The following is a 48,370-nucleotide window of genomic DNA, read 5'->3' on the forward strand; positions in this document are numbered from 1 at the left end:
TCTGGTCAGCAGTGGTGGCGGACGCACGGGTGAACCTCGTTGAGCAGTATTTAGTTCTTATTGCTTTCCTCACCAACCGGCGCCGTTGACCGGTATCTTCCGGAACGTGCAGCTCCCTTGGCGTGCGGCGGCGCGTGCGGCCTTCACCAGTCCCGTCACCATCATCGTGACGGCGACGACCGCACTGCTGGTCGCCTTCGTCGCCGTCGCGGCGGTGCTGCATTCGGCGGCGGCCGGCAGTGCGGCGGTCGACTACCAGACCGAGAACCTCTGCGCCCAGGCCGTGCCTACGGGTGTGGACGGCCAGGACTTCTCGATCCAGGACGCCAACACGGTGATCGCCGACGCGCGAGCGCAGGGCGCCAAGCACGGGTTCGACACCGCGATCGCGGCCAAGTACAGCTCCCCCGTCGTCGTCGACCACCAAGGCACGCCAGCAAAGATCAAATTCGCCTATCGGGACCGTGCTCAGGACAATCTGCGCGTCGTACGCGGCGGTGACCCGAACGGGATCTGGATCTCCGAAACCATGGCCGAGGACTTCGGAATGCGGCTCGGCGACCAACTCGGCGGAGCCCAACTTCCCCCGGTGACCGCGATATACGCCGACCTGAGCACGCCCACGTCGCAATGGTGGTGTAGCGAGTCCGCCTACGCCGTGCCGAACATGCTCGCCGGCGACGCCGAATACGCGCAGGTTGCCTGGCTACCGAGCTCGGACGACTACGACACCGCGATGAGCACCACGGACGACGCTGGGCTCACCACCCTCAGTGTCCGCTTCCCCAGTGATCAGATGCCACACACCACGGGCGAGGCACAAGCACAGAGCGAACGCAACGACGCGCTGATTACCACCCTGACGAACACCATTGATTCCCGCGACCTGGAGACCACGCCAAGCCTGGACAATGCTTTCGAGCGGCCCACCGAGGTGGCCTCCGATGCGCAGACGACGGTGTTCACCTCCATCCTCTCGCTCACCGTGATCAGCCTGCTTGTCGGGCTTGCCGGGGTCGCCACGGTCACTATCCAGTGGTGTCAACGCCGGCAGAGCGAACTGCGCCTGCTGTGGTCCAGAGGTGCCAGCCCTACCGCTCTTGGCTTGCGCGCGGTGCTGGAACTCGCGGCACCACTGGCAATCGGCACCGTCCTCGGTGCTGTCCTGGCGCGCGTGTTGCTGCCCTGGTACGCGCCCGCTCGTGCGGTGGACCTCTGGCCGCAGGTACTGGCCGGGCTTGCCGCGTTGGGCACGTTGCTGATCGCGATCGCCGTCGCGGGCACGACGACCCTGTTCTGGGTGCATCGCCGCTTCGCCCGCGTCCCCGCGAGACCGGGACGGCTACGCCGCGGATGGCGATACGTACCATGGGAACTGCTCAGCGGCGGCCTCGCGGTCGCGGCATGGGCGCGGCTATCCGCTGGCTACGCCGCGGCCAGCGATGGACCGGTGCCGACCGTGGATCCCGCCGCGCTCGCCTTTCCCCTACTCGTCCTGCTCACCGTGGTGCTGCTGGTCGCGCGGATCGCGCAGCTCCTGCTCGGCCGGTCCCATTACGCTTCCTGGTGGCGGGTCCCTGCCGCGCAACTCGCGATGCGCCGGCTCGCCGCGAGTCGCGGACCGGCGATCGGTGTGCTGCTGGTCGGTGCGCTGGCCGTCGGGGCACTCGCAACCGGCAGTGGTATCGCCAACGCGCAGTCGAACGCGATGCTCGAGAAGTCCAATATGTTCATTGGCGCGAACAGTTCGGTACAGGTCACCGCGGACACCGTGGTGGACGAAAACCCCATACCCAAGGAGGTTGCCGGCAGCAGCACGCTGGTCGGCGAGAAGGAAGACGGCGATGTGACCATCTTGGCCGTCGATCCGGAGGACTTTCCCAAGGGTGCCTGGCTCGAAGGTCGAACTCAGGAAGAGATGTCCGAAGTGCTCGCGCCGCTGCGCGCGCAGCGGCAATCGGCAAGCGACCCCATCCCCGCGATCAGGGTCGGCCAGGCACCCTCGGGGGCGATCGAGCTGCCGTCCCTACCCGGCGCGGAAACGGTAGCCGCCGTCGAATCGTTCACCAAGATCGGCACGAACCCCGGCTATGTCATCTCCTCGGACGTGTTGTCCCACCAGGAACGGTGGGACATGACCACCTGGTCGATCTGGTCGCAGGACAGCCTCGAACGGCTGTCCGGAGTGCTGAACGACGCTCAGGTCTACCACTTCGCCGTAAAGGACCGGGAAGCCGAGTTCAACGCGATGCCGTTCCTGGTGATCGAGTGGACGTTCGGCTTCGTCACCGCGCTCGGCCTGGTTCTCGCGGCGGTCGCGGCCGTGGCGCTACTGCTCGCGGTTGAAGTGCGCCGCCGGCAGAATGCGCTGTCCGGAACGTTCTTACTGCGCATGGGATTGCGCCAACGCGCGCTGTTCGGCAGTCATCTGCTCGAACTCGGTGCGCTCGCCACCGCGGCCGTGCTCACCGGCGTCGGAATCGGCGCGACCGGCGCGGTCCTTTCCGTCCCGCTGCTTGACCCCGCGCCATGGCTGAACCCGATACCCGATCTGCCAAACCTGACACCGCTCGTGCTAGCGAGCCTCGCGGGCGGTGGGCTCGTCGTACTACTCGCCGGGTGGGTCGCGGTGCGCGCGGTGCGTACCGCCAGCATCGGAGAGCTGATTCGTGGCTGAAACGGGGACGGTGATGGCGGCGAAGGAGGTACTCCGCGCGGACGCGGTGCACGTTGACTACCGCACTCCCGCGGGACCGGCAACAGCGGTCGCGGACGTGAGCTTCGGTGTCCCTGACTCGGGAGTCACCGTGCTCGCCGGGCGTTCCGGTTCAGGAAAATCAACGATGCTCCGTGTGCTCGGACTGCTGGAATGGCCGAGCACCGGAACCGTGTGGTACGGCGATACGGACACCGGCTCCTTACGGGAACCACAACGACGCGAGTTGCGTCGTGCCGACCTCGCCGTGGTTTTCCAGAACCCGTCGGACAACCTACTCGAGTACCTTTCCGTCGGCGACAATCTGCGTGCGGCCGCGCAATCGGCCGGGCGGGACTGCGCCAGCGTCGAGCTGCTCGAACAACTCGGACTACCGGGTAGCCAGGACTGGCGAGTAACCGCGCTCTCCGGTGGGCAGCAGCAGCGACTCGCCTTTGGTTGCGCGTTGGCCCGCGGTAGTTCGGTGATCCTGGCCGACGAGCCGACCTCGCAACTGGACAACGCCTCAGCAGATCTGGTGCTGGATACCCTTCGGCAACTCGCCGACGGGGCGATCCCGGTGCTGGTGGCCTCACACGACCCGCGGTTGATCGAACTCGGCGACCACCTTGCCCGCCTCGAGGACGGACGACTGGTCGATTTCACTTCGGCAGGTGCATCATGAACCAACCCCGCCCAGTAGCCACCGCTTCAGTGTCCATTATGGATGTCATCCGGACATATCAGCACCCGAGCGGACCCGTGGACGTGCTGCGCGGCGTCCGGCTGAACATCGACTCGGGAGAACTGGTAACGCTCAGCGGACGATCGGGGTCGGGCAAGAGCGCGCTGCTCGCAATGCTGAGTGGCTTCGACAGTCCGGACGCCGGCACGATCCATGTGGACGGGCAACCAATAGTCGAACCACCGCACTGGGCACGCTGCGCCGTGCTGCCACAGACCTTCGGCCTGGCGACTGAGCTGACGGTGGCGGAAAACGTTGCGCTGCCACTGCGGCTCGGGGATTCGGCGCCCTCCCCCGCGGCGCTGAGCGCTCGAGTCAACGAGCTACTCGCCGAGCTCGGGATCGACACCCTCACCTCGCGTTACCCGCCGGAAATCTCCTTCGGACAACAACAGCGAGTCGCACTCGCGCGTGCGGTGGCCGCACGACCTCGGGTGCTGCTCGCCGACGAGCCGACCGCACACCTGGACAACGCCAGCATGCCGCCCGTGTTGCGGATGCTGCGCCAGTGCGCCGACGAGGGCGCCGCGGTACTGGTAGCCACGCACGACCAGCACGTGCACGAGATCGCCGACAGGCAAGTCCAGCTTCGCGACGGCGTCATCGTCACGCCCACCGAGGATCCGTAGACTCGGCATCGTGCGGTCGAATTGGATACGCGGCGTGCTCGGTGCGGCAATCGTCGTGCTGCTCGTCGGCGTGGTGATCCTGGTGGTCGAGGTGTCCAGACAGGATGAGCCACAACCCGGTCCGCCAGAAAACGCCGAACGCGTCGTCGTCGCACTTGGCGACAGCACCATGTCCGGCGAAGGAGCGGGTGATTACACCAACCGCACCAACGGGAGGAACGGCAACTGGTGTCATCGATCGCCGAACGCATCGATCGAATCCGTAGACATCCCCGGTGTCGACCGTGCGATCAACCTGGCCTGTTCCGGCGCGCCGTCCGAACAGGTCGGTCTCGGCGAAACCAAGCAGTACACCGAAGAATCCCAAGCAGCACGGCTCGGCGAACTCGCGAAGAAGTACCGGGTAGTGGCTGTCGCCGTCGCGACCGGCGCTAATGACGAACCAAAGTTCTCCCACCTGGTGAACCAGTGCGTGCAGGCATGGGCGAACCAGCGCGGCGATGGCTGTAGCAAGCAGATCCGGCAGGACTGGCAAGGCCGGATCGACGCTATGCAACCGAAGGTCGTTAGCGCACTGCAAGATGTCCAGCAGGTCATGTCTGATGCGAACTACGACGAAGACGACTACGACCTGGTGCTGCAATCCTATGCGGCACCGTTGAGCCCGGATATCCCGAACAGCCTGCAAGGGCTCGTCGGTTGCCCGTTTCGCACTGAGGATCTGCGCTGGGTTCGCGACGAAGCGATGCCCGCGCTCACCGCAGCGCTGCGCGAGGCCGCGGAGGAAACCGATACCCGCTTCCTTGACCTGTCGCGGTCCGCGCGTGGAAACGAGGCCTGTTCCGGTGGAGCCGACGACAGCACCGAGTGGTTCACCCGGCTGACCGTGCAATGGGAGGACCTCAACGACGAGGAGCGCGTACAACACGTGCTGCAGGAGTCGTTCCACCCCAATGCGCGAGGCGCGGCACAGTTTGGTCGCTGCCTCAGCGATTTCTTGAACAACACCGATGATCAGGCAGCGTGCCTGAAAGACCAGAAAGGACAGCTACGCGCGGTCGCGACCATTGGCGCCGACTGAACGATACGTTCGACTCCCGGCGTCTTCGCGCGATCGTGGCGTGCGACGAACGAAATATGGCGATCGAGTTCCCACTCCTCAGCGAACGACTAGCGTTGCGACCATTCCGCGATGACGACGTCACCGCGATCCACCGGGTCTACGGTGACCCGGAAGTCATGCGCTATGTCGCCTACGGCAAGCCCACCTCGCCAGAAGAAACGGCGAGCATGGTGGCCGATTACATTCGCCACCAAGAAGAGTACGGCTACAGCACGTGGGTTGTTCTCGACCGCGCGACCGGCGCGGTGATCGGCGATGCCGGCCTGGTAGCGCAGGAAGTAGGCGCGGAGGTCGGCTACACCCTGGCAACCGCGTACTGGGGCAAAGGCCTCGCCACCGAAGCGACCAGACTGTGCGTCGAGCTCGCCTTCGGACAGCTCGCGCTGCCCCAGCTCATCGCCTGTGTGGACCCCCTGAACCCCAATTCGGCACGGGTACTGCGGAAGCTCGGGTTCGAGCACGCTGGTCAGCAGGAAGCTTACGGCCGGCCCCACGACGAGTACCGGCTCACCGCGCAAAGCTGGGCTGCCGCAACAGCCTAAGGCGCGAACACCCGTAGAACGGTTGAAAAGCTCGGCCCGCTAGCGAGTCCCGGACCGGCCACCGGTCCGGGACCGCACATACGATTCGATCCCCGTCAGTAAACAGTCCAGGCCGACCTGGAAAACACGCGGCAGATCCCCAGCCGCACCGTACATCTGGCCGACCGCCGAACCGACCCGCGAGGCCAGTGGGAATCGGCCAACCATGGCCACCTCGTCCAGCACCGGTGCATGCCCGCGCCACCATTGCTCATCGCTCATACCGGTACGTCGTTCCGCCTCGCCAGCGTCGACAACCCGACGGGCCGAGCCCTCCACATAGCCGATCACCGCGCTGAGCACGGTGTCCATCTCCACGTCCGTGAGGCCAATACCGTCCAGTACCCGCAGCTCGTTGTCGTACTTCGCCGTCGCGTTCGGACCGAGTGCCGGACGAGTCGAACTCACCTGCAGCATCCACGGATGCCGCAGCAACAACGTCCAGTTGCGCCGTGCCACTTCCGCCAGACCAGCCAACCAACCATCCGCCAACGCGACCGGGTCAGCCGATTCGCCATACGCGGTATCCACCATGACATCGACCAGTTCGGCCTTGCTCGGCACGTAGGTGTACAGCGACATCGTGCCCACGTCGAGGCGTTCGGCCACCTGGCGCATGGACAGCGCCCCGATCCCCGAGGCATCCGCGAGCTCGATACCCGCCGTGGCGATCTGCCGTAGCGTCAGCCGCGGCCGCGGTCCCCGCTTCGGCGGGTCGAACGTGCCCCACAGCAATTCGACGCTACGGCGCGGGTCGCCACTTCCGGTGTATTCCACAGCCACGCGCCTATTCTGACAGCAGAACACGTGCCGTGCCCGTTTGCGCGCGGCTAATCCTATGTGGACATCCAGTTCCGGGTATGCGCGAAACGTGCTGCTCAGCTGACCGGTGTGTGTTGCCGCACGGCACGGGGCAACAACACGTCGAGCACCCTGCCCGCCATAGCGCTTGGCGAGCCATCCACCGGCCGCAACACCACATCCGGCGCGGCGGGCGCCTCATAGCGGTCGTCGACTCCGGTGAAGTGCCGAAGGTCGCCGGCTCGCGCCTTCGCGTACATACCTTTGACATCGCGGGACTCACACACCGCGAGCGGCGTATCCACGAACACTTCGATAAACCGCAGCTCGTCCTGCTCGTGCATGTTGCGCACGGCATGTCGATCGGCCAGGTAGGGACTGATCAACGCGACGATCGAGACCAGGCCCGCGTCAGCGAACAACTTGGCCACCTCGCCAACGCGACGGATGTTCTCCGTCCGGTCCCGAGCGGTGAACCCCAGATCGGCGTTGAGTCCATGTCGTAAGTTATCGCCATCGAGCAGGTACGCGGGACGATGCACAGCCAGCAGCTGACGTTCGACCTCCGCGGCGACGCTGGACTTACCCGCCCCGGACAATCCGGTCAACCACACGGTGGCGCCCGCCGTCGGCCGATCGCTGCGACGTATGGCCGTGGTCTGCCAGACCACCTCAGGGTTGTGCTCCGCGCTCAACCTGACCTCCCGACTCGGTCCGGACGCGTCATCCGTCGATCCGGCCAGCTCGGAACTGGCCACCGATCGGCGCAGAATACCGTCTGGTCGCAACCAGTACGCTGCGGGGCCGGGCAGCCGCGGTCGGCAACTTTGGGCTTACCGCCAGCACGATGCCTCGGCACTGCGCCGAACTGGGTTTCCGGACGTTCGGGAATAGCCCGGCGTCACCCGTCGTTGAGGGTGTTCCGGATTCAATCGACGTGTATCCAACCCCAGCGAGGTGATGATCGTTCAGGACCGCACTGAACACCACAAAATGATCGGCTGGGAGAACTGCGCGGTGGTGTTCGAGCCTGCTGATCCACCACGTGCAGGAACCATGGCTTTCTGGTGCGACGCCCCAGACCAGCCCCACTCCGACCAGCACCACCCTGGCCAGCACCACCCTGGCCTGCCGCGCACCGAGAATGGCACGCCAGGCGAGCTTGCCATCGTGGTTGAACCGGGAGATCACATCGAACGTAAACCGGTCGTGCGGCTGCCTATCGTCGAGGTAGTACCGATTCTCGCCAAGGCGCGACGTGCGCCAACCAGCACCGCGTCCATCGCGTTCTGGGGCGCCGCGACGGTCCTGGCACTGCAACTGGTCGCGCGCGGAAAACTCCTCCCTGGGCTGTCCGCCAACGACGTCGACTCGTGGCACGCTGGCCCTTTCACCACCGACGACCTCACGCGAATCGAGCAGCTCGCCGCGGCGATGCCCGCCGAGGCACGAGCGATTCCCCTCTCGGAGACCGCGCCGTACGCGTTGCCGCACGCGGGCGAACTACTCCGCGCTTTTCTGGACGCCGTCGCCGACGGGTTACCTCGCGGTTCGGCCGCGACCGCAGCGGCAGGCACCTCGCTTTTCGCCGGAACCTCAGTGCGGCAAAGGCCGCAACTACGGAACTGGGCCCGCGAAACAGCGGCCGGCAGCGATGCCGGTATCCGGATCTCGCTGCGCATCGAACTGCCGCACGATCCAGCCAACGCGTCACTACGAGCCGTGGCCCAGGTGCACAGCCTGACCGAGCCGACAAGGATCGTCGACGCGGCACGGTTGTGGGGCGAACTCCCCGCCGGTTTCACCGAGCGATCCCGACTCGACACCACGGTCGCCATCCGCGCCGCCGCACGACGGTGGCCAGCACTGGGCCGATTGCTGGAACAAGCCGTGCCGACCGAGCTGATCATTGCCGACGACGAGATCACCGAGTTGCTCGCCGGCGCGGGCGCCCGCCTCGCTGAAGCCGGCATCGACGTGCACTGGCCGACCGAGTTGGCACGCGACCTTTCCGCGCGGGCCATGATCGAACAGGCCGAGCAGGCACCATCCGACCTGCCCGGGGTGTTCGGCGGCACCGAGCCGTTCGCGGTGAACTGGCAACTCGCCCTCGGGGAAAACCCGCTGACCACGGCCGAGCTGGACCAGCTTGCCGAAGCCCATCGGCCCGTGGTGTGGCTACGTGATCGATGGACGCTTGTCGCGCCGAACCTCGCGGACAAGGCACGGGAGCGCGAGCTCAAATCGCTCACCCCGATCGCGGCACTGAGCGCGGCGCTCAGCGGTACCACCGAGGTCGATGGTGAACGGGTTGCCGCCGTCAGCAGCGGTTGGCTCGAGGAGCTACGTGAACGCCTCCAGCGTGGCGAAGGTGACGCGTCCCGCATTGGCCAGCCACGTGAACTGGCCGCGACGCTGCGCGACTACCAACTGCGCGGCCTCCGCTGGCTGGCCATGCTGACCGAGTTGGGCCTCGGAGGCTGCCTCGCAGACGATATGGGGCTCGGCAAAACCGTCACCCTCATCGGACTGCATCTGCATCGCCGCGCCGAGGGTATCGCCCACGGGCCTACGCTCGTCGTATGCCCAGCCTCACTACTCGGTAACTGGGAACGCGAAATCGCCAGATTCGCACCCAGCACGCAGGTTCGACGATTCCACGGCACGGCGAGGCATCTGGCCGAGATCAACGACGGATTCGTACTCACCACCTACGCGACCATGCGGCTGGATGCCGCCGAACTGGGCGCGGTGCCATGGGATCTGTTGGTCGCGGACGAGGCGCAGCACGTGAAAAACCCCTACTCGGGGACGGCACGCGCACTGCGCACTATCCCCGCGACAGCGCGCATCGCGCTCACCGGCACGCCCGTGGAGAACAACCTGTCCGACCTGTGGGCGATTCTCGACTGGACAACACCCGGGCTGCTCGGCACGCTCGCGGCATTTCGAACCCGCTGGGCGCAACCCGTCGAAGCGGACAACGACCGCCAGACGGCGGAGCGACTCGCCAAGCTGACCCGGCCGTTCCTGCTTCGCCGCCGCAAGACAGATCCCGGAATCGCTCCCGAACTGCCCACGAAAACCGAAACGGACCAGCCGGTCACCCTGAGCACCGAACAGGCGGGCCTGTACGAAGCCGCGGTACGTGAAACCATGAGCCAGATCCGTGGCAGTGCTGGAATGGCGCGCCGTGGGCTGGTCGTGAAACTGCTGACCTCGCTCAAACAGATCTGCAACCATCCCGCGCAGTATCTCGCCGAGGAAAGCCCACGACTCAGCGGACGTTCCGGAAAACTGGATCTACTCGATGAGCTGGTGGAGGTCATCACCGCCGAGAACGGATCCATGTTGGTGTTCACCCAGTACGTGGCCATGGCGCGGCTCCTGGAACGACATCTCACCGATCGAGGTATACCCAGCCAGCTGTTGCACGGTGGCACACCAACCGCCCGCCGCCAGCAACTCGTCGACGACTTCCAGGCAGGACGGGTACCCGTTTTCCTGCTCTCCCTGAAAGCAGCAGGCGTCGGGCTGAACCTGACCCGCGCGGAACACGTCGTGCACTACGACCGATGGTGGAACCCCGCGGTAGAGGACCAAGCGACTGACCGGGCTTACCGCATCGGCCAGACCCGGCCGGTTCAGGTGCACCGGCTCATCGCTGAGGGCACGATCGAGGACCGCGTCGCGACGATGCTGGCCGCGAAACGCGACCTCGCGGATGCGGTGCTCACCTCCGGTGAAGCGGCGCTGACCGAACTGTCCGACAGCGACCTCGCCGAGCTCGTCGAACTGCGCAGGGGGCGATGACCATGGCAACCGATGACCGCGTACGGGGGTTTCCGGCATTCGGGCCAACCCCACGTCGCCGTGGTGCCAACGCCGGCTCCTGGTGGGGAACCGCCTGGTTGAAGGCGCTCGAGGACGGCTCACTTGATCACACCCAGCTCAAACGCGGCAGGCAGTACGCGTACGCCGGGCGGGTTGGCCCGATCACGGTGAGTCCCGGCCGGATCGCGGCCACGGTGCAGGATCACGACGAGCCGTTCCACAGCCAAGTACAGCTGGACCAGCTCACAGACCCGGCCTGGGACCGGTTTCTGGACCGCATCGCCGGAAAGGCCGGACACATCGCGGCGCTGCTCGACGGGGACATGCCCACTGAACTCGCTGCGTTTGCCGAGGACATCGACATTCCGCTGCTGCCCGCGATAGGCGAGCTCGAACCGGAGTGCACCTGCCCCGGTTGGGAACATCCCTGCCAGCACGCGGCGGCGTTGTGTTATCAGGTGTCCTGGCTGCTCGATGCTGACCCGTTCGTACTACTGCTGATCCGCGGTAGAGCTAGTGGCGAGGTTCTCGAACAGCTCCAACGCCGAGGAACCGAACCCGCGACAGCGGGCGCACCGCAGGAACCCATTCAGGCCGAAGGCATCCCCGCGACGATTGCCTTCGGGACACCGACCGCTGAGCTACCCGAGGACCCGCCACCCGTTACCGAGCCACCCAGCTGCTGGGAACTGCCAGCAGGACCAGAGATCGAACCGGCGGTTCTGCGGTTACTCGCCCATGACGCCGCTCTACGGGCACGCGAGCTACTCGCCGAACTGCCAGTGCCGAACGACGACTGGCAACAGGCCGTGCGATTCGCGGCACACCACAGCCACGACTGGGTACTCGACCGGCTCGCCAGCGCGCAAAACCGCGATACGCACGAACTTCGGCTGGCCGCCGCGGCATGGCAGCAAGGTGGCCCCGCCGGCCTTGCCGTCCAGGAGCGATCTTGGCAACCATCCGAAGTGGAACGAGCGCGCGCCGAACGATTGTGGTCAGCCGCCGAACTGCCCAAAGCGCTACGCCGAGCGAATACGTGGACCCTGGCCGAACTACGGGTCCAACTGCGCTACGGCACCGACGGTCACTGGTACCCGTACCGACAACACGCTGGTGACTGGTGGCCGGTAGGCAGACCGCGCCAAGACCCCGGCTCAGCGTTCACCGAGCTGTGAAGCCAGGCCATCACAGTTGCGGCGGCCGGCCCTCATAGGGCGTGGACAGCACCACCGTCGTCCGGGTGGACACTTTCGCGGCCTCCCGGATCCGCCGCAACAACTCCTCGAGATCACTGGGCGAGCCCACCCGAACCAGCAGGATGTAGGACTCATCGCCGGCCACCGAGTAGCAGGACTCGATCTCCGGAAGGTGCTTCAGGCGGTCCGGGTAGTCGTCCGGCGCGGCGGGGTCGGTGGGTGTCAGTGAGATAAATGCGGTCAGCGCCAATCCGAGCTGTTCGGTGTCCAGCCGCGCCGTATAGCCACTGATCGCGCCGCGCTGTTCCAGTCGCCGCACGCGTTGGTGCACCGCCGACACGCTCAAGCCAACCCGCTCCGCCAGCTCGGTGAAGCTGCACCGGCCATTAGCTGCCAGCTCCCGCAGGATCGCCCGATCCAGCTGCTCGAGATCAGATTCCGCCACTACAGCTCCACTAGCGAGTGCGGCTGGCGGTTCAGACTCTCCACCCCGTCGTCGGTGACCACCACGATGTCCTCGATCCGCGCACCCCACTGGCCAGGGAAATAGATCCCCGGTTCGACGCTGAACGCCATGCCCGGCTCGAGGTGCAGGTCGTTACCGCCCATGATGTACGGCTCCTCGTGCACGTCCAGGCCGATACCGTGTCCGGTGCGGTGAATGAAGCGCTCGGCGTGCCCGGCCGCGCTGATGATCGACCGCGCGGCGTCGTCGATGTCCTGCGCCCGTGCGCCCGGGCGCACCGCGTGCACGGCGGCGCGCTGCGCTTCCTCCAGGACCGCGTAGCAGTCGGCGATGTCCGTCGATGGAGCGCCGAGCGCGTAGGTACGGGTGCAGTCCGAGTTGTATCCACTCGGCAGCGGGCCACCGATGTCCACGACGACGACGTCGTTGTCCGCGATCACCCGGTCGGACACATCGTGGTGCGGGCTGGCCCCGTTCGGTCCGGCGCCCACGGTGACGAAGGCGACGTGGGTATGTCCCTCGGCAACGATCGCCTCGCATACATCGGCCGCTACCTCGGCCTCGGTGCGTCCGGGCCGCAGCCATTCGCCCATCCTGGCGTGCACCCGGTCGATCGCCGCGCCAGCTTCGCGTAGCGCCGCTACCTCCGCGTCGTCCTTACGCATCCGCAGCTCCCGCAGCACGGGACCGGCCAATGCCTGGCGGGCCTCCGGCAGCGCTGTGTGAAATCCGAATACGTGCACCGCTTGGGTGGTATCGCTGAGCGCCACCTGTCTGGGCTTGTCCGCCGCCTCGGCGACCAGCTGGTACGGATCGGTGCCATCGACCCAGGTGTGCAGCTGGACGCCAAGGTCATCAAGCGGCACGTCGGCATAGCCGGGAGCTTCCAGACGCGGGACGACAAGCACCGGATCCCGCCCATTCGCGGGCAGTACCAGGCAACTAAGTCGCTCGTGGGACTCGCCGCCGACACCGAGCAGGTACCGCATATCCGAGCCAGGGGCAATGAGCAGCGCGTCGGTGTCCGCGCTCGCCGCTTGCTTCGCGGCCTTGTCCAGTCTGGTGCGCAGCTGAGTGGCATCCGGTGCGGTGCTGATGGTGGTCGCCATGCCGTGCAGCCTAACGCCCAGCGTCGCACCATCGCGCCACAACGGCGCGTCGGGCACGTACCTCGCCAGCAAGTTCCCTGGCACGGCAATTTTCCAGGCGGTTTGGCCGGGTCGGCCCGCGTATGTCGTGGCTTGCTGGCAAGCTTTGCGATGTGACCCGACCGCTCGCGTTGCTGGACGCCGCCAGCCTCTACTTTCGAGCCTTCTATGCCCTGCCGGATTCGCTTACCGCGCCGGATGGCACTCCGGTCAACGCGGTACGCGGCTTCACGGACACGGTCGCTCGCATCATCAACGATCGTGGACCGCACCGGCTGGTCGCCTGCCTGGACGCGGACTGGCGTCCCCAGTTCCGGGTCGACCTGCTGCCCAGCTATAAGGCGCATCGGGTGCAGGCGGAGGTCGAGGACGCGGCCGATACCGAAGAGATACCGGATGCGCTCAGCCCGCAGGTGCCGATGATTCTGGACGTGCTGGACGCCGCTGGCCTGGCTACAGCCGAGGCCACGGGTTTCGAAGCCGATGACGTGATTGGCACGCTCACCGCGCGAGAAGCCGACGATCCGGTCGAGGTCATCACCGGGGATCGGGATCTGTTCCAGCTCGTCCGGACCGAACCCACCTCGTGCCGGGTGGTTTACGTCGGTCGTGGTTGGGCCAAGGCCGACGTGCTTGGGCCGGCTGAGCTGGCTGAACGCTATGCACTCCCGATGGAGACCGCGGGCGCCGCATACGCGGATATGGCCGTATTGCGCGGTGATCCGTCCGATGGGCTGCCGGGCGTAGCGGGGATCGGTGAGAAAACCGCGGCGAAGCTGATCACTCAGTTCGGTTCGCTTACCGAGCTGCTGCGGGCCACGATCGACGGCGATTCACGCGTGACCACCAAGGTGCGCAACCAGCTCGCCGGCGCGGCCGATTACCTGGCGGCGGCACCGACCGTCGTACGCGTGGCCTCGGACGCCCCGGTGGTCATGGACCGCGCGGACAGCGTGCCGGTCCAGGGCCCGGCCGATCCCGATCGACTGGCCGAACTACAGAACCAATGGAACCTCGGCGGCTGCATCGATCGCCTACGTAAAGCGCTGACCAGCGGCTAATCCGCTTACGGTGATGCTGATCGGCACCGGTAAGTCGATGGTCAGCAGTCGGTAAGTCTCCACCCGCACAGTACGAGCAACACCGAAAACGTTGCAGCTACTGGCACGAGGAGACCTGATGACCGAGCAAAGCCCCCTCCGGATCGCGATTCTGATGGGCAGCACCCGAAATGGGCGGTTCTGCCCCACCATTACCGGCTGGTTCGGCGAGCAAGCCGAGCAGTACGGTGACCTCGCCGTGGACGTTATCGACCTGAACGAGGTCGCCCTGCCGGACACGCTCATCGACGACAACGACCCAATACCACCGCAGGTTGAGGCCTTGTCCGCGCGGATCCACGCGGCGGATGCCTTCGTCGTCATCACCCCGGAGTACAACCACAGCTTCCCTGCCCCGTTGAAAACGGCTATCGACTGGTTCTACGCGGAGTGGCAGGCGAAACCCGTCGGCTTCGTCTCTTACGGCGGTATGTCCGGCGGGCTGCGCGCCGTCGAGCAGCTCCGCCTGGTCTTCGCCGAGGTGCATGCCATGACCGTGCGGGACGGGGTCAGCTTCCACAACTACCCGGACCAGTTCGACGAGCAGGGACAGCCGAAAGACCGCGTGGGCGTCAACGGGGCCGCGAAGGCGATGCTCGACCAACTCTGCTGGTGGGCACGCGCCTTGCGTACCGCGCGGGCCGCGCATCCCTACACCGGCTGACCGAACATCCACGTGGACGAAAGGAACCGCGAATCATGACCATTTCACTGGACCACACGATCGTGCCTGCCCGGGACAAGCACGCGGCGGCCGAGTTTCTTGGCAACGTACTGGGTCTCGAGGTAACCACCGACCCTGGCGGTTACTTTGCTCAGCTCACGCTGGCGAACGGGGTCACCCTCGACTACTACGACGGACCTGGTTTTCAGTCCGGGTTCCCGTCCCTGCACTGGGCGTTTGTCGTGACCGATGAGGAGTTCGACGCCGCGATGGGTCGGCTGATCGAAGCTGGTGTGCGTTACTACGCGCTTCCGCACCAACCGGACGAGACCGCCCACCAGGTCAGTTACAGCGCACGGGGACACCGCGGCGTGTACTTCCCGGACCCGGAGGGGCACGGGATGGAGCTACTCACCGCGACCGAGGATCCAGCGGACGAGTGGTGGGTCGGCGACTACCGAAACGCGACGGCAGCCGAGCTGCCCAAAGGCTAGAGCGGCTGAGCCGCCCAAACGCTAGAGCAGCTGAGCTGCCCAAAGGCTAGAGCGGCTGAGCCGCCCCATGGCTAGAGCAGCCGAGCTGCCCATGTCTCCAGCGGACGGCCGATCCGGGCTATCCCCGCACCGTCAGAACGGCGGCCAGGGGATAGCCCGCCACTGTTCGCCCGGACTGGGAAACACTTGGTTCGCCAGCAGCGCATCGGTTCGCTCCGTGATGGCGTGCACCTCGGCGGCGGTGAGATGTTCCGCCAGCTGCTCACTCAACTGACCGTCAAGTTCCGATCGCAGTTTTCGCAGCATCTCCACGGCGTCCTCCGGAAGCGGTTCACCGGACCAGCCCCAGAGCACCGTGCGTAGTTTCGGCTCACTGTGCAGACAGATCCCGTGGTCCACGCCATAAACATGCCCGGACTGGTCGGTGAGCACGTGCCCACCTTTACGGTCCGCGTTGTTCGCCACCGCGTCGAACACCGCGAGTTGCCGTACACCGGCGTGATCCGCGTGTGCCAGGACGGCCGGCTCGCCGTGCCGATCATGCGCGTGCAGCACCACTCGCCACCCGTCCGGGACCTCGTCCGGACGCATGATGTCCACCAGCTCGACCGACTCACCTTCCGGCGCGGCATCGATCCACAGCTGCACCATGCCCTCGCCGAATGGGCCGGATCGCAATACCGTCGGTGGTACCAGATCGGCGCCGGTAGCCGAGGACAACAGGTACGTCGCGACTTCACGACCGGCCAATGTGCCGTCCGGGAAGTCCCACAATGGGCGTTCTCCGCGCACCGGCTTGTAGACGCAGTGGGCCGTGACCTCATCCAGCGTGATCGTGCCGAACAGCGTGGCGTTGGACGCGTCCACCAGCCTGCCCTCGACGTCGATCCGGCCATGTGTCACCAGCTCAACCATGCCCGGGTCCGACACGGTCAACTCTCCGGGTCGGCTGTCGAGTCGTCGGCCGTGCGCCGGTAGCCGTTCTGCCGCGGGCAGATATGCCCTTGTGGGTCGAGTGGATCACCGCAGAGTGGGCATGGTTTACGGCCCGCGCCAACCACCCGATCGGCCCGTGCCGCGAACGCCCTGGCCTCGGCGGGTGTCAGGAAAACGCGCACCGCGTCGGGGCCCTCTTCGGTGTCGTCCAGCACAACGGCTTCGTCGACTTCGCCTTCGGTTATCGCGAGGAGTTCGATGACGACCGCCCGCGTCTCGGCATCCCAGCCAAGTCCCATCGTGCCTACCCGGAACTCTTCCTCGACGGGTACCTGGAGCGGTTCGAGGTCGAGGCTCGCCGCTTCCTCGGCGTCCGGTACGTCGGCGCCGAACCGTCGCGAGACCTCTTCGAGCAGCGAGCTTATCCGCTCCGCAAGCACGACGACCTGCTGTTTCTCCAGCGTGACGCTGACCGTCCGGGCTTGTTCGGAGGCCTGCAAATAGAAGGTGCGCTCGCCTGGCTCGCCGACCGTGCCTGCGATGAAGCGGTCGGGCTGGCGGAAGACATGGATTACCCGAGACATGACATCAACGACCCTAGGACACCGCGCCTGTGCCGGCACCAGCTCCCCCACTAATCATTCGCTATACCGTGCAGCGCACCGCCGACACCCGCGGAAACTGATGATGTTCGCACCGCCATCGATCGTTAGAGTTACCGCTCGTGACGAAGACCGCTCCTTACGGCACCTGGCCCTCACCATTGACCGCTGCTCAGGTCGCCGCCGCTGACGGCGCGCCCACCTGGCCGGACGTTGTCGGCGAGGAAGTGTGGTGGACCGAGCCGCGCCCTGAGCAGGGCGGACGGATCACCCTGCTGCGAGCCGTACCTGGCGAACCCGCTCGCGAGGTGCTGGCTGAGCCGTGGAACGTCCGCAACCGGGTCCACGAGTATGGCGGGCGGCCATGGACGGTGTTGCATACCGAGCATGGGCGACGGCTGGCGTTTACGAACTGGGACGACCAGCGGATCTACCTCTGTGATCCGGACGATCCCGCCGAACCAGTCGCACTGAGTCCGGAACCCGAGCGGCATCACGGGGTGCGCTACGCCGATCTGCGGCCTGGCCCCGGGGGCGAGCTCTGGTGTGTCCGGGAGCGCGTCACGGGGTCCGCGCGTACCGACGTGGTGCGCGACCTGGTCGCGCTACCGGTAGCAGGTCCCGAGCGGGTGCTCACGTCCGCGCAGCACTTCATGACGAGTCCGCAGCCGAGTCCGGACGGCAGGCACGCGGCATGGTTCGGCTGGGACCACCCCCGGATGCCGTGGGATGGCACCGAGTTGTGCCTCGCCGAGATTCAGCCGGATGGCACGTTCGGTCCGCATCGGGTGCTGGCCGGCGGCACCGAGGTGTCGGTTTGCCAGCTGGCCTGGGAATCCGCGGAGAGCCTGCTCGCCGTACTCGATCCGGATGGGTGGTGGAATCTCTATCGGATCGACTTGACTGGCACCGTCGACAACCTGGCGCCGGGCGCCCATGAGCTTGGCGATGCGCTGTGGAAGCTTGGCTCCCGCTGGTTCGCCCCACTCGGCGGCGGAAAGCATGCCGTCCTGCGATCCGGTCGACTCGCCGTACTCGACGAAGGCACGCGGACGGTGAGCGATGTGCCGGGCACTGGAGGTCTGCCGGTGTGGACCGCGAGCATTGTCGCCGATCGTGGTGCGATCGTCGGCGTCGCCGGCGGTCCCGACCGCGAGACGGCCGTGGTGCGGCTCGATCTGGACAGCGCCACGACAACCGAAATCACTTCGGCCGCCCCGAGTGTGCCGGTCGACCATCTACCGACACCGGTGGCCCGAACTTTCACGGCGGCGGATGGTTCGCGGATCCCCGCCTACTACTATCCGCCGACCAACCCGGCTTGCGCCGCACCCGACGGGACGGCTCCGCCATTGTTGGTGCACGTACACGGTGGCCCGACGAACCGCTGCAGCCCGGCGCTTGATCTGGAGTTCACCTACTTCACCAGCCGCGGTTTCGCCGTCGTCGCGGTGAACTATGGCGGCTCCACTGGCTACGGACGCGCTTACCGGGAACGCCTGCGGGAACAGTGGGGGCTCGTGGACGTCGCGGATTGCGCGGCCGTCGCGGAAGCACTGGCGGCCGAAGGCCTCGCCGACCCGAAACAGCTCGCCATCCGTGGCGGTAGTGCCGGTGGCTGGACCGCCGCGGCGGCACTCACCTCGGTGCGCACATTCCGGTGCGGCACCGTCCAGTACCCGATTCTGGATCTCACCGCATGGACCAGCGATGGTGGCGAGACGCACGACTTCGAATCCCGTTACCTGGACAGTATCGTTGGTGCCCTACCTGAACACGCCGAACGGTATCGGGAACGATCGCCGATCAACCGGATCGACCAGCTCGCCGGCCCCGTGTTACTACTGCAGGGATTGGAGGACGAGATCTGCCCGCCGGAACAGGCAACACGGTTCATCGAGGCCTTGGCCGGACGCGGCATCCCGCATGCCTACCTGACCTTTGCGGGCGAGCAGCATGGTTTCCGCCGCGCCGAAACGATCATCGAAGCATTACAAGCCGAGTTGTCCTTCTACGGTCAGGTGTTCGGCTTCGAGGTGGCCGGTGTACCAGCACTGCGGATGAGCGAATGAACCCCGACCGTATACCGGCACGACTGCGCCATGGCGACCGCGTCGAGCTCATCGCCCCGGCTGGTCCGGTCCCGGGAGATTTGCTCGAGGCAGGTATCGACGTCCTCGAATCCTGGGGGCTCCGGGTCACGCTTGGTAAGCATGTGCAGGCGCGGCACGCCGAGCTGAGCTACCTCGCGGGCGAGGATCAGGATCGGGCGGCCGATCTGCAGCGGGCCTGGTGCGATCCGGATATCGCGGCGGTGATCTGCGCCCGCGGCGGCTACGGCTGCCTGCGCATCATGGAATATCTGGACTGGCCGAGTATGGCGGCCGCCCCGCCGAAAGTGTTCTGCGGTTCGAGTGACGTGACCATGCTGCATGAGGGCTTCCGGCGGTATCTCGAGCAGCCAACGGTGTTTTCGCCGATGCCCGCGACCGCGAACTTCGTTGGCGACGGGTGGGCCCAGCATCACCTCCGCCGAATGCTCTTCGAACCGAGCACCGCGCGGGTGTTGACGGGGCCGGAGGCGAGTTGCCTGGTGCCTGGTCGCGCCCGTGGCCGGCTGGTTGGCGGTAACGCCAGCCTGCTGGCCACCGCGCTGGGCACGCCCGACGCGGTGTTACCGGAGCCGGGTTCGATCGTATTGCTGGAAGATGTCACCGAGGATGTGTACCGACTGGATCGCATCGTCACGCAGTTGCTGCGTGCCGGTTGGTTCGATGCGGTGGCCGGTGTCGCGCTCGGTTCCTGGACGGACTGTGGTGAGCTCGGCGCGGTGCGAGCGCTGATGCGCGATCGGCTTGGTTCGCTGGGTGTCCCCATCGTGTGGGAACTCGGCTTCGGTCATCTCCCAGACCAGCTCACCGTCCCCCTCGGTGTGCTGGCCGAGCTGGACGCCGACGAGGCAACGCTTACCGTGCTGGAACCGGCGCTGCGGGACTGAGCCGACTCTGTTGGCTCCCCGTACCCGCGAAGCCGGCAATCACCGCGGCGAGTAGGGCGGCCAGGCCGCCGATCACGAACAGCACCACGAACGCGGTCGTGGCGGGCACGGCGGTACCGGCGACCGTCATGGTGATCCCGGCGAACAAGGTGCCTGCCGTCGCGCTGCCTAGCGAGGTACCAATGCTCCGCGCGAGCGTGTTGATCCCGGTTGCCGCCGCGGCTTCGGTTTCCGGGGTGGTCTTCAGCACGAGGGCCGGCATCGCCCCGTACGCCACGGCGACTCCGCCGGAAACCACTGCGGCCGACAGCGCAACACCCCACAGTTCGGCACGCAGTAGCAGCCACACCAGGTAACCCGCTCCGATGATCGCGGCACCTAACATCAGGGTCAGCCGCGGACCGCGTACCGTGATCAGCCGCCCGGCCAGCGGAGCGATCAGCACCATCAATAGCCCGCCGGGCAGCATGCACAGGCCGGCGACCAGCAGTGACACCCCGAAGCCGTGGCCGGTTGCCGGTTCGGCTTGGAGGAAGGCCGGCACGCCGATGAAGTTGCTCATCATCGCGAATCCGATGAGCACCGAGGCGAGATTGGTCAGCAGGATCGGGCGTTTCACGACCGCGTACAGGTTCACCAGCGGGTTCCGATGCCGGAGCTCGTAACGCACGAACAGCACGCTCAGCCCGATGGCCGCGAGGAAGCAGCCGAGCGTCGCTGGGTTCGCCCAGCCCCAGGTGCTGCCATACGACAACGGTACGAGTAGCGCCCCAAGCAGGCCGCCGAGCAGCACCATTCCCACAAGGTCGACGCGACCGGGGGTTCGGGTGGTGGATTCGGGAACCGCCAGTATCACTGCTGTCACCGCGACGCAGCCCATTCCGGCGCATACCCAGAACAGCGCATGGTAATCCGCGTACTGCACGACCATGCCGGCGAATGGCAGGCCAAGCGCGCCCCCGATGCCCAGCGTCGCGGACATCAGGGCGATCCCCTGGCCGACCCGTTCCGGCGTGACTACCGCGCTGATCATGCTGATGCCGAGCGGGATGGCGGCGAACGCGGCCCCCTGGACGGCCCGACCGATCAAGAACACCAACCAGTGGCTGGTCAGTGCGCACAGCACGGAACCAGCGATCAGCAGGCCAAGCGAGATCACCAGCAGGCGGCGTTTGCCGAACATGTCGCCGAGCCTGCTCAGCACTGGAGTCGCGATCGCGGTGCTCACCAGCGCGATCGTGACCAACCAGGAAGCCAAGCTCGGCGATATGCCAAGTAGCTCGGGAAACCGCGGCAGAAGCGGGACGACCAGGGTCTGCATCAGCGAAGCGGCCAGCCCGCCGAAACAGATGACGAGTACTGTTCCCCAGCCTGCCTTACGTGGCGGGCTGCCCGCCGGCTCGTTGATCTCCCTGGACTGTTCGGTCTGCGGGGCGCAGGACATGGTCTCCTCGACAACAGGCACCAGCTACCTCGGCACCCGGAACGCTGACGGCAAGAAAGTTGCTCAGTACAACATACTAAATCCGCGCGGCAGCTTGTCCACCACTTCCGTGGTCCTCGTCAGCCCCGCCGGGGAACGCACCGATGCCTGGACACATGAACGCGCCCCGAGTCACCGGAGTTAACTTCCGGGCTCGAGGCGCGCTCGGGTGGTACTTACTGCCGCTAGAGCGCCGCTGTCTGCTGCTGCCCGACGATCTCGGTCGCGTGCAGCTGCTTGCGGGCATGAGCGAGCTTCATCGCGGTTGCCCTCGGCGCGATGCGGTCGTTGTCCCATGCGTCGATCAGCTCGGCGACCTTGCTCCGCATTTCGCTGTGCAGTAGAGCGAACGAGTCCTGCGGGTCCACACCGACCTTTCCGGTGAGCAACCACCATGCCCAGGCGGCCGCACCCGCGTTCGCGACGAAGTCCGGAAGTACCGGTACGCCCCGGTTCGCGAGCTCGACCTCGGCTTCCGGCGTGGTCGCCATGTTCGCGGCTTCGACCACGAGCTTCGCGGCAACCGCGCCAACATTGTGCTGGGTCACGGCGTAGGACACGGCGGCCGGCACGAGGATGTCCACCGGTACGAACAGCACGGCCTCGCGCGGCAGCTGCTGGACCGAGTCCGGCACCTTACTGCGGTCGATCTCGCCGTAGACGTTCCTGTTCTCCAGTAGCGCCGGGATGTCCAGCCCCTGCGGATCGGTCAGGGTGCCGGCCGCGTCCGCGATGGCGACCACTCGCATACCCGCCTCGTGCAGGTACCAGGCCGCCGCGCCGCCCATGGTGCCAACGCCTTGTACGGCCACGGTGGTCCGATCGGGCGTGTTACCCCACTTCTCGGCCACGCCGAGGCAGCTCTGGGCGACGCCGTAGCCGCCGATGACCTCACCGAGCAGCTGACCGCCGGGCACCGATGCGGCGAGCCCTTGCTGTACCCGCTGCAGGGTCTCGGCGGGATTCGCCGAGTTAGCGATCGCGGCGTGGTACGACTGGTCCATACCAAGGTCGGCAAAGGCCTCGTCGATGATTTCCTGTGGCATGCCGAGGTCCTCAGCGGTCACCCAGTGGGTGTCCAACCACGGGCGCATCGCGGCGAGGAACCGTCGCAGCACGCCTGGAGCCTCGGGATCCTTCGGGTCACAGTCGATCCCACCTTTGGCCCCGCCTGCTGGCAGGTCGAAAACAGTCGTCTTCAACGACATCCCGTAGGCCAAACCCTCTACTTCGGACAGGGTGCAGCCGGCACGCATCCGGGTACCACCCGTCGCGTGGCCATCGACGATGTTGTGCACGACGAGGAAGCCATTCTTGCCAGTGACCGGATCAGTCCACGTCACCCGCAGCATCGGCTGGTCACCGCTGAACTCCACTTCCAACCTCCTAAAACCGGTGCTTTCCGGAAATTGTCGTGCGCTACCCAAGGCTCGAATTCCGAAACCAGGGCACGTTCAAATACCGACGTGAACTCAAACTGGCTAATGTGGCCGCTGAGTTCGACGCCGGGGTTGTCTTTGTCGTTTGGTCGGACCGAGGGTGGTCCGTTCGTTGTTGATCCGCTCCATCGCGTACTTACCTCAGTCTGCGGTTGGTCCACGCGATACGTCTAGTTAAGGACTTCGAACGTTCGGTTTTACGATCACTACATGAACTTGGCGATCCATCGACTGCGCATGCTGCAGGCCCTTGCCCGTTACGGCACCATCACCGGGGCCGCCGCGGCGCTGCACTACACGGCCTCCGGTGTCTCTCAGCAGCTCGCGCTGTTGGAGAAGGAGGTTGGTGCTCCCCTGTTCGAGCGCGTCGGTCGGCGGATCAGGTTCACTGAGCTCGGCCGGATCCTTGGCAAACACGCCGAGGACATCCTGGCGGCGGAGGAGCGTGCCAAGGCCGCCCTGGAACAGGCGCGCGGAGCGCTCACGGCGCAACTCAGGATCGGCGTGTTCGCCACAGCCGCAGTTGGGCTACTTCCGCGGATCCTGGACGATCTGGCGCTTACCTACCCGGCGATTGAGGTCACCACGACGGAGACGGATCCCGAGGAAGCACCGGTAGCGGTACGCAATGGCGAGCTGGATCTGGGATTCACGATCGATTACATGGATGCCCCGATGCCTTGGGATGCTGGGCAGTTCCGGACCGTGGTTGCGGTGGAGCGGTTTCATATGGCCGCGCCCCGCGCTGACTTTCCGGTCGGCGAGGCGGTGCGGTTGGCCGACCTGGCCAACCTGCAATGGGTCATTGCCGGCCCGAAGAGCCGGTTCGGACGCGCCGTTCGAGCCGCCTGCCACCGAGAGGGGTTCGAGCCACGTGTCGCGCATCAGATCGAGGAGCAGGCCACCGCCATGGCGATGGTCGGCTCTCGTCTTGGCATCACGCTCGTCTCCGACCTAGCCGTACCCCTGCGGCCGGATGGCGTCGATATCATCGCGTTGAGCGAGAATCTCAGCCGAAAGGTGGTCTTGATCTCGCGTGCTACGGCACCGCACCGGCCGGCACTTGAGGCGTTTATCGAGTCGGCGCGGACCGCTTCGGCACAGTTGGGATTGGCGGTACACGGTCCGGAATCGGCGGCGGCGCCCAGCGATAGCCACTTTGGCCCGTAGACATTTATCATCCGCTGTCCAGAATGCACCCGATTCAGGCATTGGGATCTCGCGATACCCGAATCGGGCGGCGGTACGGCACCGCGGGCGGAACACAATTCAGTAGGCATCGGCGCGCGCCAGGAATAGCCTGACTGAATGACCTCAACCGCCCAATTAACGGCATTCACGATCACTGCCGTCGTCGTCATCGCGGTGCCAGGTCCCAGCGTGCTGTTCACGATCAGCCGGGCGTTGACCGTAGGCCGCAGGGACGCGCTGCTGACGGTGGTCGGCAACGCAGCAGGTGTCTACTTGCAAGTTATCGCGGTCGCGTTCGGCCTCGGCACCATCGTTGAGCGATCCATCGTGGCGTTCACCGTGGTCAAACTGGTTGGCGCGGCGTACCTGGTCTATCTGGGTGTCCAGGCCATCCGGCATCGTCACGCGATGGCGGCGGTAGCCGAGCCGGTCGCCAACCGGCAGCGCACTACTCGGGTACTTCGCGACGGATTGTTCGTCGGCGTCGCGAACCCGAAGGCCATCGTGTTCTTCGCCGCGGCGCTGCCCCAGTTCGTCAACCACTCCGCCGGGTTTGTGCCAGTGCAGATGCTCCTACTCGGCGCGATCTTCGCGGGTATCGCACTGGTGCTGGACAGCATCTGGGCTACTTTCGCCTCGACCGTTCGTGGTTGGTTCGCGGGTTCCCCGCGCCGCCTCGCGGTGCTCGGGGGCAGTGGCGGCGTCGCAATGATCGGGCTGGGCGCGGGGTTGGCGATCAACGGGAGACCAAACTGACCGGCATGGCGGTTACGCAGAGTGCTGAACTCTCGAGTGACTTGAGAGCATATCAGAATGCGCAAAACTTAGATTAAATGCGTTCGACTTATTCTGCGCTGAAACCACATGCGCCGAGACGGCGCGGCCGAGTCGAACCAGTTTTGGTTAATTATCTTTGCCGGAAATTCGTTACGTGGACCCGGCGGCGCGGGAGTTCGCTCGATCCGCCGAGCCGGTGTGGACCGATACGGTTGGGAGGTCGCATCGATCCACACCGGACATTCGTCAACAGTGAGCTATCTCCTGCTTATAGCCCATAGTCCGACGAAGGGCTCAGACGAGCCACCCGAGCGTCTGCAGCAGACCGGCGAGCACGTTGGTGATGATGTCGCCGCCCTGCGGCAGGATCGTCGAAACGAACTGCATTGGAAAAATGCTCCTTCATTGAATATATCGGCAGTAAAACTTGCTTTCGAAAGCAAGTGAGACTTTTTCACCGTCGCCGGGCGATGTCAAAACGTCAAACCGGGCACCTTGAACCATTCGTCGAATCCTGCCGAACCGATCTAGCCTATACATGTAACTCTTTCGGGTTTTACACCGGGTAGCTGCATCTTGCATATACCACTCAGGGTAGCTAGCGCCGCGATCCGAGTCCTGGGCTTTCTGATCTTGATCGGACGATCGGGGTAGGGTCGAGCATTTCGGCGATCCATCAGTCGTGACACAACGTGAGATCTTCGATCTCACCTGGTCGAGTTAACGGGTGTCACTGACGTCTGGTGGACCGGCCATACCTACTGCGGGGTAGGCCAGTTGGGTGAGACTTTCGCCGGACGAATGCGGTCCGGTCGACCGGCGCCAGACCGGTTTGATCCCTGTGCGTCGGGACCGTCAGGGACGACGTGTCGATGCCCGCCGACGGCGCATCAGGCGCTCTCCGCTGTCCTCGGGTGATGGGCCGACGTCGACGAACCCGTTTCGCCGGTAAAGGCGGATCGCTGGTTCGTTGCCTGTCTTGACCGACAGAATGACGTCCCGCTCCCCCGCCCAGTCGACAACGGCCCGCACGGCAGTGTCGCCGATACCCTTACCGCGCCCGGCCGGCGCGACCCACATGGACGTCAGTTCGACGACGTCATCGACCCGCACCAAGCCGCTCACCATGCCCACGGGCGCACCGTCCAACCGGAGGACGATATTCAGTGGAACCTGGGAGAGGCGGGCACGCCATCGTTCCTCGGTGTCCCCCGCGCCGCTCCATTCGCCGTATGTCGAGCCGAAAGCCGAGGGTGCTTCACGAAGGGCCGCGTGGCGCAACTGGCGCCACAGCCGCCAATCGTCCGGGTCGAGCAGCTGCGTTTCGATCACACGCGCGGCCTCAGCGGTGCGGTCACTCCTTGTCGGGCAGCACCAGGCGTGGATGACTGGTCTTGGGGCCCTCTTGTGGTTCGGTCGTCGGGTCCTTGCGGCGGAACAGGCCAAGTGGATCGGGCGTGAGCAGCGATCGGCCAGCAAGCCATGCCAGGAACGCGGTGACCGCCATGAACGGCCAGTTGTACATCTGCTCTTCGCCGGTCGGGTCGTAGGCGACGACGAGGAACACCGACAGTCCAACAACGATCGCCAGGTACCTGTGCTGCCACGCCATCGCGGCGAACAGGGTGAATCCCCAGGTCAAGTACCACGGAAGCGTCGGTGGCATCAAGATCGCGGCGGTGAGCAGGATCAGCGCGGTGCGGCGCACCGCGTCCAGGCCGCCGTGCCGCGCGAGCCACCACTGCCGTACGTAAACGACCGCCAGCACGCCCATGGCTATTGCCCTGGTGATGGCCACCATGCCGGTCGAGTGATCGAAGAACGGCACCCCGGCGATGATGAACGGCCAGCCGATGATCTTGTGGAGCAGTTCGCCGATCCCGGTCGGGATATTCATCCAGTTGGCGATGATCTGTGGCGCTTCGAGTCCTTCGAGCCAGCCGATATTGAAGCGCCCAAAGGTAATGAAGGTGACTGCCGTGAACACGACGGCGAAGATGGCGGTGGCGCTGAAACCCGCCCGCAGGAATCGCTTGATCGCCGAGTCGTACGGCAGGTGCTTGGCCCAGATCCACACCATGAAGGGCAGGGCGAGTCCCGCGGTTGCCTTCACGGTCATCGCGAGGGTCACGAACACGATGCCGAGCAGGTGTTTTCGCTCCAGCATCATCAAGATCCCGGCTAACAGGAACCCGATCATCAGGATGTCGTTATGTGGCCCACCGACCAGATGCACCACGGTGAGCGGGCTGGCGATCGCCAACCACATGGTGACCGGCAGCCGGCCGCCCAGATGCCGACACAATCCAGGAAGCGCCCATAGGACCAACCCGAGGCCAGTCATGATGGATAGCCGCATCAGGATGACGCCGAGGATCATGTTGCTGCCGGCGATCGCCACGATGCCCTGCGCGAGCAGTAGGAAACCCGGGCCATAGGGCGCGGGCGTGGTCTGCCACACCGGATGCACGTTCTGCACGATGATCGGCATATCCAGGATGATCGGCCCGATGCCGTACGGGTCCTGGCCTTGCAGCGTCTGCATCCCCTGCGCGATATACGAAAACACATCGCGGGTGAACAGCGGCGGTGAGATGAGCAGCGGCGCCATCCAGCACGCCGCCGCCACCAGCACGGGCTTGGTGCCGACCCGTTTGGCAAGTACGTGGCGGCCCAGCCGAACCCACGCCCACACGGTCAGCGCGAAGCCGACGTACAACAGCACGGTCACCATTCCGCGACCGTGTCCGTACCGCACCCAGGACAACGGACCATGACCGAGTACGGGATCCCTGATCAGTACGCCGCCAGCGCCGGTGGCCGAAGCGGCAAGCAAGATCGCGCCGATCGTGCCGAGCAGGACGGTACGCCACGGAAACGGGCCAGCAGCCGGGTCAGCTTGGTCATCTGCGGCTGAGCCGGCGTCGCGGCCTTCGGGTCGATCCACGTTCGGCGCCTGGTCAGTGGTGGTTGCCATGGGAGTGTTGAGGTTACACAGTCGTCGATCATTGCCATCCAGCGACAGTCGGTTTTGCCCCGAAAGTGCTGGACTGGCCTACCGTGCCAGTGCCGGTCGGCCCGTGCTCAGTGTGCACACTCCCCATTCGGCCCCGACCGGTAGGTCCCCCCTGGCACCGCGGCGAGCAGTGATCTGGTGTATTCGTGCTGTGGATTGAGTAGCACTTCCTCGACGGTGCCCACCTCGACCAGCTCGCCCTGATACATCACCGCGACGCGGTCCGCGATGTTCCACGCCAGGCCGAGGTCGTGTGTGATGACCAGCGCGGAAAGTCCCAGCTCGATGCGCAGCCGCAACAGCAGCGCAAGGATCTCGCCGCGCACCGAGGCATCCAGCGAAGCCACCGGTTCATCGGCCACCACGACCGTGGGGTCGAGCGCCAGAGCGCCGGCGATCACCACGCGCTGCTTCTGACCGCCGGAGAGCTCGTGCGGCAGCGCGGACATGAACCGTTCGGCTGGTCGCAGCTCCGCGGCTTCGAGCGCCCGTGCCACCCGGCCGGGTTCGTCGTCGGTCAGCCCGTGAATCCGCAGTCCTTCCGCGACGGCTTCGTATGCGCTGTGCCGCGGGTTGAGCGCACTCGCCGGGTCCTGCAGGATCAGCTGCACCTGCCTGCGGTATCCCCGCAGCCCGCGAGCGGACGAGGGAATCTCGGTATCCCGGAAGTAGACCCGTCCACTGTCTGGCTGCTGTAAACCGAGCAGCGTCCTGGCGAGGGTCGTCTTGCCAGAACCGGACTGGCCAACCAGGGCGACGATCTCGTTCTCGGCCACCGCGAGATCGACGTCACGTACTGCTCGCACCGTCGCGCCGCCGCGGTCCCGAAAGTCGACCCGAAGGTTCTCGGTGCGCAGGACCGGCTCGCCAACGCAACGGTCCGGTTCGGGTTCCGGAAGCGGGGTCGAGGTTGCCGGTTTGAACCGGGCGGCGGGATCACCGATGGTGGGAAACGCCGCCGCGAGCGCCTGACTGTGCTCGTGCTCGGGTTGTTCGAGCAACCGCGCGGATGGTCCGAACTCGACCATCTCGCCGCGATACATCACCGCGATATTGGCGCAGGTAGCGGCAAGTACGGACAGATCGTGGCTGATCATGATCAGCCCGATTCCTCGTTCGGCGACCAGCCGAGACATCAGGGCGAGCACCTGTGCCTGCACGATCACGTCCAGCGCCGTGGTTGGTTCATCGGCGATCACCAGGCGTGGCTCACAGGCGAGGGCCATCGCGATCATCACGCGCTGCTTCTGACCACCGGAAAGCTCGTGCGGATATGCCTCGGCCTTACTTGCCGGCAGTTCGACCTGGTCAATGAGCTCGAGTACGCGACGGCGCAGTTCGGTCTGGTCAACCTGCGAGCCGTGGTGGAGCTGGATGGGCTCAGCGATCTGGTCATAGATCTTGCGCACCGGATTGAGCGCGTGCATGGCGCCCTGGAAGACCACCGAGGCACTTGCCCAGCGCACCGTGCGCAGCCGTCCCCAACGCATGGTGTTGACGTCCTCGCCGTCCAGCAATACCTCACCGCTGATCGTCGCGGTCCGGGGCAACAGCCGGAGCACGGACATCGCCAGCGTCGATTTGCCGCAGCCCGATTCGCCAGCGAGGCCAAGCGTCTCGCCAGCACCCAGACGGAGGTTCACACCTCGCACCGCGGGCAGTTCCTCGCGGGCAGCCAGATACCGCACGCTCAGGTCGCGCAGTTCGAGTAAGACAGGTGAACTGCTCGCCTCGGTGGGTTCGTCCTGCCGCTCGGCCACTTCGGTCACCCCTGCCCTCGCAATCTCGGGTTGAGCACGGTCTCCAGTGCCCTACCGCAGAGCGTGAAGCACAACACCACGATCACAATGCCGATGCCGGGCGGCAGCAGATACCACCATGCTCCCTGCGTGGCCGCGCCGCTGCTGAACGCCGCTTGCAGGATGCCGCCCCAGGACGGCCGGGAAGGATCGCCAACGCCCAGGAAGGACAATGTGGACTCGGCGATGATCGAGTTCGCGACCACCAGGGTGGTGTTGGCGAACACCAGTGGCAGCACGGCAGGCAGCACATGTTTGCCGATCAGGTGCGCATGACCGGCGCCGAGTGCCCTGGAGCGCTCGATATACGGGCGTGCCTCGATCGTGAGGGTCTGTGCGCGCACCAATCGCGCGGTCGTTGGCCAGGAAGCCACCCCGATCGCGAGCACGATCGTGCCGAGCCCGCGGGGCAGCACCGCGGCGAGCGCGATAGCCAGCACGAGCGTGGGCAGCACCAGGAAGAAGTCGGTCAGCCGCATCAGAATCGTGGAGGGCCATCCCCCGAAATGTGCCGCGAGAATCCCCACCGCGGTACCGATGAAGACTGAAAGCAGGGCCGCGGAAAACCCGATCAGCAGCGAGACCCTGGCGCCCCACCAGATCAACAGCAGTACCGATACGCCATTGCGATCGGTACCGAGCCAGGCATCCGCGCTGGGCGGGTCCCTTGGTGGCAGCTCGGTCGTGGTGACATTCAGGTCCGCCTCGTTGGTCAGCACTGGCGCGAGTACCGCGAGCAGCACGATGATCGCCAGCACGATGAGCCCGATCAGACCGCCCCGGTCGGTGGCGAACTCGCGCCACACGCGTCCCGCGGCCTGCCGTCGCCGAGCCCAGGCGATTGACCGGGCGCTTTCCGCGGGCTTGGTCTCCCCCGCCGTCATCGGGCCACCTCCAGAGCGTGGCTTGGCCATGGCGTGTGCCGTCGGCGTGTCATGTGCGCGTACCTGGTTTCACCGATCACGTCGCACGCACCCGTGGGTCGAGGATCCGGTAGAGCAGTTCGGCCAGCACGTTCATGAAAATGACCGCGGCGGCCAGTACGAGAAACGTGCTCTGCAATACCGGTAGGTCCGGTCCGGACAACGCCTCGTAGGTGAGGAGTCCGAGGCCTGGCCAGGAGAACACGGTTTCCACCGCGACGGCGCCGTTGAGCACCATGCCGAACTGTAGGAACACCAGCGTCACGGTTGGCAGCAGCGCGTTCGGCACGGCGTGCCTGCGTCGCACCAAATCGTCGCGCAGCCCCTTGGCGCGTGCCGTAGTGAGGTACTCCGAGTTCATTTCCTCGAGCAGCGAGGACCGCATGACCAGTAGGTACTGCGCGTAGAGCGCCGCCGTCAGCGTTAGACACGGGAGTACGAGGTGATAGGCCACATCGAGGGACTGGGACAGGAAATCCGGTGGGGTGTCTGGATAACGCATCCCGCCACTCGGGAACGCGCCGGAGAACGCGATCAGCAGTAGCAAGCCCATCCAGAACTGTGGCATCGACCAGAGCGTCAAGGCCGTGCCTGTGGACAGCTTGTCGAATCCACTGCCCCGACGCCACGCCGCCCGGATCCCGAACCACAGGCCAAGCATGATCGCCAGCGCCGTGGCAACACCCACCAGCAGCAGAGTAGGCCACAGGCGTTCCAGAATCAGGTCGGCGACGGGGCGCTGAAAGATGTACGACGTGCCCAGATCGCCACGGAACAGGCCGAGGATGTAGTCGATGAACTGCTGCCACATCGGTTTGTCCACGCCGAGGCGTTCCCGGAGCTCGGCCAGCTGCTCCGCGCTGACCGGGCGTCCCTTCGTCATCGTGACTACTGGGTCGCCAGGGATCATCCGGAACAGCAGAAACCCGAGTACCACCACCATCGCGAGGCTGAGCAGGGCGCCGCCGAGCTTGCCGAGCAGGAATCGGACCAGCCCCGCACCACGCGCTCCCCCGCCGCCGTCGTCGGCGTCGAGCTTTCGCTCGGCGCCCGTCAATACTTCCGACACCGGATCAGTGCACTCCCGTTCATTCGCGGTCGTCGACGGACTTGCCACGCTTACGCAGCGCTATGCCACCACCAGCGACGGCGACGATCGCCACCGCACCGATGGCGATCCAGGCGCCGGTCGGCATACCGCCCTCGGCGCCTCCGTCACCCGGTTTCGCCTGGTAGTAACCCCAGTTCCCGTTCTGCTCCATGATGACGCCGGTTGGCTGCGGTTGAACGTTGAAATCGGCGAACTTGTCCGAGCGGTAAGCCTCGAGCGCGTTGTCGTAGTCGAGTACGACCATCGGGGCCTGCTCGTAGAGCCGTTCCTGCATCTGCTTCACGATCTCCTGGCGCTTGGTCTCGTCCTGTTCGGCGAGTTGCCGCGCGTAGAGCCGGTCGTACTCCTGATCGCAGAAGAAGGAGTCCGTGGTGCCGCCGTGTCCTGCCGCGTTCGGTCGAGCGGAGCAGCGGTGCAGGCCGAGGATGTAGTCGGGATCAGGGTTGACGCCCCAGCCGCTGAACATCAGGTCGAACTCACCGGCGCTACTCATCTCGTTGACCTGATCGTCCTGGACGATCTCCTGGGTGACCTTGATGCCGATCTTCTTCAACCATTCGACGATGAAGCTGGCGCTCTGCTCATCGAACGCCCGCCCCTTGTGCCCGAGGAGGCGGAACTCGAGTGGGGTGCCATTCGGCATCTGTCGGATGCCGTCCGGGCCACGCTCGTAGCCGGCGGCGTCCAGTTCCCTGTTCGCCTGGGCCGGGTCGAACTTCCAGCGCTGGTCTTCGGTTGGCTCCCAGTAGTAGTCCTCGAAAACTGGCGGGATGACGCTCGACCCGGGCTCGGCGTAGCCGCTCATCACACGCTCTGCCAGGGCTTGTGGGTCGATCGCCTTGGCGATGGCCTGCCGAACCCGCACGTCCCGCAGCGCCGGATGGCCGTCGCCGATCGGCTCACCGTCCTTGGTCGCGGCACCGGGATTCATCAGCAACTCGTTGAATCGACGTCCCTGTGCCTTGTTCACGGCGATATTGTCTTCGCCTTCCAAGGTTTCGTACTGGGCTGGGGTGAGTCGATTTACCAGATCCACTTCCCCGTTCTGCAAGGCACTCACCGCGCCGTCGGCGTTGTCGTAGAAGACGAAGTCGAGGCCGTCGATCTCCGGGGCGCCGTCCCAGTAGTCCTTGTTCGCCTCGAGCCGGACGAACTCCTTCGGCCGGAATTCGGTGATCGTGAACGGGCCACTGCTGACGATCGGTGGCTGGTCCATCTTGGGATCGTCCACCTTGTCCAGTTTCGACCAGACGTGTTCCGGCACGATCGGAATGTCCAGGGCGAGCATCGTCGCCTGCGGTGTGCGAGTCTTGATCACCAGTGTCGTGTCGTTCGGGGCGGTGACCTCCTCGAAACTGGACACGAAACTGCCGTTCGCGGTCGCGGCGGTCTCGTCTTCCATGATCAGGTTGTACGTGTACGCGATGTCCTCGGCGGTCAGCTTCTCGCCGTCCGACCATTTGGCGTTATCGCGGATCTGGAAGGTCCAGGTCAGATTGTCGTCCGAGGTTTTCCAGTCGGTGGCCAGGCCCTCGATGGGCTCCTGGTCCTTGGCGCTGTACCTGGTCAGGTAGTCAAACGCGACCCGGCCGATACCGGTGCTGGACTGCAAGATAGCCATGAACGGGTTCAGGTGGTCGATCTCCTGGGTCAACGCGACCCGCAGGGTGACCTTCTCGTCCTGTTCCTGGGCCAGCGCCGCCGGCGCGGCCGCCACCGACACGAGTCCGCCGACCAAGCTCACCGTCACCAGGGAGCGAACTGATCGCGCAACGCGCGGGTTGCCTAAGCGCATGACCGTACCCCTTCTCGTTCACCTGAGAGCCAAGAAGTAACCACCTTCGGGCAACAAAAGTCAACGAGTACCGAGAGTTCATGCCAACCCGTAACGTTTCTGGCATGCGGATCATGATCTCTGCGGATATGGAAGGCGCAACCGGAGTCACCTGGACTGATGACGTGGTACCCGGGACTGGGCCATTTGAACGATTTCGAAAGCTGTTCACCGGCGATGTGAACGCCTGCGTCGCAGGGCTCGCCGACGGTGGCGCGACCGGCATCCTCGTCAACGAGGCACATTCCGCCCAGCGCAACTTGCTGTTGGAGGAACTGGACACGCGGGCACGCATGCTTACCGGCAAGCACAAGCCACTGGCGATGATGCAGGGCATCGACTCCGGGGTGGATGGCGTGGTGTTTCTCGGCTACCACGCTGGCGCCGGCTGTGACGGCGTGCTCGCGCACACCTACCTGGAAAATTCGATCACCGGGGTGTGGCTGGACGGCACACCGGCTAGCGAGGGCCGGCTCAACGCCGCGCTCGCCGCGGAATACGGTGTTCCCGTCCTCGTGGTTACCGGCGACGACGAGACCTGCGCCGATGCCGCTGATTACGCACCCAGGGCCGAGCAGGTGGTGGTCAAGGAAAGCGTGTCGAGATACGCGGCGATCTGCACGCCGCCCGCGGTGGCGTATCAGGAGATCACCGCGGCTGCCACGCGAGCGATGGACGGTGCAGGGTCTCTGTCTCCAGTCGTCAGCGCGCATCACATTGATATCGAGTTTGATGCGAGCCATCTCGCCCAGGCGGCCGCGGTGGTGCCTACGGTAGAACTGACCGGCGTACGAACGGTCGGGTTCGACGCCCCGACCATGACGGCAGCGATGAAGGCGTTCAAGGTGGTCACGGCGATCGCCTCGGGCGCGATCGAGGGGAAGTATGGCTGAAGCCAACCGGCAGGATCCGCGCGACGACGAGGTCGTCGGCCTGTGTGCCGAGTTGATCAAGTTTGACACCACGAACCGCGGCGGCGGGGACGCGGAGGGCGAACGTGCGGCCGCCGAGTACGTAGCGGATCGGCTCACCGCAGCCGGCCTGGAACCCAAACTGCTGGAACGGACCGCCGGGCGAACAAATGTGGTCGCCCGGCTCACGGGTACGGATCCGAGCCTCGGCGCGCTGCTGGTGCAGGGCCACCTGGATGTGGTGCCCGCCGATCCGGCGGACTGGCGCGTCCCGCCGTTTTCCGGTGCGGTCCAGGACGAGTGCGTATGGGGTCGCGGCGCGGTGGACATGAAGGATTTCTGTGCCATCGTGCTGACCGTGCTCGCCAGGTGGGCCCGGGACGGGGTGCGTCCCCGCCGGGACATCGTGTTCGCCTTCGTCGCCGACGAAGAGGATCGCGGTGTTGACGGCGCGCACTGGCTGGTCGACGAGCATCCAGAGCTGTTCGACGGCTGTGTCGCGGCGATCAGTGAATCCGGTGGCTATACCTATCGGGTACCTCGTCCGGACGGGGACGCCCTGCGGGTTTATCCGGTTGGCACGGCCGAACGGGGTACCGCCCATTTGCGGCTGACCGCGCGCGGCCGTGCCGGACACGGCTCGCGGGTGAACGCCGATAACGCCGTCACCACACTGGTGCGTGCGCTGGCCAGACTGTCCGAGCAGCAGTGGCCATTGCGGATCACCCCAAGTGTGCGGGTCTTTTTCGAGCGGGTTGGCACGGAACTCGGGGTGCCCGTGGACACCTCAAGTGAGGCAGGCGTGTCGGCGCTACTCGAAGCACTCGGACCGGCCGCCGGTTTGGTGGAGAGCACGGTAAGGAACAGCACCACGCCAACCATGCTTTCCGCGGGCTACAAGGTGAACGTGGTGCCGGCTGTCGCGCAAGCCCAGGTCGACACCCGAGTGCTGCCGGGTACCGAGGACGAACTGCTCCGCGCGGTGGATGAGTTGCTCGGACCAGGGGTGAGCCGGGAGTTCGTCAGTCATTCGCCACCGGTGCAGGCAACCGTCGACTCCCCGTGGGTAGATGCGATGGCTGAGGCGATCCGGGCTGAGGACAGCGCTGCCGTTGTCGTGCCGTATTGCCTTGGCGGCGGTACCGATGCCAAGGCCTTCTCCCAGCTCGGCATCGACTGCTTCGGCTTCTCGCCGCTGTGGCTGCCCGAGGGCTTTCCGTACCGGGAGCTCGCCCACGGGGTCGATGAGCGGGTTCCGGTAGCGGGGCTGCGATTCGGGGTTCGGGTACTTGACCGGTTCCTCAGCGGCTGATGCGCCTCGCGGGTAGGTGGACGACGCTGCAGGATCGGCTGATTGCTTCCGATCCTGGATTGACCAGGCTGCGGATGGCCGGCATCGCGGTCGGCAACCTCGCGTTGGTGATTACCGTGCTTGGCCTACTCGGGCTTCCCTTGCCCGCGATCATCGTCGGCTCGATGATCGGCCTGCAGGCAACCTTCCTGGTGCGCGACGAAGGCAACCGCGCGCAGGCATTGACGCTGGTGCTGATCTTGCTGGTCGCCAGCGTGATCGTGGTACTGGCCACGCTTATCGTCGGCTATCCGTTTGTCGCCGAGGCCACGTTCTGCGTGGTGATCTTTCTCGCCGTGCTTGCGCAGCGCTTCGGGCCACGTGGTAGCGCGCTCGGCGCGGTGGCCTTCTTTCTGTTCTTCTTCGCGAACTTCCTTCAGTTCGAGCTGGCGCACACCGGCCCGATCATCGGTGCGATGGCTGTTGGTCTTGCCGCCAACGCGCTGATGCGCTTCGTCATCCTGCCTCGCCGGCCGGAAGCGGAACTGCTCCGAGTCCGCCGTGGCTTTCGGGCCAGGCTTGCCGGACTCGTGGATGCGCTCGGCAGGGCCCTTGCCGCGCGTGATACGCCGCGCCGGCGTCGTCAGCTACAGCGGCGGATCACCCGGCTGCACGAATGCGCGTTGATGATCGAAGAGGTGTTGGGCGAGGAGGTCGATCCGGACACCGAGATCATGCTGCGGCGGCGAGTGGTCGAGGTTGAGCTGGCCGCGGAACGTCTGGTGCGCGCGGCTACCCAGATCGATACGACCGAGCTCGCCGAGGCAGACCGTGCGGATCTGGTCATCCGGCTGGATCGGCTGCACCGGCTGATCGAACGCGATCCCGCCGAGTTGCCGGTGATCAGCCATACTACCGAATTCGCCGATATGCTTGCCGATCAGCCAGGGCGAGCTGGTTCGAGCTCGTGGCCAGTTCGGCGAGCGATCGCGCAACTGGCGCTTGCGGATGCCGACGCGCAGCGGCTGGTGCAGCGTGAGCTCGATGAGCGACCGCCGGTCGATATCCCCTTGTCCGCTGCCGAGGAATCCGATCCGGAACGCAAGAGTGAGTGGCTGGACGAGACCACTCGGCAAGCTTTGCAGGCACTTGTCGCCGGGGCGCTGGCGATCGTCGGCGGCGAGCTGGTCTCCACCCAGCGGTGGTACTGGGCGGTAATCACGGTGTTCGTCGTCTTCCTGGGCACCAGCAGCAGGGGAACCATGTTCGTCAAGGGTTTCCGCCGGCTTACCGGAACGGTGTGGGGAATTCTCGGAGGGCTCGGCGCGGCAAGCCTCGTTGCGGGAAGCACGCCGGCGGCGGTCGCGCTGATTGGCGTCTGTGTCTTCGGTTTCGTCTACGTCATGCGCGTGTCCCAAGGACTCATGACGTTCTTTATGACCACCATGCTCGGCCTGCTCTACAGCCTGCTCGGCACGTTCAGCTTCGATGTGCTCCTCTTGCGTTTGGCCGAGACCGTGGTGGGTGTACTCGCGGGCATACTGGCCGCGTTCGTGATCGTGCCGATCCGGACTCGGCAGGCCACTCGTGACCAGGTTCTGACCATTTTGGAGGAACTGCGGACCTTCGTGAGTCAGGCGCAGGATCTGTTGTCTGGTAAGGAAAATCTGAGCCTGATCGAGCAGGCCCGCACGGTGGACCGGGAAGTAGGCAAGCTGCGCGGCCTGGTGGAACCGCTGACTCATCCGTTCAACCTTTACCGAGGTCAGCGCCAGTATGGCTGGTATATCCAGGCCGCGCTGGAGACCTGTGCCTTTTACGCCCGGGATGTGGCTGTCCGCGCGGAGCCGGGCCTACTTTCCGGCGATGAGCGGCTGCCGGTGGCCGCGCACCAGGTGTTGGATGGCCTCGATCATGTGCTCGGCGAACTCTCCGAGCGACCAGCGCATCAGCCGGTTGCTCGACCGGAAAGCACTGGGCAAGGAACGGAAGATGACCCGACCGCGCTCGCGGTGCTCGACGATCTCGCTCGCCTGGATTCGAGTGTGCATGGTCTCGCGCGGGCGCTCGGCGTCACCGAAGACGATGCCGACACCGACGACGGCGCGGACTCAGCGGGCACGCCCAGTGGAGCCACCGATGACCGCGTCCGATGACTCTGCCGTGGACTTGCGTTTGCGTTTGCCGCGTTTCGGTTTCGGTGGAATCAGTCCACTGAGGTCACCGCCGGTGTCGTTGATTCGTGCGACAAATGGCCTCGTTTCGGTGTAGTGGACCACCGAGATTGAGCATGGATCGACCATGATTCGCTGGAACGCGTCCAGATGGAGGCCGAGCGCGTCGGCAAGGATCGCTTTGATCACATCGCCGTGGCTGCACAGCAACCAGACGCCGGATTCGCCGTGCTCCTGGCTGATCCGCGTGTTGTGCTGGCGGACGGCGCCTACCGCGCGCGCCTGAACCTGGGCCAAGCCCTCACCACCGGGGAAGACCGCCGCCGAGGGATGTTGCTGCACGACCCGCCAGAGTGGTTCGCGGACCAGGTCCTTGATCGCTCGCCCGGTCCACTCGCCATAGTCCACCTCGGCGAGCCGCCGATCCGTAGTCGTCCGCAGGCCGCGCTCGGTAAGCAGGGGCGCGACGGTTTGCCGACACCGCAACAGCGGTGAGCACACGGCGTCGAGCAGTGGGATTCCGGCGAGCCGTGCGGGTAGGCCCGCCGCTTGCTCCGCGCCGGTTTCGTCCAAGCCGACCTTCGGTGTCCGGCCCGCGAGCACTCCAGAGCCATTGGCGCTGGACCGCGCGTGCCGAAGCAGGATGACCGTGCTCACGCATTCCACCCTAATGTGTGGCCCTGCGCGATTGAGTGGGGTGGGCTCTCGGCCGGTCAGGTCGGAGTGAGCGTGCCTGTGGTGAGCAGCAACATCACGGCACCGCCGATCACCAGGCGATACCACACGAACAAGGCGTAACTGTGTGTCGTGACGTACTTCATCAACCATGCGATCGAGGCATACCCGACGGCGAACGCCATTCCGGTGCCGACGATCGTCTGCGCGATGGAGGCTTCCTTGCCGACGTGTTCGGCCGAGAACAGGTCAAAGATGCTGAAGACTCCGGCGCCGAACACCGCGGGAATCGCGAGCAGGAAGGTGTACCGAGTGGCTTGCGGGCGACGTAGGCCGACGGCAAGTCCGGCGGTGAGCGTCCCACCGGAACGTGACACACCTGGGATCAACGCCAGGCACTGGGCGAACCCCATCGCAAGACTGTCCCGCAGGGTCAGGTTGTCGCGCTCCTGTCGGCCCAGCCGGTCGGCGACCATGAGTAGCAGCGCGAAGACGATCAGCACCGTCGCGGTGATCCAGAGGTTGCGCAGCGAGGTCCGGATGGCGTCCTGGAAGAGGTAGCCGAGTACGGCGATCGGCAGTGAGCCGATGATGATGTACCAGGCCAGCTTGTAATCGGGATCCTGCCGTGCCTCGGCACTGACCAGGCCGCGGAACCAGATGCGGAGCAGCCGCACGATGTCTTTCATGAAGTAGAGCAACACGGCGAGTTCGGTGCCTAGCTGGATGACCGCGGTGTACGAGGCGCCCGCATCCCCACCGAAGAACAGCTCCGAGACAATTCGGACATGTGCCGATGAGGAGATCGGCAGGAACTCGGTCAGGCCCTGGACCAGCCCTAGCACGAGCGTTTCCAACCAGGTCAACTACGCTCCCCCGCCCAAGTCCAGCCGTTCGTGGTAATACCCCCGCACGTGGGCAGACCCTACCGGGCGGGTGTGTGGGCTCCCCGTAGGCTCTGGTTCGTGGAACAGCGACGGCTTGGCGACAGCGGTCTGCGGGTCTCCCGGATGGCCCTCGGCACCATGAGTTGGGGTATTGAGACGGACGCCGATGAGGCGGCGAGCCAGCTGGTTGCCTTCGTGGACGCGGGCGGCACGCTCGTCGACACGGCCAACGTCTACGCCGAGGGTGAGTGCGAGCGGCTGCTTGGTTCCTTGGTTGGTGACCTGGTGCCGCGCTCCCAGGTGTTGATCGCCACCAAGTCGGCGGCGCGGGCCGGTGAAGGTCCGTTCGGCGGGGGCGCATCCAGGGGCGCGCTTCTCGCCGCGTTGGACGATTCACTGCGCCGACTCGGCGTGGACCACATCGATCTCTGGCAGGTGCACGCCTGGGATCCCGCGGTGCCCATCGAGGAGACGATGAGCGCGCTCGATATGGCCGTGCACAGCGGCAGGGTGCGGTACGTGGGTGTGTCGAACTACGCCGGTTGGCAGTTGGCGACCGCGGCGAGTTTGCAGCATCTGCCCGCCAGGTTGGTCAGTGCCCAGATGGAGTACTCACTGCTTGAGCGGGGTATCGAACGCGAATTGCTGCCAGCCGCCCAGCAACACGGCGTCGGGATCTTGCCCTGGGCTCCGCTTGGTCGAGGCGTACTGACCGGGAAGTACCGCTCTGGCACCCCGGCCGATTCTCGTGGCGCCTCGAACCGGCTCGCGCCCTATGTGGAGCATCACCGCACCGAACGGGCCGCCCGAATCGTGCAAGCCGTGGTCACCGCCGCGGACGGCTTGGGCACCTCTCCCCTCGCCGTAGCGCTCGCTTGGGTACGAGACCGACCTGGCGTGGTGGCGCCAGTGCTTGGCGCCCGGGATACCGGTCAGCTGACCGGTTGCCTTGCCGCGGAGGAACTCACGTTGCCGCCGGCGATTCGAGCGGCACTCGATGACGTCAGCGATATCGAATTCGGCTACCCGGAGACGCGACTTGGCTAGAAATCGGCTCACCAGAAAGCAACCGATGCGGCGCGGGCGCGTCACTCTCGCGCTATGCGTGCTGGTCATGCTGGGCACGGCGACGGCCTGCGCCTCCGGCGACGAGCCGAACGACAGTCTGCAGGCCGTGGAAAACCCGGTTGCCGCCAAGCCCGCGGCAGCGCCAGCGCAAGCCGAGCCGGACGGCACGGTACACCCACTCGCCGAGGACGTCTCGGCCATGGTTGCCGACCCGTCCACAAGGACCATCGTGGTCGTCTTCGCTGATACCCCTGAGCTGCGGCTGTACGCGATGGACGAACCGGAGGCGCGGCCGCGTACGGTGAAGCTGCCCGGGCCGCCGGATTCATTGAACCGTTCCGATGCCGATGGAGTCGTACTGGCCTCGATCGGCGCGCGAAACCAAGTCGTGCGGGTATCCCTGCCCACAGGGTCGACTACGCCGATTGACGTGGCCGGCGCGCCCGTGTCGGCCGCCGAACGCGGCGACCGAATGCTTGTCGGGCTCCGCGAAAGCAAGGGCGTGCGGATGGTCGACAACGGTCGCCCCGGTAAGACAACCAGCGGTGAACTCTACGGGGCGGATCAGGTCCTGACCGTGGCTGACCGGGCATACGTGCTGGACCGCAAGCGGACCGCGGTATTCGAGGTGAAACAGGACGAGGGCGATATCGGCAGCGGCCAGCGGGTCGGGTTCGGTGCCGGTGCGGCCGTCGTTGACTCCTACGAGCGATTGTTGGTCACCGACACCCGGGGAGATGCGCTGCTCGCGCTGTCCACGGACCCGCTGCTGGTACGCCAACAGTTCCCAGTCCCCGGCGCGCCCTACGGCATTGCCTACGACGAGAAGCGTGACCTGGCCTGGGTGACACTCACTGCCCGCAATGAGGTGGTCGGATTCGATGTGGCGGGAGGTGAACCCGAAGAGCGGTATCGGTTCTCCTCGGTACGGCAGCCAAATAGCGTTACGGTGGACAGTCACACAGGCCGTGTGTTCGTGGCGTCAGCGACCGGCGATGGATTGCAGGTGATGCGACCGTGATGGATGCAGCCGCGGAAGGATCAGTGGTCGACGGGCCGTGGGAGTATCGCCCGATGCGCTTGCCGCCAGGCGTATCGAGGCTCACCGCGACCACGCAGTTGTCCATCCACGCGGAATTCGCCGGCTGGGAGTTATCCAACGTTCGGCTGTATGCCGACGGCACGCGGAAAGTATGGATGCGCCGACGACGCAGTTTCGCCGGGCTACTCCCCGGGCCCATCACCTGACCAACCCCTCAAGCCAACCGCGCATACTGAGCCGCCGTCAGTTCGAGCTCCGCGGCGGCCACGTTGTCCTCCAGATGGGCGGCTGACGAGGTGCCGGGAATAGGCACCATCACTGGCGAGCGATACAGCAGCCAGGCAAGGGCTACACGCGCGGGAGTAACGCCGAGCTCGCTGGCTACCTCGCCGAGCGGTCCGGTATCCCGGGCATGCTCGCCGCGCGCGATGGGTAGCCACGGAACAAAGGCAATTCCAGTCTCGGCGCAGCGGTCGAGCACCTCCTCGTGTCGGCGGTCCGACACGTTGTACAGGTTCTGCACACTGGCGATCTCGACTATTGTTCGCGCCTCATCTAGCTGCGCCAGGGACACCTCGGAAAGCCCGATATGCCGGATCTTGCCGGCATCCCGCAGTTCCGCCAGCGCGCCCAGCTGGTCGGCCAGCGGGACGAGCGGATCGATCCGGTGCAGCTGGAAGAGATCGATGCGCTCGACGCGCAGCCGCCGTAGGCTCAGTTCGGCCTGTTGCTTCAGGTACTCGGGTCGTCCAAGCGGGCGCCATTCGGGTTCGCTCGGGCGCGACTGGCCCGCTTTCGTGGCGATCACCAGGTCGGCCGGGTAGGGGTACAGCGCCTCCGCGAGGAGTTCCTCGTTGGCGCCCAGCGCATAGGAGTCCGCCGTGTCGATGAAGTTGACCCCGAGTTCGACGGCCCGGCGTGCGACAGCGATCGAGGGAGCTGGGTCGGCTGGTCGGCGCCAGCCGGTCAGCCGCATGGCGCCGAACCCGAGGCGGTTGACATTGAGCTCGCCGCCGATGAGATGAGTCCGTGCCGGTCGTGCCATTGGTTCGATATGCATGGCCCCACCGTGTCTCATCCGGCGATCGGCGATAATCAATTTAGCCGGAGCTAAATCGACGCAGGCTGGCGAGCGGGGTACTCGTGTTGGAGTTGCGATTCACGGTCGAGGACATAGCGCATACCCGGTTCGCGCTTTCTCCGCTGTGGGAGACCATTGCCAGCGTTCGGGTTCTGCAGGCCCCGAGCCAGCACTCGGTTAACCAGCCGTGGGCCGCCGCGGTCGGTCCGCGGCTACGAGCAGCAGGACTGGACTGGACTCTGCTGTCCGCGTTGGTTCCGGTGTCCGGCCCAGTGATTCCGGGGTTCATCTGTCCCCCGCCGAGTTCACCGGTGCCGGACATCGATATCGAGCTCGCTACCGTAGGCGGGACTGAGCTTGACCGGGTACGAGCGGAGCTGGACGAGCTGCCGGTGCGCGCCCATGTCGACAAGTTGGCGTTCCTCCGGGAGGATCCGCGGGCGGGTTTGGCGCTGCTCACCGAGACGATCGCAAGGTATTGGACGATCGCGGTGCGGCCGTATTGGCCGCGCATGCGAACCTTGCTCGAGTCGGAGGTGCATCGTCGCGCGCATAGCCTTGCTACTTCGGGTATTCAGGGTCTGCTCAATGACCTCAACGCGGCGGTTGGTTGGGACGACGATGTGCTTTCGGTGGCGCACCGCCACGTATCCGGCAGCCGATCGCTGAATGGGCGAGGCTTGTTGCTCGTGCCGTCGGTGTTCTCGTGGCCGCGGGTATTCTCCATCGCCGAGGCTGGCGTCCAGCCGACCTTGCGGTATCCACCGCGGGGTATCGCGACCTTGTGGGAGTCCGACAAGGTCGTCGTTCCCGACGGATTGGCCGCCGTATTGGGCGGTTCGCGCGCGAGGCTACTTGCGGAACTGGATAAGCCGGTGGCTACACGCGAACTCGCCGAACGCGTCGGGCTGACCGCTGGGGCGGTATCCCAGCATCTCGGTGCGCTACGGCAGGCCGGCTTGATCCACGGCTATCGGGCCGGGCGGCGGGTGTTCTATTCCCGGACCGATGCCGCGGAAGCACTGCTCGCGGCGGCGAGCTAGCTGTTGCGCAGGAAACGATCGAGTACCCGAACCCCGAAACGCAGGCCGTCTACCGGCACTCGTTCGTCCACGCCGTGGAACAGCGCGGAGAAATCGAGATCGGCCGGTAACTGCAGCGGGGTGAACCCGAAGCATCGGATGCCGAGCTTCTGCAGAGCTTTCGCGTCGGTGCCACCGGAAAGCATGTACGGCAACACTTTCGAACCGGGGTCTTCGGCGAACAGGGATGCGGACATCGCGTCGACAAGAGCGCCGTCGAAGGTGGTTTCTACGGGCGGTTGGTTGGCGATCCACTCGCGTTCCACATCTGGGCCGAGTAGTTCGTCGAGTTCGCGTTCAAAGGCGGCCAGGCGGCCGGGCAGGACCCGGCAGTCGACGGTGGCCTCGGCGACCGAGGGGATCACGTTGGCTTTGTAGCCGGCGTCGAGCATCGTCGGATTGGCCGTATCGCGGATGGTGGCGCCGACCATTCGGGCCAACCCGCCCAGTTTCGCGATCGAGCCGTCGAGATCGTCTTCGGGGAACTCCAGGCCGGTGAGTTCGGAGATGCCGGCGAGAAACTCGCGGACCGAGTCGTTCAGGACGATCGGGAACCGATGCTGGCCGAGCCGGGAGACGGCGGCCGTGAGCTTGGTAACCGCGTTGTCCTGGTGGATCATCGAGCCGTGGCCCGCGGTGCCGCGGACACGCAGCTTCATCCAGGCGATGCCCTTCTCCGCGGTCTCGATGGCGTAGGCGCGGACGTTGTCCTTCAGTGTGACGGAGAATCCGCCTACCTCGCTGATTGCCTCGGTGGCACCTTCGAAAAGGTCGGGCCGGTTGTCGACCAGCCAGTGTGAGCCGAAGAAGCTGCCGGCTTCCTCGTCGGCGAAGAACGCGAAGATCAGATCGCGTGGTGGCACGATGCCGTCGCGTTTGAACCGGCGCGCGATGGCCAACATCATCGCGACCATGTCCTTCATGTCGACCGCACCGCGGCCCCAGACGTAGCCGTCCTGAACGGCGCCGGAGAAGGGGTGTACGGACCATTCCGAGGCGTCGGCGGGCACTACGTCGAGATGGCCGTGCACGAGCAGCGCGCCACGCGATGGATCCGCACCAGGCAGCCTGGCGACCACATTTCCGCGACCGGGTGCGCCGGACTCGAGGTAGGTGGTCTCATATCCGACCTCGGCGAGCTTTTCGGCCACATACTCGGCGGCCAACCGCTCACCAGCGGAGGTCTCGTTACTGCCCGTGTTGGTGGTGTCGATCCGGATCAGATCGCTCGCCATGGTGATGGCCTCGTCCTGGGCCAAGGTCAGCGCTGGCTGATCGTGCGCGGCCGCCCGGCCCGCCTCATGCTGTTCGGTCACGACTGCTTTCTACCACTGTCGATCGGAAGACAGGGGGCCCTGTAGGCGGTGTGTGGGCCATCGGTTACTCTAATCGCCAGCAAGTCCGAGTGGCGGAATGGCAGACGCGCTAGCTTGAGGTGCTAGTGCCCGACTAAGGGCGTGGGGGTTCAAGTCCCCCCTCGGACACCGTTGTTATCCCTACCCAGGGGTCTCATTGTAGCGGTTATTACTCGCTCTTCTGCGTCGTAACTCACTTCGAGATCAAGTTTTTGGTAGATCTTCTGAAGTGTGTGCGGTTGCACTCGGTCGAGTCCGGTACCGCGCCGTACTGAACGAGGCGTTGCGGCAGAACCCGCCGTCATCGGCACGGTTCGAAGCACTCGCACACGATGCGGTGTGGATTGCGGCGCTGCTACTGCGAACTGGCGACGTCGACGCGGCGGTCGCCGGTGCCGCCCGGCCGACGGCGGATGTACTACGGGCCGGGATCAGAGTCATCGGGCTCGACCCGGATATCGGTACCGTCAGCAGCTGTTTTCTCATGGTGCTGCCGGACGGTAGTCAGTTTGCCTACGCCGACTGTGCCGTCGTGCCCGAGCCGGACGCCAACCAACTTGCCGATATCGCCATTGCCACCAGCCGAAGCTTCCACAGCCTTACCGAGCTCGAACCGTCCGTCGCGATGCTCTCGTTCAGCACAGCGGGAAGCGCCAGCCACGCGAACGTCGCGAAGGTGCGTCTGGCAACCGAGGCGGCACGCGAGCGGGTCCGCGACCTCGCCGTGGACGGCGAGCTCCAGCTTGATGCGGCGGTCGTACCGGCCGTCGGTCGCCGCAAGGCGCCTCGGTCCTCGGTCGCCGGACAGGCCAACGTCTTGATCTTCCCTAATCTTGACGCGGGCAACATCGCCTACAAGACCACGGAGCGGTTCGGTGGCGCGGCGGCGATCGGGCCGATCGTGCAAGGCTTGGCTGCTCCGCTGAACGATCTGTCTCGAGGATGCTCCGTAGCCGACATCGTCGGCCTCGCCACCGTGAGTGCGGTACAGGCACGGCAACGAAGGCGTCCAGAGTTGTTGCCAACAGCCGAGGCTCGGTAGCCATGACCGCAGAGCAGAGCCTCGTCGACGCGGCCGTGGACGAGCGCGTCGCCGGCACCCAGACCATCTCGCGCGCACTGGCGATTCTCCGATCGCTGCGCGATGCGGGGCCTGACCTTGGCCTGAGCGAGATCGCCAGCACCGCCGGACTGAGCACCAGCACGGTGCACCGCATACTGCGTGCACTGACCGCAGCCGGGTACGTCAGCGGAAACTCCGCCGAACGCTACCGTCTCGGCAGGGAGGCTTTCCTGCTGGGCATGGCAGCCGAACGCGGCCTTGGCTTTGATTTGGTACTGCCCTTACTGCGGGAGGTTTCGGAGGCGACCGGGGAAAGCGTGAACCTGGTCGTCCGCGACGGGAACGAAGCGGTGGTCGTGCTACGCGTCGAGTCCACGCATCCCCTTCGGTTCGCGCAGCCTGTCGGGACGCGGATTCCGCTGCATTGCACCAGCACCGGCAAAACCTTGCTGGCATTCAGTGCCGACCCCAAAGCCGAGGTCACCGCACTCGACAAGCTCGAACGGTTCACCGGAGCGACCATTACGCACAAACGCGAGCTTGCCAGCGAGTTGACGCGGATTCGCGAACGCGGCTACAGCGTCAACGTGGCCGAACGGGTTCCTGGTGTCCACGGCGTGGCTGCCCCGGTCCATACCAAGAACGCCGCTGTACACCTGGCGGTCGCCGTGCAGGGACCGGATATCCGAATGCCGGCGGACCGCATCCACAAGCTGGCGGAGACGGTCATCGACCTCGCCGATCGGATCGCGACAGCGGTACCCGCCGGTTACCAACTCTGAGCAACGCACCCGGATCAGAACAGGGTTGCCGGCTCGACCGGCTCCGGATCGGGCAACGCCGCGAGATCGGGCATCAGTGTTCGCACCTCGTCGTGGAACCGGCGGGCAAGCGCTGGGGCCTCATTGTTGTCGGGCGTATGCAGGAAGACCGTCGGCGAGCGACCCGCGCGCAGCCAGCTGGCGACCACTTCGGTCCACGGCCGCCACCCCTCGACCGTCTCTTGCACCGAATCGCGTCCCAGGTAACGAACGATCGGATGATTGGTCAGCGCTCGCGTCCGCCTGGGCAGGCGTGGTTTCCTGTGCCAGGAGTCCTGCTCGGCCTCACTCATTGGCGCGCGTTGGAAGAACACGGTCGTATCAAAGGGAACCCACTCGGCATCCGCGTCGGCGAGTGCTCCTTCCAGCAGTGACGCCGCCCCCGCATCGGTGAAGAATCCCGGGTGCCGCACTTCCACCGCGCGCCGGCGCTCGGCAGGGAGGCGGCGCAGGAAGCGGCCTAGCGCGTTGACATCCGTGGGGCCGAACGAGCTGGGCAACTGTGTCCAGAGAACCGCTCGCTCGCCGAGCGGTTCGATCGCGTCCAGGAAAGCGCGCATCTCGGCCTCAACACCGACGAGCCGACGCTCGTGGGTGACAATCTTGGGCAGTTTCACCACGAACCGGAAGCCAGGGTCAGTCTGCTGCGCCCATGTCTCGACCGTGTTCCGGGTGGGCGTCGCGTAGAAGGTGGTGTTGCCCTCGACCGCATTGCACCAGCCCGCGTAGGCCCGCAGGCGTTCCTTGACCGGTAGCGACTGTGGCACAAATCGGCCTTGCCATGCCTTGTGTGTCCACATCGCACAGCCAACATAAAGATGTGCCACTCGTCAGCTCCCCTCGATCGGCTAGGAAACTACTACCCTGACAGCTGCTGCGAAGCTGCGGGAACTGGCCGGGTAGCCGTAGCGTTACCCCTCAGTCGGTTCTACCACGGTGGTCGTGGTGACAAACCAGTCGACCTCGCCAAGGAATAACTTTTCGTGCTCCCGCACCGGGTCGGCCGCCGGCGAGCCATATGCGGCCCGGATATCCGCCATCGAGTCGAACCACAGTTCCGCCATACCGTCGTAGGGCCAGGGTTTGTGGTGCTCGATCGCCGGGCTCTGGTGATATGCGCGCAAACCCGGCAACGTCCAGACCACAGCGGGATGCTCCTGCTGCCAGTAATACAGGAACTCCGCGCGCGAGAGCTCTGGCTTCGCCTTCAGTAACGCGACGATCTTGACCGACACTGGGGAGTGTCCGATGAACGGTGGATCCGGCTTGGCATTGGTTAGTTTCCGGTTGGGGTGATGCGGCCTTCGAAGGCGATCGCGAAGGCGTTGAGCG

43 protein-coding genes, 1 tRNA gene and 1 pseudogene (1 of these 45 only partly in view) are annotated in these 48,370 nt (G+C 65.5%); 25 read left to right on the forward strand and 20 right to left on the reverse strand.

All coding sequences use genetic code 11. From position 1 onward, the window contains the following. The 6 genes from EV191_RS17645 to EV191_RS17670 all read left to right on the forward strand — a co-directional run. Nucleotides 1-33 carry the end of a KamA family radical SAM protein gene (locus tag EV191_RS17645; RefSeq protein WP_132878184.1) on the forward strand. 1,371 nt of this gene lie to the left of the window's left edge, so the window shows 33 of its 1,404 coding nt (coding positions 1,372-1,404); its start codon lies beyond the left edge, outside the window; the stop codon is at nt 31-33. A gap of 73 nt (nt 34-106) precedes the next feature. Continuing rightward, the gene (locus tag EV191_RS17650) at nt 107-2,677 is read left to right on the forward strand and encodes an ABC transporter permease family protein (RefSeq protein WP_132878185.1); all 2,571 of its coding nucleotides are present in this window, start codon (nt 107-109) and stop codon (nt 2,675-2,677) included. A 13-nt stretch (nt 2,678-2,690) separates the two neighbouring features. After that, nucleotides 2,691-3,380 carry an ABC transporter ATP-binding protein gene (locus EV191_RS17655; protein WP_132878231.1) on the forward strand — a complete coding sequence of 230 codons (690 nt, stop codon included), beginning with the start codon at nt 2,691-2,693 and terminating at the stop codon, nt 3,378-3,380. Then, nucleotides 3,377-4,069: an ABC transporter ATP-binding protein gene (locus EV191_RS17660; RefSeq protein WP_424565478.1), complete on the forward strand. Its 693-nt coding sequence runs from the start codon at nt 3,377-3,379 to the stop codon at nt 4,067-4,069. Before EV191_RS17655 ends, EV191_RS17660 begins: the two co-directional genes overlap by 4 nt. A 10-nt stretch (nt 4,070-4,079) precedes the next feature. Beyond that, nucleotides 4,080-5,150 carry a GDSL-type esterase/lipase family protein gene (locus EV191_RS17665; RefSeq protein WP_243659026.1) on the forward strand — a complete coding sequence of 357 codons (1,071 nt, stop codon included), beginning with the start codon at nt 4,080-4,082 and terminating at the stop codon, nt 5,148-5,150. Between the two features lie 56 nt (nt 5,151-5,206). Then, nucleotides 5,207-5,734 (forward strand): GNAT family N-acetyltransferase, encoded by a 528-nt coding sequence (locus EV191_RS17670; RefSeq protein WP_132878186.1) that lies wholly within the window; start codon nt 5,207-5,209, stop codon nt 5,732-5,734. Between the two features lie 39 nt (nt 5,735-5,773). Here the strand turns inward: EV191_RS17670 and EV191_RS17675 are convergent, their stop codons facing one another. Both EV191_RS17675 and cysC read right to left on the reverse strand, forming a co-directional pair. Continuing rightward, entirely contained in the window at nt 5,774-6,556 is a 783-nt protein-coding gene (locus EV191_RS17675) for a TetR/AcrR family transcriptional regulator (protein ID WP_132878187.1), read from the reverse strand. Nucleotides 6,557-6,651: 95 nt separating this feature from the next. Beyond that, nucleotides 6,652-7,251, reverse strand: a pseudogene (gene cysC / locus EV191_RS17680) (adenylyl-sulfate kinase); the annotation flags it as partial. Between the two features lie 283 nt (nt 7,252-7,534). Here cysC and EV191_RS17685 point away from each other — a divergent pair. Further along, complete coding sequence (locus tag EV191_RS17685) at nt 7,535-10,387, forward strand: DEAD/DEAH box helicase (RefSeq protein ID WP_243659027.1); 2,853 nt, start codon at nt 7,535-7,537, stop codon at nt 10,385-10,387. A 2-nt stretch (nt 10,388-10,389) separates the two neighbouring features. After that, on the forward strand, nt 10,390-11,586 hold the full coding sequence (locus EV191_RS17690; protein WP_165912992.1) for an SWIM zinc finger family protein: 1,197 nt from the start codon (nt 10,390-10,392) through the stop codon (nt 11,584-11,586). 10 nt (nt 11,587-11,596) lie between these two features. On the opposite strand, the gene EV191_RS17695 is transcribed toward EV191_RS17690, so the two are convergent. Together EV191_RS17695 and EV191_RS17700 are read right to left on the reverse strand one after the other, a co-directional pair. Further along, complete coding sequence (locus tag EV191_RS17695) at nt 11,597-12,052, reverse strand: Lrp/AsnC family transcriptional regulator (protein WP_132878190.1); 456 nt, start codon at nt 12,050-12,052, stop codon at nt 11,597-11,599. Continuing rightward, nucleotides 12,052-13,182, reverse strand: a complete 1,131-nt coding sequence (locus tag EV191_RS17700; RefSeq protein WP_132878191.1) for a M24 family metallopeptidase — start codon at nt 13,180-13,182, stop codon at nt 12,052-12,054. The genes EV191_RS17695 and EV191_RS17700 overlap by 1 nt, the downstream gene beginning before the upstream one ends. Nucleotides 13,183-13,334: 152 nt before the next feature. On the opposite strand from EV191_RS17700, the gene EV191_RS17705 reads away from it, so the two are divergent. The 3 genes from EV191_RS17705 (at nt 13,335) to EV191_RS17715 (ending at nt 15,479) form a co-directional block, all read left to right on the forward strand. Next, entirely contained in the window at nt 13,335-14,282 is a 948-nt protein-coding gene (locus EV191_RS17705; RefSeq protein WP_132878192.1) for a 5'-3' exonuclease, read from the forward strand. A 118-nt stretch (nt 14,283-14,400) separates the two neighbouring features. Then, on the forward strand, nt 14,401-14,985 hold the full coding sequence (locus EV191_RS17710; RefSeq protein WP_132878193.1) for an NADPH-dependent FMN reductase: 585 nt from the start codon (nt 14,401-14,403) through the stop codon (nt 14,983-14,985). 35 nt (nt 14,986-15,020) lie between these two features. After that, the gene (locus tag EV191_RS17715; protein ID WP_243659028.1) at nt 15,021-15,479 is read left to right on the forward strand and encodes a VOC family protein; all 459 of its coding nucleotides are present in this window, start codon (nt 15,021-15,023) and stop codon (nt 15,477-15,479) included. 132 nt (nt 15,480-15,611) lie between these two features. Here the strand turns inward: EV191_RS17715 and EV191_RS17720 are convergent, their stop codons facing one another. Together EV191_RS17720 and EV191_RS17725 are read right to left on the reverse strand one after the other, a co-directional pair. Beyond that, nucleotides 15,612-16,394: an SCO1664 family protein gene (locus EV191_RS17720; RefSeq protein ID WP_132878235.1), complete on the reverse strand. Its 783-nt coding sequence runs from the start codon at nt 16,392-16,394 to the stop codon at nt 15,612-15,614. Nucleotides 16,395-16,411: 17 nt separating this feature from the next. Then, entirely contained in the window at nt 16,412-16,999 is a 588-nt protein-coding gene (locus EV191_RS17725) for a DUF3090 domain-containing protein (RefSeq protein WP_132878194.1), read from the reverse strand. Between the two features lie 140 nt (nt 17,000-17,139). On the opposite strand from EV191_RS17725, the gene EV191_RS17730 reads away from it, so the two are divergent. Then, nucleotides 17,140-19,089, forward strand: a complete 1,950-nt coding sequence (locus EV191_RS17730; RefSeq protein ID WP_132878195.1) for an alpha/beta hydrolase family protein — start codon at nt 17,140-17,142, stop codon at nt 19,087-19,089. Beyond that, nucleotides 19,086-20,015, forward strand: coding sequence for a S66 peptidase family protein (locus EV191_RS17735; RefSeq protein ID WP_132878196.1), 930 nt, complete (start codon nt 19,086-19,088; stop codon nt 20,013-20,015). Before EV191_RS17730 ends, EV191_RS17735 begins: the two co-directional genes overlap by 4 nt. On the opposite strand, the gene EV191_RS17740 is transcribed toward EV191_RS17735, so the two are convergent. Together EV191_RS17740 and EV191_RS17745 are read right to left on the reverse strand one after the other, a co-directional pair. Continuing rightward, nucleotides 19,984-21,480 carry an MFS transporter gene (locus tag EV191_RS17740; protein WP_132878197.1) on the reverse strand — a complete coding sequence of 499 codons (1,497 nt, stop codon included), beginning with the start codon at nt 21,478-21,480 and terminating at the stop codon, nt 19,984-19,986. The genes EV191_RS17735 and EV191_RS17740 overlap by 32 nt on opposite strands. Nucleotides 21,481-21,683: 203 nt before the next feature. Further along, nucleotides 21,684-22,850, reverse strand: coding sequence for a Glu/Leu/Phe/Val family dehydrogenase (locus EV191_RS17745; protein WP_132878236.1), 1,167 nt, complete (start codon nt 22,848-22,850; stop codon nt 21,684-21,686). A 297-nt stretch (nt 22,851-23,147) separates the two neighbouring features. On the opposite strand from EV191_RS17745, the gene EV191_RS17750 reads away from it, so the two are divergent. Both EV191_RS17750 and EV191_RS17755 read left to right on the forward strand, forming a co-directional pair. Continuing rightward, nucleotides 23,148-24,107 carry a LysR family transcriptional regulator gene (locus tag EV191_RS17750; RefSeq protein WP_132878198.1) on the forward strand — a complete coding sequence of 320 codons (960 nt, stop codon included), beginning with the start codon at nt 23,148-23,150 and terminating at the stop codon, nt 24,105-24,107. Nucleotides 24,108-24,245: 138 nt separating this feature from the next. Further along, nucleotides 24,246-24,884 carry a LysE family translocator gene (locus EV191_RS17755; protein WP_132878199.1) on the forward strand — a complete coding sequence of 213 codons (639 nt, stop codon included), beginning with the start codon at nt 24,246-24,248 and terminating at the stop codon, nt 24,882-24,884. 876 nt (nt 24,885-25,760) lie between these two features. Here EV191_RS17755 and EV191_RS17760 read toward each other — a convergent pair. From EV191_RS17760 to EV191_RS17785, 6 genes are all read right to left on the reverse strand, one after another. Then, nucleotides 25,761-26,237, reverse strand: a complete 477-nt coding sequence (locus tag EV191_RS17760; RefSeq protein ID WP_132878200.1) for a GNAT family N-acetyltransferase — start codon at nt 26,235-26,237, stop codon at nt 25,761-25,763. Nucleotides 26,238-26,259: 22 nt separating this feature from the next. Continuing rightward, nucleotides 26,260-27,882 (reverse strand): polyprenol phosphomannose-dependent alpha 1,6 mannosyltransferase MptB, encoded by a 1,623-nt coding sequence (mptB, locus tag EV191_RS17765; protein WP_132878201.1) that lies wholly within the window; start codon nt 27,880-27,882, stop codon nt 26,260-26,262. 107 nt (nt 27,883-27,989) lie between these two features. Then, nucleotides 27,990-29,681 (reverse strand): ATP-binding cassette domain-containing protein, encoded by a 1,692-nt coding sequence (locus EV191_RS17770; protein ID WP_132878202.1) that lies wholly within the window; start codon nt 29,679-29,681, stop codon nt 27,990-27,992. A gap of 5 nt (nt 29,682-29,686) precedes the next feature. Beyond that, nucleotides 29,687-30,604 (reverse strand): ABC transporter permease, encoded by a 918-nt coding sequence (locus tag EV191_RS17775; protein WP_132878203.1) that lies wholly within the window; start codon nt 30,602-30,604, stop codon nt 29,687-29,689. A 76-nt stretch (nt 30,605-30,680) separates the two neighbouring features. Next, a complete protein-coding gene (locus tag EV191_RS17780; protein ID WP_424565480.1) occupies nt 30,681-31,700 on the reverse strand; it encodes an ABC transporter permease in 1,020 nt (339 codons plus the stop codon). A gap of 31 nt (nt 31,701-31,731) precedes the next feature. After that, a complete protein-coding gene (locus tag EV191_RS17785) occupies nt 31,732-33,498 on the reverse strand; it encodes an ABC transporter substrate-binding protein (protein WP_243659029.1) in 1,767 nt (588 codons plus the stop codon). Between the two features lie 155 nt (nt 33,499-33,653). Here EV191_RS17785 and EV191_RS17790 point away from each other — a divergent pair, with 155 nt between their 5' ends. Genes EV191_RS17790 through EV191_RS17800 form a run of 3 tightly spaced genes read left to right on the forward strand, consistent with a single transcriptional unit; the run spans nt 33,654 to nt 37,946 of the window. After that, nucleotides 33,654-34,481 carry a M55 family metallopeptidase gene (locus EV191_RS17790; protein WP_207894562.1) on the forward strand — a complete coding sequence of 276 codons (828 nt, stop codon included), beginning with the start codon at nt 33,654-33,656 and terminating at the stop codon, nt 34,479-34,481. Then, on the forward strand, nt 34,474-35,811 hold the full coding sequence (locus EV191_RS17795; protein ID WP_132878205.1) for a M20/M25/M40 family metallo-hydrolase: 1,338 nt from the start codon (nt 34,474-34,476) through the stop codon (nt 35,809-35,811). Before EV191_RS17790 ends, EV191_RS17795 begins: the two co-directional genes overlap by 8 nt. Beyond that, entirely contained in the window at nt 35,811-37,946 is a 2,136-nt protein-coding gene (locus EV191_RS17800; protein ID WP_132878206.1) for an FUSC family protein, read from the forward strand. The genes EV191_RS17795 and EV191_RS17800 overlap by 1 nt, the downstream gene beginning before the upstream one ends. On the opposite strand, the gene EV191_RS17805 is transcribed toward EV191_RS17800, so the two are convergent. Together EV191_RS17805 and EV191_RS17810 are read right to left on the reverse strand one after the other, a co-directional pair. Then, nucleotides 37,902-38,621 (reverse strand): histidine phosphatase family protein, encoded by a 720-nt coding sequence (locus tag EV191_RS17805; RefSeq protein ID WP_132878207.1) that lies wholly within the window; start codon nt 38,619-38,621, stop codon nt 37,902-37,904. The two genes, EV191_RS17800 and EV191_RS17805, sit on opposite strands and share 45 nt — an antisense overlap. A 56-nt stretch (nt 38,622-38,677) precedes the next feature. Next, nucleotides 38,678-39,505, reverse strand: coding sequence for an undecaprenyl-diphosphate phosphatase (locus EV191_RS17810; protein WP_132878208.1), 828 nt, complete (start codon nt 39,503-39,505; stop codon nt 38,678-38,680). Between the two features lie 99 nt (nt 39,506-39,604). Between EV191_RS17810 and EV191_RS17815 the strand changes: the two genes are divergently transcribed. Genes EV191_RS17815 through EV191_RS17825 form a run of 3 tightly spaced genes read left to right on the forward strand, consistent with a single transcriptional unit; the run spans nt 39,605 to nt 41,842 of the window. Beyond that, nucleotides 39,605-40,573 (forward strand): aldo/keto reductase, encoded by a 969-nt coding sequence (locus EV191_RS17815; RefSeq protein ID WP_132878209.1) that lies wholly within the window; start codon nt 39,605-39,607, stop codon nt 40,571-40,573. A 25-nt stretch (nt 40,574-40,598) separates the two neighbouring features. Beyond that, the gene (locus tag EV191_RS17820; protein ID WP_132878210.1) at nt 40,599-41,615 is read left to right on the forward strand and encodes a YncE family protein; all 1,017 of its coding nucleotides are present in this window, start codon (nt 40,599-40,601) and stop codon (nt 41,613-41,615) included. After that, nucleotides 41,615-41,842, forward strand: a complete 228-nt coding sequence (locus EV191_RS17825) for a DUF5703 family protein (protein WP_132878239.1) — start codon at nt 41,615-41,617, stop codon at nt 41,840-41,842. The genes EV191_RS17820 and EV191_RS17825 overlap by 1 nt, the downstream gene beginning before the upstream one ends. A gap of 8 nt (nt 41,843-41,850) precedes the next feature. Here the strand turns inward: EV191_RS17825 and EV191_RS17830 are convergent, their stop codons facing one another. Continuing rightward, a complete protein-coding gene (locus tag EV191_RS17830; protein WP_243659030.1) occupies nt 41,851-42,696 on the reverse strand; it encodes an aldo/keto reductase in 846 nt (281 codons plus the stop codon). A gap of 83 nt (nt 42,697-42,779) precedes the next feature. On the opposite strand from EV191_RS17830, the gene EV191_RS17835 reads away from it, so the two are divergent. After that, nucleotides 42,780-43,760 (forward strand): ArsR/SmtB family transcription factor, encoded by a 981-nt coding sequence (locus EV191_RS17835; RefSeq protein ID WP_132878211.1) that lies wholly within the window; start codon nt 42,780-42,782, stop codon nt 43,758-43,760. On the opposite strand, the gene EV191_RS17840 is transcribed toward EV191_RS17835, so the two are convergent. Further along, nucleotides 43,757-45,115, reverse strand: coding sequence for a M20/M25/M40 family metallo-hydrolase (locus tag EV191_RS17840; RefSeq protein ID WP_279388441.1), 1,359 nt, complete (start codon nt 45,113-45,115; stop codon nt 43,757-43,759). The two genes, EV191_RS17835 and EV191_RS17840, sit on opposite strands and share 4 nt — an antisense overlap. An 83-nt stretch (nt 45,116-45,198) precedes the next feature. Between EV191_RS17840 and EV191_RS17845 the strand changes: the two genes are divergently transcribed. The 3 genes from EV191_RS17845 (at nt 45,199) to EV191_RS17855 (ending at nt 46,999) form a co-directional block, all read left to right on the forward strand. After that, nucleotides 45,199-45,283: transfer RNA gene (locus tag EV191_RS17845), tRNA-Leu, on the forward strand. Between the two features lie 100 nt (nt 45,284-45,383). Then, complete coding sequence (locus EV191_RS17850; RefSeq protein WP_243659031.1) at nt 45,384-46,196, forward strand: phosphate acyltransferase; 813 nt, start codon at nt 45,384-45,386, stop codon at nt 46,194-46,196. Between the two features lie 2 nt (nt 46,197-46,198). Then, on the forward strand, nt 46,199-46,999 hold the full coding sequence (locus tag EV191_RS17855; protein WP_132878213.1) for an IclR family transcriptional regulator: 801 nt from the start codon (nt 46,199-46,201) through the stop codon (nt 46,997-46,999). A 14-nt stretch (nt 47,000-47,013) separates the two neighbouring features. Here the strand turns inward: EV191_RS17855 and EV191_RS17860 are convergent, their stop codons facing one another. Both EV191_RS17860 and EV191_RS17865 read right to left on the reverse strand, forming a co-directional pair. After that, nucleotides 47,014-47,838 (reverse strand): DUF72 domain-containing protein, encoded by an 825-nt coding sequence (locus tag EV191_RS17860; protein ID WP_132878242.1) that lies wholly within the window; start codon nt 47,836-47,838, stop codon nt 47,014-47,016. Between the two features lie 111 nt (nt 47,839-47,949). After that, nucleotides 47,950-48,370 (reverse strand): EthD family reductase (locus EV191_RS17865; RefSeq protein WP_207894564.1); only part of this gene is annotated, 421 nt, incomplete at its 5' end.

Origin of the sequence: Tamaricihabitans halophyticus (genome assembly GCF_004340875.1) — a bacterium.
Classification (GTDB): Bacteria; Actinomycetota; Actinomycetes; order Mycobacteriales; family Pseudonocardiaceae; genus Tamaricihabitans; species Tamaricihabitans halophyticus.

Excerpts from the sequence above, each read along its gene's own strand:
- EV191_RS17750 (WP_132878198.1), top strand. The coding sequence starts at position 23,148 with ATGAACTTGGCGATCCATCGACTGCGCATGCTGCAGGCCCTTGCCCGT.
- EV191_RS17825 (WP_132878239.1), top strand. The coding sequence starts at position 41,615 with ATGGATGCAGCCGCGGAAGGATCAGTGGTCGACGGGCCGTGGGAGTAT.
- EV191_RS17685 (WP_243659027.1), top strand. The coding sequence starts at position 7,535 with ATGATCGTTCAGGACCGCACTGAACACCACAAAATGATCGGCTGGGAG.
- EV191_RS17830 (WP_243659030.1), bottom strand. The coding sequence starts at position 42,696 with ATGCATATCGAACCAATGGCACGACCGGCACGGACTCATCTCATCGGC.
- EV191_RS17655 (WP_132878231.1), top strand. The coding sequence starts at position 2,691 with ATGGCGGCGAAGGAGGTACTCCGCGCGGACGCGGTGCACGTTGACTAC.
- EV191_RS17790 (WP_207894562.1), top strand. The coding sequence starts at position 33,654 with ATGCGGATCATGATCTCTGCGGATATGGAAGGCGCAACCGGAGTCACC.
- EV191_RS17855 (WP_132878213.1), top strand. The coding sequence starts at position 46,199 with ATGACCGCAGAGCAGAGCCTCGTCGACGCGGCCGTGGACGAGCGCGTC.
- EV191_RS17710 (WP_132878193.1), top strand. The coding sequence starts at position 14,401 with ATGACCGAGCAAAGCCCCCTCCGGATCGCGATTCTGATGGGCAGCACC.
- EV191_RS17860 (WP_132878242.1), bottom strand. The coding sequence starts at position 47,838 with ATGTGGACACACAAGGCATGGCAAGGCCGATTTGTGCCACAGTCGCTA.
- EV191_RS17660 (WP_424565478.1), top strand. The coding sequence starts at position 3,377 with ATGAACCAACCCCGCCCAGTAGCCACCGCTTCAGTGTCCATTATGGAT.
- EV191_RS17745 (WP_132878236.1), bottom strand. The coding sequence starts at position 22,850 with ATGCTGCGGGTGACGTGGACTGATCCGGTCACTGGCAAGAATGGCTTC.
- EV191_RS17775 (WP_132878203.1), bottom strand. The coding sequence starts at position 30,604 with ATGACGGCGGGGGAGACCAAGCCCGCGGAAAGCGCCCGGTCAATCGCC.
- EV191_RS17755 (WP_132878199.1), top strand. The coding sequence starts at position 24,246 with ATGACCTCAACCGCCCAATTAACGGCATTCACGATCACTGCCGTCGTC.
- EV191_RS17700 (WP_132878191.1), bottom strand. The coding sequence starts at position 13,182 with ATGGCGACCACCATCAGCACCGCACCGGATGCCACTCAGCTGCGCACC.
- EV191_RS17735 (WP_132878196.1), top strand. The coding sequence starts at position 19,086 with ATGAACCCCGACCGTATACCGGCACGACTGCGCCATGGCGACCGCGTC.
- EV191_RS17715 (WP_243659028.1), top strand. The coding sequence starts at position 15,021 with ATGACCATTTCACTGGACCACACGATCGTGCCTGCCCGGGACAAGCAC.
- EV191_RS17820 (WP_132878210.1), top strand. The coding sequence starts at position 40,599 with ATGCGGCGCGGGCGCGTCACTCTCGCGCTATGCGTGCTGGTCATGCTG.
- EV191_RS17795 (WP_132878205.1), top strand. The coding sequence starts at position 34,474 with ATGGCTGAAGCCAACCGGCAGGATCCGCGCGACGACGAGGTCGTCGGC.
- EV191_RS17670 (WP_132878186.1), top strand. The coding sequence starts at position 5,207 with ATGGCGATCGAGTTCCCACTCCTCAGCGAACGACTAGCGTTGCGACCA.
- mptB (WP_132878201.1), bottom strand. The coding sequence starts at position 27,882 with ATGGCAACCACCACTGACCAGGCGCCGAACGTGGATCGACCCGAAGGC.
- EV191_RS17725 (WP_132878194.1), bottom strand. The coding sequence starts at position 16,999 with ATGTCTCGGGTAATCCATGTCTTCCGCCAGCCCGACCGCTTCATCGCA.
- EV191_RS17800 (WP_132878206.1), top strand. The coding sequence starts at position 35,811 with ATGCGCCTCGCGGGTAGGTGGACGACGCTGCAGGATCGGCTGATTGCT.
- EV191_RS17690 (WP_165912992.1), top strand. The coding sequence starts at position 10,390 with ATGGCAACCGATGACCGCGTACGGGGGTTTCCGGCATTCGGGCCAACC.
- EV191_RS17720 (WP_132878235.1), bottom strand. The coding sequence starts at position 16,394 with ATGGTTGAGCTGGTGACACATGGCCGGATCGACGTCGAGGGCAGGCTG.